The following is a 57,671-nucleotide window of genomic DNA, read 5'->3' on the forward strand; positions in this document are numbered from 1 at the left end:
ATGGCTGACCGGCTGCGGGCGGGGGTGGTGTGGGCCAACACGTTCAACAAGTTCGATCCGGCCTCGCCGTTCGGCGGTTACAAGGAGTCCGGCTACGGCCGCGAGGGCGGTTTGCACGGATTGGAGGCGTACCTCGATGTCTGATCGACGAGTGACCGTGCGCAAAACGTACAAGCTCTTCATCGGTGGAGCGTTCCCGCGCTCGGAGAGCGGGAGGTCCTACCCCGTGACGCGAACGGAGCACGCCGCCAGGGCCTCGCGCAAGGACGCCCGCGACGCCGTGGTGGCCGCGCGCAAGGCGTTCCCCGGCTGGTCGGGCGCCACCGCCTACAACCGGGGACAGATCCTCTACCGGATCGCCGAGATGCTGGAGGGGCGGCGCGCACAGTTCGCCGACGAGCTCGGCGGCCCGCGCAAGCAGGCGCTGGAGCAGGTGGACGCCGCCGTCGACCGGCTCGTCTGGTACGCGGGCTGGTCCGACAAGATCGCCGCCGTGCGCGGGACGGCCAACCCGGTCGCGGGCCCGTACTTCAACCTGTCCTCGCCGGAACCGGCCGGGGTGGTCGCGGTCATCGCGCCCGCCGAGCCCCTTCTCGGCCTCGTCACCGCCGTCGCACCCGTGATCGTCACCGGCAACACCTGCGTCGTGGTCGCCTCGGAGCGCGCGCCGCTGCCCGCGATGACGTTCGCCGAAGTGCTGGCCACCTCCGACCTGCCGGGCGGAGTGGTGAACATCCTCACCGGGCACCAGGCCGAGCTGGCCCCGTGGCTGGCGGCGCACATGGACGTCAACGGGCTCGACCTCACCGGCGTGGCGGCCCCCGAGCTGAAGCAGGCCTGCGAACAGGCCGCGGCCGAGAACTTCAAACGCGTGCTCACCGCGGCGGAGGACCACGGGACGAGGCGCATGACCACGTTCATGGAGACCAAGACGGTCTGGCACCCCGCCGGGATCTGATCGACCCCGCACCCGCAAGGACACGGCACATGGGCCGTGCCCTCGGCTCACCCATCCCCGAATCTGGAGGAACCCCCATGGAACCCACCGGTGTTCTCGTCGTCGGGAGCATCACCGCGGACGTCACGGCGTTCAGCCGGCGGCTGCCGCGGCGCGGTGAGACCGTGCTCGGCGACGACTTCACCCTCGTGCTCGGCGGCAAGGGCGCGAACCAGGCCGTGGCCGCGGCCCACTCGGGCGCGCCGACCTGGATGGCCGCCTGCGTGGGCCAGGACCCGTTCCGCGACATCGTGCTGTCGGGCCTGGAGACGCACGGCGTCACGCTCACCGAGGTCCGCACGGTCGAGGGCCGTACGGGCGTCGCCCACATCCGCGTGGACGCCTCGGGCGAGAACGACATCGTCATCACGCCGCTCGCCAACGCCTCCCTCGACGAGGCGATGGTCACGGAGAGCATCGAGCGCGTCCGCGACCGGGTCGGCGTCCTGCTGCTCCAGCTCGAAATCCGGACGGAGGTCGCCTGCCACGCGGCGCGGGAGGGCGCGGCCGCCGGGCTGACCGTGGTCCTGGACCCGGCGCCCGCCCAGGAGCTGCCGGACGACGTGTGGCCGTACCTCGACATCGTGACCCCGAACGAGAGCGAGGCCACCGTGCTGACCGGCGTCCAGGTCACGGACCTGGAGTCGGCGGAGCGCGCGGCGGCCTGGTTCCTGGAGCGCGGCGTGCGCCACGCGATCATCACCCTCGGCGCGGGCGGCGCCCTGTCGGTCACGAAGGAACGCACTCGCCACTTCCCCGCGTACGCCGTGACGCCCGTGGACACCACGGCGGCCGGCGACGCGTTCACCGGCTTCTTCGGCGGCGCCCTCGCCGCCGGCCTCGACGTGGACACCGCCATCCAGTACGGCATGGCGGCCGGCGCCCTGGCCACCACCAAGGCCGGAGCCAGCCCCTCGCTCCCCGGCAGGGACGAGGTCGAGCCACTGGTCAACACCTCCATGGAAGGAGCCACCCGATGAGGCGCAACCAAGGAACGCTCAACGCCCAGCTCGCCCGCGTGATCTCCGAGCTCGGCCACACGGACACGATCGTGGTCACCGACGCGGGACTGCCCATCCCGAGGGAGGTGGAACGCGTGGACCTGGCCGTCAGGGAGAACCTGCCGCGTTTCCTCGACCTGCTGGACACGGTGCTCGACGAGGTGGCCGTGGAGGGCGTACGGCTGTCCGAGGAGATCAAGCAGCACAGCCCGGACATGCTGGCCGCGATCGAGGAGCGGTTCGACCGGCTCGGCCTGACGCTGGAGTTCCTGCCGCACACCGAGTTCAAGCAGGCCACCGCCGGAGCCAGGGCGGCCGTGCGCTCCGGCGAGTTCACTCCGTACGCCAACGTCCTGCTCACCGCGGGCGTCGTGTACTGATCGGGAGCCTGGCATGCATCTCCAGCTGGCCGATGTGCGCAAGTCCTTCGGCGACAACAGCGTCCTGCGCGGCGTCAGCTTCGACGTCGGTCCCGGCGAGGTCGTGGCGCTCGTCGGGGAGAACGGGGCGGGCAAGTCCACGCTCACCCGGGTGATCTCCGGCGCGCACCAGCCCGACTCGGGCCGGCTGCTGATCGACGGGACCGCGACGGTGCTCAAGGACCCGCAGGCCGCGATGGCGCAGGGCATCGAGGTCATCTACCAGGAGTTCCAGCAGAACCTGTTCCCGCACCTCAGCGTGGCCGAGAACATGTACGTGCTGGACCGCGAGCGCGTCTTCGGCCGCCTGTTCGTCTCCAAGCAGCGCATGGCCGCCGAGGCCAGGCAGGCGCTGCGCCGCCTCGGCATGGAGATCGACGTGCAGCGCCAGGTCAGCGAGCTGAGCGTGGCCGAGCGGCAGATGCTCGAGATCGCCAAGGCGATGACGCACGAGCTGCGGCTGATCATCCTCGACGAGCCGACCGCGGCGCTCGACGAGCAGGAGTCCGAGCAGCTCTTCGCCCAGGTGAACCGGCTGCGCGAGGCCGGCGTCTCGGTGATCTACATCAGCCACCGGCTGGACGAGGTCTTCGCCCTGTCGGACCGCGTCGTCGTGCTGCGGGACGGCCGGGTCACGCTCGACGCACCCACCGAACGGCTCACCCCGTCCGAGGTCGTCACCGCGATGGTCGGCGACGCCGTGGACGACTTCTACCCCAAGGACCGCAACGCCGGGGACGAGGTCGTGCTGGAGGTGCGCGGCGGTGGCGGCACCCGCTTCCACGACATCGATCTCCAGGTCAGGGCCGGCGAGGTGGTCGGCATCGGCGGCGTGGTCGGCTGCGGGCGCAGCGACCTGCTGCGCGCGCTGTTCGGCCTGCAGCCGCTGACCGGCGGGTCCGTGCTCGTGGACGGCTCCGGCGTACGCGTCGCGAGCGTCCAGGACGCGATCGGCAGCCGGATCGCCTACCTGTCGCCCGACCGGCAGGCGGAGGGCCTGTGCATGGGCCAGTCGGTCGAGGCGAACGTGTCGCTGGCCTCGCTGCGCGACTTCAGCTCCGGGAGCGGAGTCGTACGGCGCGGCAAGGAGCGCGCCGCCACCGGCGCGGTCATCTCGGAGCTGCGGGTGCGCGCCGCCTCACCGTCGATCGCGGTCAGCTCGCTGTCCGGCGGCAACCAGCAGAAGGCCCTGTTCGCCAAGTGGGTGATGACCCGGCCGCGGGTGCTGCTCATGGACGAGCCGACCCGCGGCGTGGACGTCGGGGCCAAGACCGAGATCTACCGGATTATCAACCAGCTCACCGCGGACGGCGTCGCCGTCCTGCTCGTGAGCTCCGACCTGCCGGAACTCGTCGCCATGTCCGACCGCGTGGTCGTGATGCGCGAGGGACGGCTCGTCGCCGAGCTGACCGGCGACGACCTCGACGAGCAGTCCATCCTCAAGCACGCACTGGTAGGTGCCGCATGACCTCGAAGCTCAAGACCGTCGCGGGCCGGCTGCGCGCGGTGTGGATGCTCCTCCTGGTAGGGATCGTCCTCTCGGTGGCCTCGCCGGTCTTCCTCACCCCGACGAACCTGCTCAACGTGGCGCTCGCGACCTCCGTGGCCGCGCTGCTCGCGGCCGGGCAGACCTATGTGATCATCCTTGCCGAGATCGACCTGTCCGTGGGCTCGGCGCTCGGCTTCTCCGCCGTCGTCACCGCCCTGACGCTCGGCCCGTACGGGCTGATCCCCGCGCTGGCCGCGGGCCTGGCGACCGGCGCGGCCATCGGGCTGGTCAACGGCCTGCTCGTGACCAGGACCAGGATGCCGTCGTTCATCGCGACGCTGGCCACGATGTCGGTGTTCGCGGGGCTCACCCTGCACATCACCTCGGGCAACCCGATCCCGGTGACGGACTACGACTTCCAGGGGATCGGGCAGGCTCGGTTCGCGGGCGTGCCGGTGCCGGTGTGGATCATGCTGGTGGCGTTCGGGATCTTCGGGTACGTCCTGGCCCGCACCCGCTTCGGCCGCTACGTCTACGCCACCGGCGACAACGTCGAGGCCGCCCGGCTGTCCGGCATCAGGGTGCACCGCGTCAAGATCCTCGCCTTCGTCATCAGCGGCGTGCTGGCGTCCCTGGCCGGGTTCATCATCACCGCCCGGCTGTCCACGGCCCAGCCGACCGCCGGCGCCGGCCTGGAGCTGGACGCCATCGCGGCCGTCATCATCGGCGGCACCAGCCTGGCCGGCGGTCGCGGCACCCTGCTCGGCACCCTCGTCGGGGCGCTCGTGCTCGGCGTCATCGACAACGGCATGAATCTGCTCGACGTCTCCCCGTTCCTTCAGGACGTGGTGAAGGGCCTGGTCATCCTCCTGGCCGTCTTCCTCGACCGCAACGTGGACATCCTGCGCAGGCTCATGCCACGCAGGGCCGAATCCCCCGTCCGTACCCCAGAACTCGCCCAGCACATCTAAAGGAAAGATCCATGCGCACTCCCCGCAAACTCGTCGCCGTCGCGATCCTGGCCGCCGTCTCCCTCACCGCCTGCAGCCGGGGCGGCGAGGAGGCGACCACGGGCGCCTCCCAGGCGTCCGGCAAGAAGGACGCCACGATCATCATGAGCACGCTCGGCAACCCGTTCTTCATCAGCGTGAAGGACGGCGCCGAGGCCCAGGCCGCCAAGAGCGGCATCACCCTGAACGTGCAGAACGCTGACAACTCCGACGCCACCTTCCTCAACCAGGCGACGACCGCCATCTCCAAGCAGACCGGGATCCTCATCCTCGACCCGGTGGGCAGCCAGTCGGCCAGCAGCTCCGTCACCCAGGCGAACTCGGCGAGCATCCCCGTGATGGCCTTCGACCGCAAGCCGTCCGGCGGCAAGCTGGCCACGTTCGTCGGCTACGACGCCGTCCAGGCCGGCAAGAACGCGGCCGACGCGCTGGCCGAGGCCGTCGGCGGCAAGGGCAAGGTCGTCGAGATCCAGGGCATCCTCGGCACCAACGTGGCCCAGGACCGCAGCAAGGGCTTCCAGCAGCAGATCGCCACGCACAAGGACATCAAGGTCGTCGCCACGCAGGCGGCCGACTTCGACCGGGCCAAGGCCCTGAACGTCATGACGAACGTGCTGCAGGCCAACCCCGACATCGACGGCGTGTACGCGGCCAACGACGAGATGGCCATGGGCGTGCTGTCCGCGCTCAAGGCCCGCAACCTGGTGGGCAAGGTGAAGGTCGTCGGCAACGACGGCATCGCCGACGCGCTGGCCGCCGTCGCGGCGGGCGAGATGTACGCCACGAACGCCGAGTCGCCGTTCGCGCTCGGGCAGAAGGTGGTCTCGCTGGCCTCCGACGTCCTGGGCGGCAAGCAGGTGCAGGCCGACGAGACGCTGCAGGGCAAGCTCGTCAAGAAGGACAACGTGAAGGAGTACGCGGACTACCTCGTCGGCCTCGGCGACAAGTCCGGCGTCCCGGACAGCCTCAAGTAGGACCCTCCACCCCGGCCCGGGTATCGGGCCGGGGGTTGCCATGACGGCGATGCGGCGGTTGTATGTCCTCGACGTTACCTACCTAATACTCGGTAGGTAAGGGAAGGGAAGCCCGTGAAGGCCATCGTCGTCATGTTCGACAGCCTCAACCGCCGCCACCTGCCCCCATATGGGGCGGAAGGCGTACACGCCCCGAATTTCGCGCGGCTCGCCGAGCACGCGACCGCCTTCGACAACTGCTACGCGGGCAGCATGCCCTGCATGCCGGCCCGCCGGGAGATGCACACCGGACGGTACAACTTCCTGCACCGCGGGTGGGGGCCGCTGGAGCCGTTCGACGACTCCGTCCCGCAACTGCTCACCGACGCGGGCGTGCACACGCACCTGGCCACCGACCACCTCCACTACTGGGAGGACGGCGGCGCGACCTACCACAACAGGTTCCGCACCTACGAGTTCTTCCGGGGGCAGGAAGGGGACTTCTGGAAGGGTCAGGTCGCCGAGCCGGAGATGCCGGAAGACCTCAGACGCGTGCGGAGGCCCGCCTACCGCCAGGACTGGGTGAACCGGCGCTACCTCGCCGACGAAGCCGACCACCCCCAGACCCTGACCTTCGACGCGGGTCTGCACTTCCTGGACGTCAACCACGCCGAGGACGGCTGGTTTCTGCAGATCGAGACCTTCGACCCGCACGAACCGTTCTTCAGCTACCCGCGCTATCACGACCTCTACCCCGAGGACTACGACGGCCCGCACCTGGACTGGCCGGACTACGCGCAGGTGCTGGAGACCCCCGAGCAGGCCGCGCACGTCCGCAACCGGTACGCGGCGCTGCTGTCGATGTGCGACCGCTCGCTGGGCCGGGTGCTCGACCGGATGGACGAGCTCGACCTGTGGCGGGACACCCTGCTGATGGTCGTGACCGACCACGGCTTCCTACTGGGGGAGCATGGCTGGTGGGGCAAGAACGTCCCGCCGTGGTACGACGAGACCATCCACACGCCGCTGTTCGTGTGGGACCCGCGCGCGGACACGGCCGGCGAGCGCCGTTCGGCCCTGGTGCAGACGATCGACTTCGGGCCGACGCTGCTCGAGTGGTTCGGGCTCCCGTGCCCTCCCGACATGCAGGGGAGCCCGCTGCGCGAGACGGTCGCGTCCGGCCGGCCCGTGCGTCAGGCGGCGCTCTTCGGCGCCTTCGGCGGCCACGTGAGCGTCACCGACGGCCGGTACGTCTACATGCGCGCGCCCACGGACCCGTCCAACGGCCCGCTGTTCGAGTACACGCTGATGCCCACGCACATGATGGCCCGCTTCCGCCCCGAGGAACTGCGCGACGCCGAACTGGTGGCGCCGTTCGCGTTCACCAAGGGCGTGCCGGTGCTGCGGACCCGCGGCCAGGCCATGTCCAACCCGTACGCGTTCGGCACCCTGCTGTTCGACCTCCACGAGGACCCGGGGCAGGAGCGCCCGCTGATCGACGACGCCCTGGAGGCCCGGATGATCCGCCTCCTGGTCGACCTGCTGCGGGACACCGACGCGCCCGCCGAGCAGTACGAGCGGCTCGGCCTGCCCGCGCACGGCGAGCCCGGCGAGGACCATCTGCGGGTGCGGCGGCAGTGGCCGCAGGTCGTGGCGGCGCGGGAGCCGGTGCGGCGCGCGGACTACCCGGACGGGCCGCTGAGCGTGCACACCCCGCTGCGGGACCTGCTGGCCGACCCGGCCGCGCGGGCGATCGTCGAGGAACGAGTGCCCAGCCTGCTGTCGGCCATGGCCGGGCCGCTCAGCCTCGTGGAGATCGCGGCCACCGCCGTCGGGCTGCTGCCCCGGGCGACGCTCGCCGAACTGAGCGAGGCGCTGCTCCGGTTGTGCGCGACGGAGGTCGCCAGGTGAATCGCCCCAACGTCCTCTGGCTGTACTGCGACGAGTTGCGCGCCGACGCGCTCGGCTGTTACGCGACGGCGGGAGGGCTGAGCCCGCGTACCCCCGCAGTGGACGCACTGGCGGCCGGCGGCGTGGTGTTCGAGCGTTGTTACACCACCTCGCCGGTCTGCGTGCCCAGCCGGACCTCGGCGCTGACCGGTCTTCTCCCGGAGCGGACCGGCGTCTATCACAATGAGGCGGCCAGTCCGGGCTTCCCCCTCCCCGAAGGGCTGATCACCTTTCCCGAGGTGTTCGCCGCCTCCGGGTACGCCACCGCCAGCTTCGGCAAGGAGCACATTCCGCCGGCGCTCACCCCATGGCAGCTGGACGATCACGCGGGCGCCGGAATGCGCGACCCGCTCGACGGATGCGACGAGCGCTCGTTGGTCCGCACGCCGGGCCTGCGCTTCGTCGTCGGCGGTAGGCACCCAGGCGACGATTACCGCCCCGACGAGGTGGCCCGGCGCGCCGTCGACTGGATGCGCCGGGCGTCCGGGCCGTTCCTGCTGCGCGCGTCGTTCCTGCAACCGCACACGCCGGTGGTGCCGCCCCGGCGGTGGGCCCGCCTCTTCGAGCCCGGCGCGCAGCCGGGCCGCGCGCTGGACCGCGGCCCCGGTGACAGCCGGTTCGAACGGCGCTTCGGCGAGCTGAACAACGGGCGGTGGATGGCCGAGAGCGACCTGCGCCGCGCCCAGGCGGACTACCTGGCGTCGGTCGCCTGGGTGGACGAGCAGATCGGGCTGCTGCTCGGCGCGCTGGACGAGCTCGGCCTGACCGGCGAGACCGTCGTCGTCCTCACCTCCGACCACGGAGCGCACCTGGGGGAGGGCGGCGCGTTCGGCAAGCACACCTTCGCGCCGCAGAGCCACCGGGTGCCGCTCGTCGTGCGCCGGCCCGGCCACCTGGCCCCGGCGCGGCGCGGCGATCTCGCCCAATCCCTCGATCTGGGCCCGACTCTGCTCGGCCTGGCCGGGCTCGCGCTACCGGCGAAGACGGACGGCCGCGACCTGTTCGCCGACCCGGCCCCCGGCCACGTCACGGCCACCATCGGGTACGGCGACCCGGCCAGCAGGGCGTTCCCCAACCGGGACGCGGGCACCTGGTACGGCGGGCGCGGCTGGCCGCGGCGTACCTGCGTCCGGACCCCGCGCTACCGGCTGGACGCCACCGTCCGCCTCGACGGGCGGCCGGCGACGCCGGACGAGGAGGACGTCTTCCTGGCCGACAGCCACGCCGATCCGGCTGAGCTGCGGAATCTCGCGGACGACCCCACGTGCGCCGACGTGCGGGGCACGCTGCTCGGGCACGTGCGGGCCCTGGCCCGATCGGCCGTGGAGGCGCACATAAGTTACTGACGAGTAGGGTCTTTCCTACCTACCGAGTACTCGGTAAGTTACGGGTAATTCACAGCGTAGTAACCGGCCAGTGAGCCGGTGAACGCCGGAGGGAGCACGCATGGCACGAGCGGAGAGTGGCCGGGTCCGCCGCCCGGCCGCCGCGCGACGGGAGCAGATCCTCACCGTCGCCGCGGACGCGTTCGCCGTCGCGGGCTTCCGGGGCACGAGCCTGGCCGACGTGGCCCAGAAGGTCGGAGTCTCCCAGCCGGGGCTGCTGCACCACTTCGACAGCAAGGAATCCCTCATCCTCGCGGTGCTCCAGCAGCGCGACCTCCAAGACGAGCAGCACGTCGAAGCGCAGTTCCAGGGTGTGGAGGTCACCACCAGGGAATGGCTGATGGCGTTCTGCCGCCGCAACGAGACCCAACCCGGCCTCGTCCGGCTGTTCACCGTCCAGTCGGCCGAGAGCCTCAACCCGGCGCACCCGGCCCACGACTTCTTCTACCAGCGCAACCAGCGAGTCCGCGGCCGGATCGCCCGGTTGATCATCGCCGACCAGGAGAAGGGGCGGCTGTCCCCGTCCCTCGATCCGGCCGCCACGGCCGCCGAACTGGTCTCTCTGATGAACGGCCTGCAACTGCAATGGCTCCGCGACCCCGCGACCGACATGTGCGGGCTCTTCGAGACGAGTCTGCTGCGGCTCGAAGCGATCCCGAGCACGAAGGCCTGACCTTCCAGAAACACCCCCCGGTGCCGGTCCCGCGTGGACCGGTGCGTCAGTCGGCATGACGACGCAAGCGCAGGCGGCGTCGTCCCCGGCTTCACGAGGAGTTCCACCATGCGCACAGGCGTACAAAGCCGTCCATACTCCCGTCCGAATCTCCGAGTCCTGCTGGCGCTGGCCCTGTCGTCCGCGTTGACGGCAGGCTGCCAGTCCGCGGTCCAGCTGGAGCGGCAACAAGCCGCCGGCGGGTCCACCGCGAGCTGCCGCGAGGGCGGCACGCTGGTCGTCGCCAGCGCCCAGCCGCCCATCCCCGGCCGGGTGCTCGCCCAGGGCGCCGCGAACCTGTTCTGGGTACGCGGGGTCTTCGAACCGCTCATGAGCGTCAAGGACGGCGACATCGCGAACCCGGTCCCGTTGCTGGCCACCGCGTGGAAGGTCGGCGCCGACGACCGGACCGCCACGCTCAGCCTGCGCCAGGGCGTGACCTTCCATTCCGGCCGCCCCTTCACCTCGGCCGACGTGCTGTTCACCTTCAAGCAGGCGCTCGAACCGGCGAGCCCGTCGAACGACAAGCAGATCATCGGCGGCTGGCGGCTCAAGGCGACCGGTGACCACGAGGTGACGATCGAGTCCGAGACGCCCCTGTCGCCCGTGCTGGCGAGCGTCCTCGACGACACCCCCATCGTGGACTCGCAGACCTACAAGGACCTCGCCGACGGCTCGAAGTTCGTCGGGACCGGGCCGTACAAGGTGGAGCGGTACCAGCCGGGCGCCCAGCTCGTGCTGGTCCGCAACGACCGCTACTGGCAGCGGGGCCTGCCGCACCTCGACCGCATCGAGAACGTGGTCATCGCGGACTCGACCGCTCAGCTCGCCGCGCTGCGGTCCGGGCGGACGCAGCTGGCCTCCGGCCTGACGACGCAGGACGCCGCCACGGTCACCCAGAAGGGCGGCCAGTTCCAGCTCTACGAGGGCCAGCAGGTGCTGTACTCCCTCGTCCTGGACACCGCGAGCGGAGCGTTCGCCAAGAAGGAGGCCCGCCAGGCCGTCGGGTACGCCATCGACCGCGACCGCATCAAGCAGCAGGTCTTCAGCGGCCTCGGCGAGACCGGCGGCCTGGTGTGGCCGGCGGGACCGGAGTACCCCAAGGACCGCGAGAACGCCTACCGCCACGATCCCGCCCGGGCACGGGAGCTGATCAAGGAAGCCGGCGCGAGCGGGGCCGAGGTGCCGATCACCATCATCAACAACCCCCAGTTGCAGGCCGTGTACCAGATCATCGCCAACAACCTCACCGACGTCGGGCTCCGGCCGAAGCTGGTCGCCCTGCCCGCGCCGGACTACCAGTCACGGCTCGCCGCCGGGAAGGGCGGCAACTACCTGTCCTTCCGCGGGCAGGTGCCCAGCCCGTCGCTGGTCGCGCAGACGAATCCGGACATACGCCTGCAAGGCGCCCACCGCACCTTCACCAGCAAGGAGTACACCGCTCTCGTGCGCGGGGTGATCGAGGCGGGCGGCGGGCAGGCCGGCGCGGAGGCGGTGCAGAAGCTCACCGCGTACATGCTCGACCAGGCGGTCCAGCACGTGCTGGCGACGACGCCGGCCATCACGGTCAAGTCCACGGCCGTTCAGGGGTTTTCCTTGGTCTCCGGCGGGCTCCTCTCGCGTGAGACGTGCCTGGTCCGATGATCCGCTACCTGGTCAAGCGCGTCCCGTCGGTGGTCCTGGTGCTGCTGGCCACCAGCGTGATCGCGTTCCTGCTGCCGCGGCTGACCCCCGGCGATCCGGCCGCCGTGATCGCCGGCCCGGAGGCCACCCCCGAGACCATCGCTGCCGTACGCGCCCAGCTGGGCCTGGACCAGCCGCTGGTGTCGCAGTACCTGAGCTGGATGGGCGGCCTGTTCACCGGCGACCTCGGGCGGTCCTTCCAGTACGGCCGTCCGGTGGCCGAGCTGATCGCGACCCGGGTCGGCAGCACCGTGGAGCTGGCGGTGCTGGCCGGGCTGTTCCTGGCCGTGGTCGGGATCGGCCTGGGCGTGCTGGCCGGCTCCGCTCGCTCGCGGTGGTCGCGTGCGCTCGCCGACGCGACGAACACCAGCCTGCTGGCCGCGCCCCCGTTCCTGGTCGGGCTGCTGCTCATCCTGGCGTTCGGGGTCGCGATCCGGATCCTGCCCATCAGCGGGGAGATGTCGGTGCTGGAGCGCCCGGACCTCGGGTTGCAGTACCTGCTGCTGCCCTCGCTGGCGCTGGCCCTGCCGATGTCGGCCGGGGTGGCGCGGCTGGTGCAGACCTCGATGCTGGCGGTGCGCCAGGAGGACTTCGTCGACCTGGCGGTGGCCAAGGGCGTGCCGACCCGGCGGATCAGCGTCCGGCACGTGCTGCGCAACAGCCTCGGCCCGGCGGTGGTGGCGATCGGGATCAGGTTCGGCGACCTGCTGGCCGGCGCGGTGGTCATCGAGGCGATCTTCGCCAGGAACGGGCTGGGGCAGCTGGCCGTCTCGGCCGCTCAGAGCGCCGACTACGCGGTCATCCAGGTGCTCATCGTCGGCACGGTGCTCATCGCCGTGATCGCGCAACTGCTGACGGAGATCTCCCTGGCCGCCCTCGACCCCCGCATCCGATTGGGGCAGTGACATGACGATTGCGAAGAGAGCGCCCGTGATCGCGGCGGGGGAGAAGCCGGTCCGGCGGCGGCGCGAGCGCGGCGGCGCGCCGGCCCGGTACGCGCAGGCGTTCCGGACCCCGAAGGGGCTCGCGGGGGCTGTCCTGCTGACGCTGCTGGTCGCGCTGGCCCTGCTCGCGCCGTTGCTCGCCCCCGGCGGCTACGACCAGCAGGCCAGGGACGCGCTCGCCGGGCCGTCCATGGGACACCCGCTGGGCACCGACGAGTTCGGCCGCGACATCGTGGTGCGGACGCTGTACGGCCTGCGTACCGACCTGAGCCTGATCCTCACCGCGGTGCCGGTGAGCATGGCGATCGGCACCCTGCTCGGCCTGTCCGGCTACGTGTCGCGCAGGCTCGGCTCGGTGACCCAGCGCGTGCTGGACATCATCCTCGGCTTCCCCGGCCTGATCCTCGGCATCATGATCGTCATGATGATCGGCGCCGGCTGGAAGGCGCTGTTCACGGCGATCGTCGTCGCCGGTCTGCCCGGCTTCGGCCGGCTCGCCCGCGCGGGCCTGCTCGCCCAGCAGCAGCGGGAGTACGTGCTGGCGGCCCGGGTGCTCGGCGTGCCGCGCTCGACGGTGATGGTCCGCCACATCCTGCCCAACGTGGCCGACCCGATCCTCGTGCAGGCCACCGTGTTCATGGTGGTCGCGATCTTCATCGAGGCCGGGCTGAGCATCGTCGGGCTCGGGATCAACCCGCCGAACCCGTCGCTGGGCGCGATGCTCAACGTGGGCGCCCGCTACATCGACGGCCTGCCCTCCTACGTGCTCGGCCCCGGCCTCGTCCTGCTGCTGCTCGCGCTGGCCTTCACCCTCCTGTCCGACGCTCTGAACCAGGCGGCGAACCGACGATGAACGACTCCCTGCTGGAGGTGCGCGGCCTGCGTACCCAGTTCGACACGCCGGACGGCGTGGTCCACGCGGTCAACGACGTGACGTTCTCGATCAGCCCCGGGCAGATCATCGGCATCGTGGGCGAGTCGGGCTCCGGCAAGTCCGTGGCCGCCCGCTCGATCCTGCGCATGGTGCGTCCCCCGGGACGGATCACCTCGGGGGAGGTGCGCTACCGCGGCACGGATCTGCTGACCCTGCCGGAGAAGCGGATGCGGGAGCTGCGCGGCCGGGAGATCGCGATGGTGTTCCAGGACCCGCAGTCCGCGCTCAACCCCGCGATGACCGTCGGCGACCAGATCGCCGAAGCGCTGATCGTGCACGGCACCGGCAAGCGGGCGGCCCGGCGGCGGGCCCTGGAGCTGCTGGTCCAGGTCGGCATCCCCGACGCCGAGCGCCGGATCGGCGACTACCCCCACCAGTTCTCCGGCGGCATGCGGCAGCGCGTCGTGATCGCGGTGGCCCTGGCCGGCTCGCCCTCGCTGCTGATCGCCGACGAGCCGACGACCGCGCTGGACGTGACCGTCCAGGCGCAGATCCTGCGGCTGCTCGGCAGGCTCCGCGACGAGCTGGGCATCGCCGTACTGATGATCACCCACGACATGGGCGTGGTGGCCGAGATGTGCGACGAGGTCGTCGTGATGTACGGCGGCCGGGTCATGGAACGCGGCCCGGTGGACGTCATCTTCGGCCGCCCGGAGCTGCCGTACACCGCCGACCTGCTCGCGGCCATGCCCCGCATCGACGAGCACTCCGCGGGGCGGCGCCTGCCCTCCATCCCCGGCGCTCCCCCCGACCCCGCCCGCCTGCCGGAAGGCTGCCCCTTCCACCCGCGCTGCCGCCTGAGCGAGGACGTCTGCGCGCGGGAGGTGCCGCAGCTGTCGCCGCGCGGCGGCGACGGGCACCTGGCCGCCTGCCATGTCACGCGGCGCGGCGCGGCGATCCCGCCGATGCGCACCGCCGCCGCCGAGGGCCGGCGCGACCGGACACCGGTGCCGCTGCTGCAGATCGACGGCCTGCGGGTGGACGTCGCCGCCGACAGGGCGGGACTGATCCGGCGCCACCGGCCGGTGTACGCCGTCGACGGGGTCAGCCTCACGGTGTCCAGCGGGGAGACCGTCGGGCTGGTGGGCGAGTCCGGCTGCGGCAAGTCCACCCTGGCCCGCACCATCGTCGGCATCAACGCGGCGGCCTCGGGGTCGGTCCGCGTCGGGGCCGGCGCCAAGGAGCTGCGGGAGACGGTGCAGTACGTGTTCCAGGACCCGTACGCGTCGTTGAACCCGCGCCGCACCATCCGTCAGTCCCTGGACGAGGCGCTCGCCGTGCGCGGCCTGCCGGCGGGCGAGCGGGACGCCGAGGTGGTGGCGCTCATGGAGCGCGTCGGCCTCAGCGAGCGCCACCTCGACCGCTACCCGCACGCCTTCTCCGGAGGGCAGCGCCAGCGCATCGGCATCGCCCGCGCCCTGGCGGCCCGGCCGAAGCTGCTGGTGCTCGACGAACCCGTCTCGGCGCTGGACGTGTCGATCCAGGCGCAGATCATCAACCTGCTGGAGTCCTTGCGTGACGAGCTCGATCTCGGCTACCTGTTCATCGCCCACGACCTCGCGGTGGTGCGGCACCTCAGCGACCGGGTCGCCGTGATGTACCTGGGCCGGTTCGTCGAGATCGGCGACGCCGAGTCGGTCTACACCGCGCCGCAACATCCGTACACGGCGGCGTTGCTGGCCTCGTCGCCGGTCCCGGACACCGCCGGGCGCGCCCGCGAGCGGATCGTGCTCGGCGGGGACCTGCCCAGCCCCAGGAACCCGCCGACCGGCTGCCGGTTCCGCACCCGCTGTCCGATCGGGCCGCTGAACCGCCCGGACCGTACGGTCTGCGTCGAGCGGGCGCCGGAGCTGACGCCCACCGAAACGGGGCAGCTGGCCGCGTGCCACTTCGCCGGAGAGCTGGCCGCCACCGGAGCGGTGGCATGAACGCCTGCTGCACCCCGGGCCGCCCGCCGTCCGGCGCATCCACCACGGTGGGGCAGCCCCTTCGGGCGGGGCGCGGCTCCGACGCCGGGATGGTGCGGCTGCCCGGCGGGCGCTTCCGGATGGGCAGCGAGGACGCCGAGGGCTTCCCCTCCGACGGTGAGGGCCCGGTCCGCACGGTGGAGCTCTCGCCGTTCCTCATCGACCGCTGCGCAGTAACGAATGACGATTTTTCGGGATTCGTGGCCGAGACCGGCTACGTCACGGAAGCCGAACGCATCGGCTGGTCCTACGTCTTCGTCCGCTTCCTGAACCGGGACCTGCGCCGGATCTCGCCGCGGCCCGAGGTCACCCCGTGGTGGGCGGCCGTCCGGGGGGCGGACTGGCGCCATCCCGAGGGGCCGGGGAGCGGCCTGGACGACCGCGGCGACCATCCGGTCGTCCACGTGTCCTGGCACGACGCCGACGCCTACGCCCGCTGGGCCGGCAAGCGGCTGCCGACCGAGGCGGAGTGGGAGTACGCCGCCCGAGGCGGCCACGACCAGCGGCGTTACCCGTGGGGCGACGAGCTCACCCCCGAGGGGCGGCACCTGGCCAACATCTGGCAGGGCCGCTTCCCGGCCACGAACACGGCCGAGGACGGCTACGCGGGGACCGCCCCGGCGCACGCGTTCCCGCCCAACGACTTCGGCCTGCACAACATGGCGGGCAACGTCTGGGAGTGGTGCGCCGACTGGTGGGGCACGGACCACCCCGCGCAGGCCCGGAACCCGTCCGGCCCGCCCTCGGGCACCGACCGGGTGACACGCGGCGGCTCGTACCTCTGCCACGCCTCCTACTGCAACCGCTACCGGGTCGCCGCCCGCTCGCACAACACGCCGGACACCTCCGGAGGCAACACCGGCTTCCGCTGCGCCCGCGATCTCGACTGACCGACACACGAAGGGTCTCCATGCGCGTCATCTACATCGACGTCGACACGCTCCGAGCCGACCACACGCAGCCCTACGGCTACCAGCGGCCGACCACGCCGAACCTGCAGGCACTGGCCGACAAGGGCGTGGTGTTCGAGCGTTACTACTGCTCCGACTCGCCCTGTCTGCCCTCGCGCACCGCGCTGACCAGCGGGCAGTTCGGCATCACGAACGGCGTCGTCGGGCACTTCGGCGAGGCCGCCAGATACCGCCTCGACTCGGGCCACGGCAACCATCCGGAACGCCCGCTGCTCGGCCAGCGGCTGGGCGAGCACGGCTACTACACGGCCGCCGTGTCGATGTTCGCCGAGCGGCACCGGGCCTACTACTTCCTGGGCAACTTCCGCGAATCGATCCGGGCCAGCAACGAGCTCAACGACGAGGACGGGCGCGACATCAACCGGGTCGGGCTGGACTGGATCCGCCGGCACGCGCACGAGGACGACTGGTACCTGCACCTGACCTACTGGGAGCCGCACACGCCGTACCTGACCGAGCCGGGCTGGACCGAGCGGGCGGCCGCCTCCGGGCCGCCCCCGGCCTGGCCCGACCAGGAGGCCATCGACGGGCACGCGGAGATCTACGGGCCGCGCAGCGCCCTCGACCTGCACTATTCCGTCCTGCCGCGCAGCTCCCCGGTCCCGCACAACATGCCGGAGGCCATCCGCACCCGAGCCGACTTCGAGCACCTCATCAACGGGTTCGACGGCACGATCATGTACTGGGACAGCCTGTTCGGCGAGCTGCTGGCCACGCTGGAGGAGCTCGGCATCGCCGGCGAGACCGCGATCATCGTGAGCGCCGACCACGGGGAGTCCTTCGGCGAGAACGGCTCCTACGCCGAGCACGGGCACGCCAACGAGCCGGTCCACCGGGTGCCGCTGGTCGTCTACTGGCCCGGCGTCACCGACGACCTGCCCGAGGACGCGCGCCGCTGCGATGCCCTGCTGTACAACATCGACCTCGCCCCCACGCTCTGCGACCTGCTGGACATCCCGACCCCGGGCGGGTGGCAGGGCGACTCGTTCGCCGACGCGGTACGCGGGTCCGAGATCCCGTCGCGCCCGTACCTGGTGCTCGGCCACGGGGCCCACACCTACCAGCGGGCGGTCCGCACCCGCGATCACCTCTACATGCGGACCTACCATCCGGGCAGCTTCCGCGCGGAGTGGGAGCAGCTCTTCAACGTCACCGCCGACCCGCACCTCACCACCGACCTGATCGAGAAGGAGCCGGAGCTGGCGGCGCAGATGCGTACGCACCTGTCGGAATGGTGGCACACCTACGCGGGCCGGCCGGGCGCGCTGCCCGACCCCATGCAGGCGACGCTGCAGGTCGGGCCGACCTACTACAACGACCCGGTCCGCTACATGGAGCACCTGCGCGCCACCGGCCGCGCCCACCTCGCGGACGACCTGGCGGAGCGGCTGTCCACCGCCACCGGTGCCACGCCGGTCTCGTGGCACGCCACGGAGGCCGCCTGGACGCCCGAGCGGCACGCCGCATGGGAACGCAGGATCGCCGCGGCCGGGCGCAAGGGCTCCTGATGGCCGCCCGCGCCACCCCTGACGTGAACGGCCGCTGAGGAGACCGCATGCCACCGAACATCCTGCTGATCACCGCCGACGACATGGGCGGCGACACCCCGGGCTGCTTCGGCGGCCCGGCGCAGGTGACCCCCGCCCTGGACCGGCTCGCCGCCGAGGGGATGACCTTCGGGCGCGCGCACGTGGCCATCGCGGTGTGCCAGCCCAGCCGGTCCGCGATCATGACCGGTCGCTGGCCGCACCGCAACGGCGCGCAGGGCTTCGAGCCGATCGCCGACGGAGTGCCGGTGCTCACCCGGGTCCTGCGCGAGGCCGGGTACATGTCGGGCATCCTCGGCAAGGTGGAGCATCTGCAGCCGGTGGAGGCGTTCGGCTGGGATGACGCGCGCGGCATGCGCGAGCTGGGGATGGGACGGGATCCGCGCGCCTACGGCGAGGCGTCGCGGCGGTTCATGGAGGAGGCGGCCGCGCGGGGGCGGCCCTGGTTCCTCATGGCCAACGCACACGACCCGCACCGGCCGTACTCCGGCGGCCAGGACGAGCTGGACCGGTTCCCGGCCGAGGACAGGGCCTCCTACCCGGCCCCGTCGAAGGTCTTCGGGCCGGCGGACGACGTCGGAGGCGTGCCCGGGTTCCTCCCCGACCTGCCGGAGGTGGCGCGGGAGTACCGCGAGTACCTGAGCTCGTCCCGCCGCTGCGACGACGTGGTCGCCGAGGTGCTGCGCGCGCTGGACGAGAGCGGCGCCGCGGGGGACACCCTGGTGGTGTTCCTGTCGGACAACGGGATCGCCGTGCCGTTCGCCAAGGCGAACTGCTACCTGCAGAGCAGCCGGACCCCGCTGATCGTCCGCTGGCCGGGGGTGACCCGCCCGGGCGGGCGCGAGAACACCGCGTTCGTGTCGATGATCGACCTGTTCCCCACGTTCTGCGCGGCGGCGGGCCTGCCCGGACCGGCCGGGCTGGACGGGCTGACCCTGCTTCCCCTGCTGCGCGGGGAGCCCCAGGGCGGCCGGGACGCGGTGTTCACGGTGTTCCACGAGACGGCGGCGAAGGGCCGGTACGAGATGCGGTGCCGGCAGGACGACCGCTTCGGCTACATCTGGAACGAGTGGTCCGACGGCGCCCGGGAGTACCGGGCCGAGAACATGATGGGACGCACCTGGCAGGCGATGCTCGCCGCCGCCTCCGGCGACGAGCGGCTCGCCGAGCGCGCCCGTTTCTACCGGCACCGGACGCCCGAGGAGCTCTACGACCTGCACGCCGACCCGCATTCGCTGGCCGACCTGTCAGGCGACCCGGATCGCCGGCAGGACCTCGACGCGGCGCGGCGGGACCTGCTCGCGTGGATGGCCGGGACCGGCGACCCGCTGCTCGACACCTACCGGGCCTACCTCCAGGGGGCCGCCGTCAAGGCGCTCGACCACCCCGGCGCGGTCGGCCGGCCCGAGAATGGGGTTATGGGCTATATTGCGAATACAGCATAGGCGTTGCGGTATTTGCAATAAGGGAGTGCTTCCATGCGCGTGGTCACGTGGGCGGGGGTGGGTCGGATCGCCCAGCAGGGGGCCCCGATCCCGGAACCCTCGGGCGGGCAGGTCCGCGGACGCCGGCGCCCGCGGAGGGTGAGCGGCCGATGAGACCCGCAGACGTGCTCGCGATCGGCGAGACCATGGTGATGGTCACCCCGACGCCGGGCGGCCGCCTCGACGCGGACAGCGCGTTCATCCTGCGCCCGGGCGGCGCGGAGTCGAACGTCGCCGCGCTGCTGGCCCGGCTCGGCCACGCCACGGCCTGGGCGAGCGCCGTCGGCCGCGACCCCCTCGGCGACCTGGTGCTCGACGCGCTGCGCGGCCACGGCGTGGACGTCGATCTGGTCCGCCGCGACGACGAGCGGCCCACCGCCGTGTACTTCAAGGACCCGACCGCCTCCGGCACCCGCGTCTATTACTACCGGCGCGGCTCGGCGGCCTCGGCCATGACCGTGGCCGAGGTCGCGGGCTGGGCCGCCCGGCCGTCCAGGATCACGCACATCTCCGGCATCACCGCGGCCATCTCCCCGCAGTGCCTGGAGCTGACCAGGCACATCGTGTTCGACCGGCCGCTCGGACCGGCCACGGTCAGCTTCGACGTCAACCACCGGCCGAGCCTGTGGAAGGACGGCGACGCCCCGGCCGTGCTCCTGGAGCTCGCCCAGCGCGCCGACATCGTCTTCGTCGGGCGCGACGAGGCGGCGGTGCTGTGGGGGACCTCCGACGCCGAGAGCGTGCGCCGGCTCATCGACCGGCCCCCGTACCTGATCGTCAAGGACGCCGCGATCGAGGCGGTCGCCTTCACCCCGGAGGGTGTCCACCGAGCGCCGTCGACGCCGGTCGAGGTGCTCGACGCCGTCGGCGCGGGGGACGCCTTCGCGGCCGGCTGGCTGAGCGGGTTCCTCGACGGCCGGGACGAGCTCACCCGCCTGCGGCTGGGCCACTACGCGGCTTCCCGTGTCCTGACGTCCCCGGCCGACATGGCCGATCTTCCTCCCGCCGGTGAGATCGTCTCGCTGCTCGGACAAGGAGGACACCAGCATGTCGCAGACCGTCGCACGGGCCATTGACATCGTCGGGTTCGTCTCCGTACGTCATCGCACGCTCGGCGAGATCGCCGATCACCTCGGCGTGCACAAGTCCACCGCGCTGCGCCTGCTGCAGACGCTGGAGGAGGGCGGTTTCGTACGGCGCGTCCCCGGCGGCGTGTACGGCATGGGCTTCCAGCTCATCGCGCTCGGCCAGCTCGCGCTGGACCAGGTCGAGGCCCGCTCGCTCGCGCACCCGATCCTGCACGGCCTGAGCGAGCGCTACGGCCAGACGGTCCACCTGGGAGAGCTGGCCGGAGACCAGGTCATCTACGTGGACAAGATCGACGGCCGGGGCACCGTGGCCATGGGCTCGCGCATCGGGCTGCCCGCCCAGCCGCACACCGCCGCCGTGGCCAAGGTCATCTTCGCCTACCAGGACGCCACGACCTGGGCGCGGGTCATGGAGCGCATCACGTTCACCCGTTTCACCCCCACGACGATCACCACCGCCGAGGCGCTCGCGGCCGAGCTCGCCCTGACCAGGGAACGGGGCTGGGCCGAGGACGACGGCGAGCACGAGGACTACATCAACTGCGTGGCGCTGCCGGTCTTCGACGCCCGGGGCAAGGTCACGCACGCCATCTCGATCACCGCTCTGCGGGCGGTCGTACCACTGGAAGAGCTGCGCGCGTACGTCGACGACCTGCGCGACGCGGCCCACGAGATCTCCAAGAGTCTGGGCTGGGGAGGAGACCGCTATGGACGCCGCTGACTTCTTCGACACACACCTCGGGAGCTGCCCGATTCTGGGCATCTTCCGCCACCTCGACCCCGTGGCCACCGTGGCCATGTGCGAACGCGCCTGGGCGTTCGGCGTCGAGCTCATCGAGGTGCCCGTGCAGACGCCGGACGCGCTGCCGTCCCTGCGCGCGGCGCTGGACGCCGCCTGGGCCAACGGCAAGAGCGTCGGAGCGGGTACGGTCACCACGGCCGAGCAGTTGACCGCCGTCAGCGAGCTGGGCGCCGCCTTCACCGTCGCGCCCGGGCTCCACCCCGAGGTCGTGGCGGAGACGCTGCGGCTCGGGCTGCCGCACCTGCCGGGCGTGGCCACCTCCACGGAGATCGCCACCGCCCTCGGTCACGGTTTCACCTGGCTGAAGGCGTTCCCCGCCGCGCAGCTCGGGCCCGACTGGATCAAGGCGCAGCTCGCGCCGTTCCCCGGCGTCCGTTTCGTCGCCACGGGAGGTGTCGACGCGGGCAACGCGGCCGCCTTCCTGGCCGCGGGCTGCCGGGGAGTGGCCGTGGGATCGGCGCTGAGCGATCCGGAGGCGCTGGAACAGCTGCGCAAGGTCACGAATTCCTGACCTCTCGACAGAGGGTGTTCTGCGGGTACGTGTCAGACCAGGTCCTGTCACGCGCGCCTGACCAGGTGTTTCATGGGCAATGGGTCGCCGTCGGCGGCCACCCGCTGAACCGCCGAAAGGACGACCACGCATGGCACAGGACCCGCAGCCGTCAGGCGCGCAGGCCATCGTCGACCCGGACGGCTGTCTGACACCTCGCGGACGGAGACATCCATGAAGATCGTGAAGCAGCCGCCGACCGCCAAGCTGCCCGCCGAGTGGTTCACCGGCGACGCCTGGGCCGACGTGATCCACCGGGGCGAGGACCCCTCCCGCGCGCGGGCGAACATGGTCAGGTTCGCCCCTGGCGCCCGTACCGCGTGGCACTCGCACGGCCTGGGCCAGACGCTCTACATCGTCGAGGGCGTCGCGCTGATCCAGTCGCGCGGCGGCGAGATCATCGAGGCTCACCCCGGCGACATCGTCCACACGCCGCCGGGCGAGGAGCACTGGCACGGCGCCGCCCCGGACCGGTTCATGATCCACCTCGCGATGTGGGAAGGCGACGACGCCGCCTGGCTGGACCACGTCACCGACGCCGAGTACAACGGGCCGCGCGTCAGCACGAAGCGCTAGAGGACGGCCTGGTCGGCCAGCTTCTTCACCTGGTCGGCGGGCACCGGAACGCCAGGGGTGTCCACGAACCAGCGGTACGACTCTTCGAAGTCCAGCCCCTCGGGCCGCTGCGACGGGAAGTACGGCTGGACGTAGACGGGCGTGCCGGGCTGGACGCGCCAGCTGTCGGCGATGCTGCCGATGTCCGCAGCGTCGTAGCCGAGCGCGTCCAGGAGCCCCGCCACCTGCGCCTTGGCGCCTTCGTCGTCACCCGCGATCGGCAGGGCGCTGCGGTCGGGGGCGCCGGCGGGGCGGGCGAGGGTGAGCAGGCGGTGGAAGTCGATGTTGTTGAACGCCTTGACCACGTGGGCGCCGGCCAGGTGCCGCTGCACCAGGGCGGTGGAGGTCAGCGTCCCGCCGCTCAGCTCCGGGATGTCGCCGTCGCGGTCGGGATAGTAGTTCATCGTGTCGATGACGGTCTTGCCGGCCAGGTCCGCGGCCGGGAGCCGGCCGTAGGCGTGCAAGGGAATGGTGGCCACCACCAGGTCGCCGGCGCGGGCGGCCTCGGCGGGCGTGGCTGCGGTCGCGTGCTCGCCGAGCTCGGCGACGAGGTCGGCGAGAGATTCCGGCCCGCGCGAGTTGCTGAGGACGACGTCGATGCCGGCGGCGACGGCGAGGCGGGCCACCGTGCCGCCGATCATGCCGCTGCCGATGAGGCCGAGAGTCTGAGTCACGGTGTCATGTCTCCAACGCTGAATCAGTGCTTCGAAGGTGAAACTGAGTGTCAGGTTAGCTATGCAGTCCTGTCTCTGCAAGCCAGGTCCGAATGAGAGGTAGGATCGCGGGGTGATCGAAGCAGCACGTACGAGCACGCGAGACATCGCACGGGCCGCCGTACGGGCCGAGCTGGCCCAGGTGGCCTTCGACCTGTTCATGCGCGAGGGCTTCGAGAAGGTCACCATCAACGACCTGGCGGAGGCGGCCGGAGTCTCCCGCAGCACGTTCCTGCGCTACTTCGGCACCAAGGAGGACGCCGTCGTCAGCGCCCTCGACGCCCAGGGCGACAAGGTCGCCGCCGCCCTGCGTGCCCGGCCCGCCGGCGAGGACGACTGGACGGCGCTGCGGCGGGCGCTGGACGCCGTCATCGAGCTCTATCACCAGGACCCCGCCGGCACCCTCGCGACGACCCGCCTCATCAAGGACACCCCCGCGCTGTGCGCGCGCCACCGGGAGAAGCAGCACTGCTGGTGGCCCGAGCTGGCCCGGGCCCTCGCCGAGCGCACGCCTTCCCCCCGATCCACGGAGCTGGTCCTGTCGGTGCGGGTGGCCGCAGCCCTCGACTGCCTGAACATCGCCGTCGACCACTGGACCGCGTCCGACGGCCGGCTCGACCTCGTCGAGCTCCTGGACGAAGCCTTCGCCGCGCTCGCGCCGCGATAAGCCGCGATAAGCCGCGACAAGCCGCGACAAGCCACGCGGCCCGTTGTTCCCCCGGCCCGCCTGGCGGGACGGTTCGCTTGCCCGGCGTCGCCTTCGAGCAGCAAGGTCTGCCCGGGAGAACAACGGAAGGATCACGATGGACCCTCGTTCCACAGGTGACGCCGTGACCGGGCTGCTGGATGCGTACGCCACGCGGACCCCGATCGCGCCGCTCACCACGACATACGCCGACATGTCGGTTTCTGATGCGTACGAGATCCAGCTCGCGCAGGTGGAGGCGTGGCAGGCGGGCGGCGCCCGGATCGTGGGGCACAAGGTCGGCCTGACCTCGGCGGTGATGCGCCGCCAGCTCGGCGTGGACCAGCCCGACTACGGTCACCTGCTCGACGGCATGGCGTACATGGACGGCGCCCCCATCGACGCCGCGCGCTTCCTGCAGCCGCGCATCGAGCCGGAGATCGCCTTCGTCCTCAAGAGACCGCTGGCGGGCCCGGGCGTCACGGCCGCGACCGCTGCCGCCGCGGTGGACTTCGTGCTGCCCGCCCTGGAGATCATCGACTCGCGTATCGCGGACTGGAAGATCACGTTGGCGGACACCATCGCCGACAACGCCTCCAGCGGCGGGTTCGTGCTCGGCAACCGGCCGACGCCGCTCGCGGACGCCGATCTGGCGCTGACCGGCTGCCTGCTGCACCGCAACGGCGAGCTGGTCCAGACGGGCGCCGGCGGCGCCGTGCTCGGATCTCCGCTGAACGCGCTGGTGTGGCTGGCGAACGTCCTCGGCGAGCGCAAGGTGGCGCTGGAGGCCGGGCACGTCGTGCTGCCCGGCTCGGTCACCGCGGCCATCCCCGTCGAACAGGGGGACATCGTGACGGCCACCTTCGCCGGGCTCGGCACGGTCACCGCGAACTTCGGGCAGGCGTCGTGAGCAGACTGACGGCGGCCATCGTCGGCCCCGGCAACATCGGCACCGACCTGCTGGTCAAGCTGCTGCGCAGCGAGGCCGTCGAGGTCCACTCCATGGTGGGCGTGGATCCGGGCTCGGACGGGCTGACCCGGGCCCGTTCGCTGGGCGTCGAGGCTTCGGCGGGCGGCGTGGACTGGCTGCTGGCCCAGGACACCCTGCCCGACCTGGTCTTCGAGGCCACCTCCGCCAAGGCGCACGCGGCCAACGCCCCCCGCTACGCCGAGGCGGGGATCACCGCGATCGACCTCACCCCCGCCGCCGTGGGCCCGTTCGTGTGCCCGCCGGTCAACCTGGACACGCTGTCGGACGCGCCCAACCTCAACATGATCACATGTGGCGGGCAGGCGACGATCCCGATCGTGCACGCCGTCTCCCGCGTGGTCCCGGTGGCGTACGCCGAGATCGTCGCCTCCATCGCCTCCCGCTCGGCCGGTCCGGGCACGCGGGCCAACATCGACGAGTTCACCCAGACCACCGCGCGCGCCATCGAGACGGTCGGCGGCGCCGCCAAGGGCAAGGCGATCATCATCCTCAACCCCGTCACCCCGCCGATGATCATGCGGGACACGGTGTTCTGCGCGATCCCCGCCGACGCCGACACCGCCGCGATCGGCGCGTCGATCGAGGCGATGGCGGCCGAGGTGGCCGCGTACGTGCCCGGCTACACCCTGCGGGCCGAGCCGCAGTTCGACCCGCCGCGCGACATCTGGAACGGCATGGCCCGCGTCGCCGTCTTCCTCGAGGTCCGCGGCAACGGCGACTACCTGCCGCCGTGGGCCGGCAACCTCGACATCATGACCGCCGCGGCCGCCCGCGTCGGCGAGCGACTCGCGAAGGTGGGCGCATGACCGGCAAGATCAGGATCACCGACTCCACCCTGCGAGACGGCAGCCACGCGATGGCCCACCGCTTCACCGAGGAGCAGGTACGCGGCGTCGTGCACGCCCTGGACGACGCCGGGGTGGAGGTCATCGAGGTCACCCACGGCGACGGGCTGGGCGGCTCGTCGTTCAACTACGGGTTCTCGCTGGAGGATGACATCAAGCTCGTCGCCGCCGCCGTGGACGAGGCGGAGAGCGCGAAGATCGCCGTCCTGCTGCTGCCCGGCCTCGGCACGGTCGAGGACCTGCGCAAGGCCCACGGCGCGGGGGCCTCCGTGGCCCGGATCGCCACCCACTGCACCGAGGCCGACGTGTCGCTGCAGCACTTCGCCGCCGCCCGCGAGCTGGGCATGGAGACGGTGGGCTTCCTCATGCTGTCGCACCGCATCGGCCCGGCCGAGCTGGCCGCGCAGGCCCGGATCATGGTGGACGGCGGCGCGCAGTGCGTCTACGTGGTCGACTCGGCCGGCGCCCTCGTGCTCGGCGAGGCCCAGGCCCGCGTCAGCGCGCTGGTCGGCGAGATCGGCCACCAGGCGGAGGTCGGCTTCCACGGCCACCAGAACCTCTCGCTCGGCGTCGCCAACTCGGTGCTGGCCACCCAGAACGGCGCCCGCCAGATCGACGGCGCCCTGTGCGCGCTGGGCGCCGGGGCGGGCAACTCGCCCACCGAGGTGCTGGTCGCCACCTTCGACCGGCTCGGCATCCCGACCGGGGTGAACGTGCAGGGCGCGCTGGCCGCCGCCGAGGACGTGGTCAAGCCGTTCCTGAACCGCCTGCCGTTCGCCGACCGCTCGGCGATCACGCAGGGCTACGCGGGGGTGTACTCCAGCTTCCTGCTGCACGCCGAGCGCGCCGCCGAGCGGTACGGCGTACCGGCCCACGAGATCCTGCAGCGGGTCGGCGAGGCCGGCTACGTCGGCGGCCAGGAGGACATGATCATCGACGTCGCCCTCCAGCTCGTCGAGGAGCACGCCCGCTCCTGACGGGCGTGAGGCCCCGCATCGTCGCAGGTCCGGGGCCTCGCGCCAGCCGCGCCGCCCGGAGATCGGGTCCGGCGGGCGGCGGGGTAATCTGCGAGGTGAATCACGAACGTGGCTGACGGGAGGCTTCCATGGCGGATCGGCTGAACGGCACCGTGGCGCTGATCACGGGAGCGTCGAGCGGCATCGGGGCCGCGACCGGGCTGGCGCTGGCCGCCCAGGGAGCCACCGTCGCGCTGGTGGCCAGGCGGGCCGATCGCCTGGAGGAGCTGGCCGACCAGATCCGCGGCCGGGGCGGGACCGCGCTGACGCTCGTGGCCGACGTCGGCGACGAACGGCAGGCCAAGGAGGTCGTGGAGCGCACCGCGACCGAGCTCGGACGGCTGGACACCCTGGTCAACAACGCCGGGGTGATGCTGCTCGGCCCGGCCGCCGACGCGCCGCTCGAAGAGTGGCAGCGCATGGTGCAGGTCAACGTGCTCGGCGTGCTCTACTGCGCGCACGCCGCGCTGCCCTACCTGGTACGGGCCGCCGCCGACGGCCCCCGCCAGGTGGCCGACATGGTGAACATCAGCTCGGTGGCCGGGCGGGTGGCGCGCAGCGGCAGCGGGGTCTACAACCTCACCAAGCACGGCGTGGGGGCGTTCAGCGAGTCGCTGCGCCAGGAGTTCGCCGGGCGGCACGTCCGGGTGTCGCTGGTCGAGCCGGGAGCGGTGGAGACCGAGCTGACCGGCCACAACCGCCCGCAGATCCAGGAGCAGATCAAGCAGCGGCTCTCCTCGGTGGAGCGCATGCAGGCCGAGGACATCGCCGACGCGATCAGCTACATCGTGACCAGGCCCCGGCGCGTCGCGATCAACGAAATGCTGGTGCGCCCCACCGAACAGGAGGGCTGAGCGCCTCCTGATCATCCGGCCGGCCAGGTGATCCTGTTCGACACGATTCGTTCCCCGTCCGGCCCTTCGGCGACGATCCACACCTGCTGGCCGGTCGCGTTGCACGGGAACCGGTCGTCGGTGTGCTGCTCGCCGTTCTCGTCGCTGGTGAGCGTCGCTCCAGGGTTGAACGCCCCCCAGTTGTCGGTGTACGGCCGGAAGACGTACTTCGTGTTCGGCTTGAGGCCGGTGGCCCGGAACTCGACGAAGGCGCAGTTCTTCCGGCAACTGCCATAGGTCGTCGAGGGGCCTTTGGACACGATGATCCCCGCCTTTTCGCGGGGCGAGCCGGGTGTCGAGACCGGCGGGGGAGTGGTGGGGCGGTCGGCGAGCCAGGCGGTCCCGGTCGCGACCAGCGCCAGGGCGGCGGCCCCCGCGGTGACCGTCGGCCACCGGCGCCTGGCGACATCGCGGGTCCGCCGCCACAGCGGGGGCGGGTCGGCGATGTCGCGCAGCGCGTCGCGGGCTCCGGCCGCGGCCGGCCGCCGGCCCGGCTCGCTCTGGAGCATCGCCGTCAGCACCGGACGCAGCGGTCCGATGTCCGCGCTCATCTCGATGACGCCGTGGTGCGCCGCCCATCCCACCGTTCGCCGGTCGTCGTCGGGGACGCCTTCGCCGTGGGCCCAGGGGCGAGGGGGATTCCCGGCGACCAGCGCGTAGACGGTGGCGCCGAGCGAGAACACATCGGAGGCCGGGTCCGGGCGGCCGCCGATGAGCTCGGGTCCGGCGTAGTCGGGCGCGTAGGAGATCGGGCGCTCGGGCGAGATCGTCTCCACGCCGCCGATCCGCCGCGCGGCGTCGAAGTCGGTCAGTTTCGCCGCTCCCTCGGCGTCCATGACGATGTTGGCGGGCTTCACGTCGCAGTGGATCAGCCCCTTGCGGTGCAGCGCCGTCAGCGCGTCGGCGATCTGCGCGCCGATCCGGGCCGCCTCCGGGGGTGAGAACCTCCTGCCCGACAGGCTGCCGGCCGGCACCCGCTCCATGACCAGCCACGTGCCGGCCCGAGGGCCGTCGTCCACGGTCCATTCAGCCGCAATGCGTCCGCCTCCACCGTGACTGCGACGTGCTCGTAGAACCAGTGTCACTCGCGAGAGTGACAAGGACCGCCGGTCGCGTGCCGGACCAGTGCTTCGAGCTGGGCGGTGACGTCGTCGAGGGGACGGATGTCGCGTTGGGCACGGCACATCGCGAGGTCAGCAGCCGGCCAGGGTGTCGCGCCACACCTCGTCCAGGGCCAGCTGGATCGCGCCCGTGAGCACGGTGCCCTCGGCCAGCTCCGACAGCTCCACGCTCGGCGGGGTGAGGGTCAGGTCTGCGAGGTGCCGTGCGACGGCGTCCAGCAAGACCGCGCCGGCGCGGGCGATGCCGCCGCCGATCACGATCGCGTGCGGCGACAGCACGAGGACGGCGGGGGCGATCGCCTCGGCGAAGATTGCGGCGACCCGGTCGACGACCTCCACGGCCGTCGGGTCGCCGTCGGCGGCGGCCGCGAAGACGGCGGCCGCGTCCGTCGCGCGGGCGAGCCCGGACTCCGGATGGCCCGCGGCGCGGCGGCGGGCGAGATCGACGATCGCCCCGGCGCCGATCGCCCGCTCCAGCGGCCCGCGGCCGTCCCCGGCCGGGCCGGGGAGGTCGCCGATCGGACGGATGAAGCCGATCTCGCCGGCCTGCCCGGCGCCCCGGTGCAGCCGTCCGTCGATGACGACCCCGGCCCCGAGCCGTTCGCCCCACTGAACCGCGAGCAGGGTGCCCGCGCCGGTGTGCTGCCGGACGGCCGCCAGCGCGGCCAGGTTCGCGTCGTTCTCCACCGTGACCGCGCACCTGAAACGAGCGCGCAGGCGGCCGGCGAGGTCGATCTCCGGCCAGCCCGGCACACTCGGCGCGAACAGCACCCGGCCGGTGGCCACCTCGACGATGCCGGGGGTCGCCGCGGTGACGGCCGCGATCTGCTCGGCGGCCAGGCCGGCCGCCGCCAGAGCCGCGCCCGTCGCCTCGTCGACCGCCTCGAGCAGGTGCCGGGCGCCGCGACGGCCGACCGGCCGGCGGATCAGCGCGAGGCGCTCACCGGCCAGGTCGGCGATCCCCGCCGTCACGGTGTGCGGGCCGACGTCCAGGGCGAGCACGGGCGCCGCCCGGCCGTTCAGCGAGAACCGGGTCGCCGGTCTGCCGACCGTGGCCTGCTGCGGTGCGACCTGCCGCAGCCAGCCGGCGGCCAGCAGGTCCTCCACGGCCTGGGCGACCGTCGGGCGGGTGAGCTCGGTCAGCCGGGCGAGTTCGGCCACCCGTACGGGCTCCGGCGCGCGCCGCCGGACCGCGTCGAGCACCGCGGCCCGGTTCATCCTCCGCAGGACCGGCGTGCCCGCCGGCCGCTCCTCCGTCATTCAACGCCCCTCTTGACCTTCTGTCGTCTCCGGCTGACTATATTTCGCAGAGACCTTACGAAAAGTCTTTACATAATAGGTTCGCCCTCCCGGAGGTGGCCGCCCCCCATGACACCGCAGATCTCCGCCGCCCCGTTACCACGCCGACGGCGACCGCTCCTGGCGGCGCTCGCCGTCCTGCTCACGATGCTCGCCACCCCGTTCGCCGTCCAGCCCGCGGCGGCGGCCGGCACCCCCGCGCAGGAGGCGTCCGCCCGGCTCGACGGCCCGGCGGCGCAGGCCCTGGAACGGCTGATCGGGACCTCGCGCGCCAGGCAGGTCACGCTGCGCGCGATCGACAAGGGCACGGGCCGGGACCGGTTCGAGGTGTACACCGAGAACGGCCGCCTCGTCGTCGCCGGCACGACGCCCGCGGTGCAGCTGACCGGCTTCGGCCACTACCTGCGCCAGGTGGCGCACGCCGACGTCTCGATCAACGGCTCCCAGGTGGACCTGCCCCAGCGCCTCCCGCTGCCCGCGGCTCCCATCGCCAAGGACTCCTCGGTGGACCATCGCTTCGCCCTCAACGACACCAACCAGGGCTATGCGGGGGCGTATCTGAGCTGGCCGGAGTGGCAGCGGCGGATCGACGTCCTCGCGCTGCACGGCATCAACGAGGTGCTCGTCTACGAGGGCCAGGAGGCGGTCTACCAGCGCACCTTCATGGAGTTCGGCTACTCCGACCAGCAGATGCGCGAGTGGATCCCGCAGCCGGGCCACCAGTCCTGGTGGCTGCTGCAGAACATGTGCTGCACCGACAGCCCGATCTCCCAGCAACTCATCGACCGGCGCATCGACCTCGGCCGCAAGATGGCCGACCGCCTGCGTTCCCTGGGCATGGTCCCCGTGCTGCCCGGCTATTTCGGCACCGTGCCGACCGACTTCAAGGTCCGCAACCCGGGCGCCAACACCGTTCCGCAGGGCACCTGGAACCAGCTCGAACGCCCCCACTGGCTCGACCCGACCGATCCGGTCTTCACGCGCGTCGCGGCCACGTTCTACCGGGTGCAGACCGAGCTGTTCGGGCCCAGCACGATGTACAAGATGGACCTGCTGCACGAGGGCGGCACGGCCGGCACGGTCAACGTCGCGCAGGCGTCGCAGGCGGTGCAGCGGGCGCTGAACGACGCCCACCCCGACGCGCTCTGGACGATCCTGGGCTGGCAGAGCAACCCGCTCCCGGCGACGCTCCAGGCCATCGACCGGACCAAGATGTTCATCGTCGACGGCATCAGCGAGGAATCCGGCATCACCGACCGGGACAAGGACTTCCTCGGCACCGGGTACGCGTTCGGCACCATCTGGAACTTCGGCGGCCACTTCAACCTCGGCGCCCGCCTGACGCTGTGGAACCAGAAGTTCCACGCCTGGCGCGGCAAGTCCGGCACGGCGATGAACGGCATCGCGCTGATGCCGGAGGCCATCGACAACAACCCGGCCGCGGTCGCGTTCTTCACCGACCTGCCGTGGCAGGACGGCCCGGTCGACATGCGGCAGTGGTTCGACGACTACGCCACCGCCCGGTATGGCGGCGACGACCCGCACGCCAAGGCGGCCTGGCGGATCCTCCTCGACACCGTCTACAGCTGGCCCGCCGGCGCCGACAGCCGGCACGTCACCGGCCTGTACGACGACGAGCCCGGCCTGGCCAACACCGGCTACCCGCTGCAGTACGACATCGCCGCCTTCGACAAGGCGCTCGACGAGCTGCTCCAGGTCGACCGGCGCCTGCGCGGCTCCGGCGCCTACCGCTACGACCTCGTCGACGTCGCCCGGCAGGTGCTGGCCAACCACAGCCGGCTGCAACTGCCCAAGATCCGCGCCGCCTACCGCGCCAAGGACCTCGACCGCTTCGAGCGCCTCACCGGCCAGTGGATGGACCGGATGCGGCTGATGGACCGGCTGCTCGGCACCGACGAGAACTTCCTGCTCGGCACGTGGCAGAAGGAGGCCCGCCGGCAGGCCGCCACCCCGGCCGAGGCGGCGACCCTCGACTACAACCTCAAGTCGCTGGTCACGCTCTGGGCCTCCGGCGCCCGCCTGCAGGACTACGCCCGCAGGGAGATGAACGGTCTCGTCGGGCAGTACTACGCCAAGCGGTGGCAGCTGTTCTTCGACAGCCTGAAGACCGCGCTGCGTTCGGGCAAGGACTATCCCGAGCCGATCGACTGGATGGCCGTCGCCCAGGACTGGGCCAAGGCCGGCACCAAGCTCGCCTCCGAGCCGCGCGGCGACGCCTACACCGAGGCGAGCCGGGTGGCCGCGCTGCCCGACGGCGCGGTGACCGTCGGGGCCGACCGCAAGGGCGTCAAGCCGGGCGGGACCGTACAGGTCACCGCCGTGTTCACCAACGACAACGCGCTGCGGCCCACCGACCGGGTGACGCTCCAGCTCGGCGCCCCGCGCGGATACCAGGTGCGGGCGACCTCGCCGACCCGCGCGGACCACGTCGCACCGCGCGACAAGCTCACCGTGACGTGGACGGTGACCGTTCCCGCCGGCGAGGCCCCTGGCGGCACCCCGGCGCTGGACGTCACCGCGGCCTGGCGCTCCGACGACGCCGAACAGCGGGACACGGCCTCGACCCGCCTGCTGGTCGCCGGAGCCGCGCCCGCGTCGTACCGGACGATGAGCAACACGCAGGCCGAGTTCGCTCCCACCGGCGACGGGATCGCGATCGCGGCGGGCGGCGCGGACCTGTGGCGGGAGACCAACGAGCTGGCCACCGCCTACCGCGCGGACGCCCTGGCCGACGGGCAGCAGCTCGTCAGCACGGTGCTGCGCCAGGACGGCGCGTCGGACTGGACCCGGTCCGGGCTGGTGGTGAGCGACGACCTGGCCACCCCCGGGTCCACCGGCTACGCGAACATCGCCGTCACTCCCGGCCACGGCTGCGTGTTCAGCTGGGATTCCGACGGCAACGGGCAGCTCGACTCGTACGCGGAGGTGGGCGGGTTCGCGCCGCCCGTACACGTGCGCGTCGGCAGGTCCGGCGACCGGCTCACCGGCTCCTGCAGCGGCGACGGCAGGAACTGGGCGGTGATCGGGGCGGCCCGCGTCCCCGGCGCCGGCGCCGCGCTCGACGCCGGGCTGTTCACCAGCGCGGCCAACCGGGACACCGGTCAGCAGGCGATCGCCGTGCTGACCGATCCCGCGCCGGCCCCGTCGACCGCGCGCGACGGCGCGCAGGACACCCTGCAGAGCCTCCGCAAACCGGTCACGGCGCTGAGCTGGGAGCCGAACCGGGGCCCCGAGCACGCGAACGACGGCAGCCGGGCCAACTCGCCGTACTTCGCCAGCCAGATGACCTGGGACACGACCTGGTGGCAGGTCGATCTCGGGACGGTCGACGACGTCTCGCGCGTCAACGTGCGCAACTACGTCGGGGGCGGGCGCTACTACGAGTACCGGCTGGAGGGCAGCCTCGACGGCGTCACCTGGTACACCCTCGGCGGCCGGCGCGGCCCCCGGGCCGCGACCGACGCCGGGGACACGATGACCACCGAGGCGCAGGCCCGGTACGTACGGGTGATCGGCACGCACAACACCGCCAACCTGTCGTTCCACCTCACCGAGGTCAGCGTGTACGGGACGCCGGCGCAATGATATTGACAGGGGTCGTGATCCGGAGAGAATAAAGTTCGGTCGCGTTGCTTGAAGTTCACGTGCTCCTGGAGGGACCTTCGTGAGAGTTAAGCAGGGGATTGCCGCGGCGACGATGATCGCCGCCATGCTCGCCGTCGGCTCGACGCCGGCTCATGCCATTCCGCCACCTCCACCGGGGGGCGACAACCTCACGGTCCTCAGTTACTACGCCGGGGACACGCTCGTCGGACAGCGCTGGTTCGGGTGCAGTCAGTCGGGCCAGTGGGGGTCGCTGGAGGGCCAGCTGAAAGTCACCTGGACACCCTGCTGAACACCTGCTGAACACCTGCTGGACATGGGGCGGCCTGGCCGGCGTACGGCCAGGCCGCTCCCACGTCCGGCTGACGGCTCATCGGCCGCGGCGGGCGCCGAACGCCAGGTACAGCAGACCCGCGACGACCGCCCAGGCCACGGTGGCCACCGCCAGGACGAGCGGAGCGGGCAGCCAGGTCGCCAGCGCCCACACGCACGCGGCGAAGGCGATCATGCCCGTCGCGCCCAGCACCGCGCCGCGGGCGTCCTGGGCGGCCGGGTCGCGCCGATGCTCCTCCTCCTCGATGAGGGTCAGCGTGGCCGCCAGGATGGCGGGGAAGGCCAGGAACACTCCCCCCGCCACAGGTCCCCAGCGCAGCCCGACCAGACCGGCGGCCACGGAGACGATCGCCCCGAAGGTGAAGCGCACCACCATCCCGCCCACCGGCGTGTCCCGCAGCTTGGCCGGCTGCAGCCGGATCGCGTTCATGCGATCAGCGCCCAGCCCGCGCCGGCGACAGCCGCCCACACCACGAGGGCCGTCAGCGAGCCCGCGAAGGCGCCCAGGCGGCGTACGAGCGGCACGGCCGCCAGCCCGCGTCCCACGATCCACCACACCTCGCTCATCAGCGGCCCCTCTCGCCGTTCCGCTGCCCGCCGGCCGATCCGGTAACCCCCGATGAGGTAAAGGCCGTCTCACTCGTTCAGGCGGGCGGCGCATTCGAGGAGCAGCGCGTGGACGAATGCCTGCGGGAGGTTGCCGCGCATCTGCCGCTGCGTCACGTCGTACTCCTCGGCCAGCAGGCCCGCCGGGCCGCAGGCGGCGCGGTTGCGCTCGAACCAGCGCAGCGCGGTCGGCACGTCGCCCTGCTGGTGGGCGGCGAGCGCGACGAGGAATCCGCAGAGCAGGAACGCGCCTTCGGTCTCCCCGAGCGGCCGGTCGCCGTGCCGGAACCGGTAGGCGTACCCGTCTTCGGTGAGCGCGGCCAGGTACACGTTCAGCGTGCGCCTGCTGCGCGGGTCGTCGGCGGGGACGGCGCCGCGGATCGCGAGCGGCAGCAGCGCGCCGTCGACGCGGGGGTCGAAGGACGTCGCCGAGGCGATCATCAAGGGCGACCCCGACGCGATCGGCGTGGTCAAGAAGGGGCTCAAGACCAAGGCCCAGGAACTGTTCACCCGCGGCAAGGGATGAGCCGCCCGGCCGGCGTGCGTTCCACGGTCAGAACCAATATCGCCGGCCGCCGACCGGACGGCCGATGGAGCCCAGGACGAGCAGGATCACGCCGATGACGAGCAGGATGGCGCCGATCGTGTAGAGCAGCGATATACCGAGCAGCCATCCCAGGAGCAGCAGGATGATGCCGATGATGATCATGTTCTCACCGATCCCGATACGTTGATTTTGTCGAAAACTCGGCTACCCGAGGTGTACGCGGTAAACGTTCACGCTGCCGTGGCGGGGTCCCGGACGAACTCCGGCAGCGCCTCCACCAGGACGTGGTTCAGAGGACACCGGCCTTCGGCGGGACGGCCTCGGCGAGGGCCTCAGGGTGCGGTTGATGACCACGGCTTGCACGGTTCGGGACCTCTCCGTTGGACGTCATAGGCCCGCATAGCCGAACAGTGACCGTCAAACGGTTGCCGTTAGCCGAGATCCAGGGCGGGCAGGGGGCGAGGCCATGAGCACGATCGAGTACTCCCTAGACGTCAAGGTCCCGATCCGCGTCGCCTACAACCAGTGGACGCAGTTCGAGACGTTCCCCGAATTCATGGAAGGGGTGGAGTCGGTCAAGCAGCACACCGACACCCGCGCCACCTGGCTGGCCGAGATCGCCGGGGTGAAGCGGGAGTTCGAGACCGAGATCACCGAGCAGCACCCCGACGAGCGCGTCGCCTGGCACACGCTCGACAAGCCCCACCACGCCGGCGTCGTCACCTTCCACCTCCTTGACGACGCCACCACCCGCGTCACCCTCCAGATGGAGTACGACCCCGAGGGCTTCGTCGAGACCGCCGGCGACTGGCTCCAGATCGTCCGCTTGCGCGTACAGGGAGACCTGCGCCGCTTCAAGGACTACATCGAGACCCGCGGCAGCGAGACCGGCGCCTGGCGCGGCAGCGTGCCGCCCCAGCACGCCGGCGACGCGGTCCCTCGGCCCGATGCGCCCGATGCGCCGTCGCCGCTGCCGGGGGCCGGCGCGCCGTCGCCGCGCCCCGGCTATCCGCCGCCCACGCGACCCGGCCTGTAGTCCACGCGGCCGCGCCTCCCGCCCGGGAGACGCGGCCGGTTCGTTTCGTGGCTTTCAGCTGGGTAGATGGCCGAACAAGCCAACCGCGAACATTGGGCAAAGGGGGAAATATGCCTCGCGGATCAAGCCGGAAACGGGAACGACAGTACGAGCACATCAAGAACAGCGCCAAGAAGCGGGGCGAAAGCACCAAGCGGGCCAAGGAGATCGCCGCCCGGACCGTGAACAAGGAACGCGCCAGGGCCGGTGAGTCGCGGACCGCCAGCCGTACCTCGACTCAGGACATCTCCTCGAGCCGCCGCGGAGGGCTGCGCTCGCACTCCGGAGCGGGCGGCCGTACGCGGGATCAGCTCTACGAGGAGGCCAGGCGCCGCAACATCAAGGGCCGCTCCAAGATGAGCAAGGCACAGCTGGAGAAGGCTCTCGGTTGACCGGACGCCCTGCCGAAGAGCCGCGGGCCCCCGCAATGTTCCGGCAGGGCGTCAACCGCACCACTCCCGGCGCCGAACCCGGCGGCATCGGGCGCAGGACCCGCGGCTTTCCGGCAGGGACGAGTGGATGGTCCTCAACGGCGCCTACCTGGCCGACGACTCTGGACGGCTGCGCGGGCAGGGGATCGAGCTGGAGCTCACCGGCCCCTGGGCGCCCTACTCGTTCACGGTTCCGGAGGAGGGAGACCCGCGACGACCCACGACGCGCCACCGCGCGGCGCCATCCTGGCAGCGGTGGAGCGCCTGCCGGCGGAGCGGGTGGCGCTGGACCGGCTGCTGGCCGGCAGCGTGGTGGTGAGAGGGGGGCCAGCAAGGCGAGATACCGTCCCCAGACCACCAGTAAGACGAGCAGTCGCCGGCCCTCGCTGAACGGGCCCGGGGACGGATTCACTTCAGGAGCGGCCCCGGCCGGTGAGGGCGTCGCGGATGCGATCTACCAGCCCCGTCCCCACTGCCAGCAGCTTGTTGGCCGGCGGGGTGTCGGGCGCCGACGGGTGCGGCTGGGTGGGAGCCGTCTTCTTGGCCCGCTGCACCTTGGCCCCGAGTTCCCTCAGCTCCTCGGGCGCGCAGGCCTCGCGCAACCGGGGGAACAGATCGTTCTCCTCTTCGCGGACGTGGGCGCGGATCTGGCTCATCAGCAGGTCCGTGGTGGGCCAGAACTCGGCGTCGCCCGGCTCCAGCCCCTCGAGCCGCTTCATGGTCTCCTCGGCGTCGGCGTGCTCGGAGATCTCCTGATCGGCCAGCTTGGCGCCGCCTGAGACGTGCTCGCGGACGGCCGGGTACAGGTATTGCTCCTCGGCGACCGAGTGCCGTACCAGTTCGATGACCACCTGCTCGGTCAGCGTCTTGGGCTCCTCGCCGATCGCGCCCCTCATGTGGTCGAGCTCGGAGAACATCCGCTCGACCTCGCGGTGGTCGGTGACCAGGACCTCGATCACATCTTGCTGCGTGTTCATGCGAGCCTCCTCTCGCGGCCCACATTCCCGCTGACAGCGGCCGAAACCTGTGACGGCCGGGCTGTCACCAGGCGCGCGTCCGCCCGAACCACACGTTGCGGGCGCGGAAAAAGGTGTCGCCGTCCGGACCGGGTCGCTGGTCGGCCCAGCCGGCGTCGCCCTCCTCGATGTTGGAGGCGTAGGAGCCCATCTGCAGGTTGATGATGAGCGTCTGCGCGACACCGGCCCAGCCGTAGCCGGTGTGGGTGTCCACGTAATTTCCGTCGAAGTAGTAGTCGAGCTTGACGTCGTCGCCGCTCTTGTACATCCAGACCCGATATTTGTGAAACCCGTCGGGGTTGGCGACGGGCACCTCGGAACGCCGGTAGGTCGCTCCGTCGGCTGTCTTGTAGTACGTGTTGAAGAAGTTGACGGCCTTGCCCTGCTCGTTGACGCCGACGTATTCCAGGATGTCGGTCTCCGGCGGCCATTCCGGCCAGGTGCCGGTGGTCCAGAAAGCCGGCCAGATGCCCGGCCCGGTCTGCGTCCGGAACTCGCCCTCGATGTCGTACTCGGGGAACTGGTCGTTGACGATGATCCGCTGCTTGGCGTGGATGGCGCCGGAGCGGTACCACAGGGGGGCGTGCGGCGGCTGCGGGCTGGTCCCGGGCGAGGTGGACAGCCTGGTCGCCGTCAAGGTCAGCACGCCTTGGCTGAGGGAGACCTGGGCGGCCTCCATGCGCGCGGCGCCATTGTGGGTGTCGGGGTCGCTGTCCCAGGGATAAAGGTGATTCCACGCCGCGTTGAAGGCCGTTTGACTGTTGAAGGAGGTCTTCTCGACGAGGTTCTCCCAGGTGGCCGCGCTACGGCCGGCGCTCGGAGCGGCTGCCTGGGCGTCGGCGGGGATGAGTGAAAGCCCCAGGCCCATGCCGCCGGCTGCCGCCGCCGAGGTCAAGAATGTACGCCGATTGATTTCCTGATCGGACATTTCTTCCTTACACGAGGAGGAGAAGTGCGGGAATGCCGGATCGGCCCTTAATCGTTAATGATCATGGTCGGGCGGACTCAGTATGCCCCATGGGCCGTCACGTCCGCCACCGCCCCGCGGGCCTGAGGGCCCTACGTCCTCACCGTCGTTCGGGCGGGCCTGGCGTGCCGATGTTGATGGAGCCGGAGATGTCACCGGCCTGGATGACCGTGCCGGTGATGCGCGCGTCGCCGCCGATGGTGTTGCTCACGTCGTGCTTGTACTGAAGGAGCCGGGCCGTCTCGCCGGCCCAGTCCGCCAGCGATCGCTGGAACTCGGCGTCCGCGTGCGCGTGGTCCACCAGGACGCGCGTCGTCTCCTCCGGTGACCTCGTGTCAGCCTGCTCCAAGGCGGCCGTGACGGTGGCATCCGCGCCGAACCGCCGCCGCACGAGCGCCGTCAGCGAGCCCCACGCGCTCTTGCCGGCCTCGCCCGCGGCGCCTCCGACGATGGCGGAGACCACCGCCGTCAGGGTGGCGATGACACTCGGATCCATCGCTCCTCTTTCGCGTGTGAGAGGTGTCCTTCGAGCGTAGATCCACACCGGGGCCGAGCGCGCACGGCACGGGCACTCATGCCGATCGGTTATGGCTGTCCTGTGCGTATCCGAGAGTCCCGGCCGAAGGGGAACACTCCTGAATCGTGACCGGCGAAGAGCGTTCATGGGCGAGGCAGGCGTGGTGAGCGCCGAAGGGGGCGGAATTGTCCGCAACGAGCTCTCCGGGCAGGTGACCGGTGCTGTGGTGCAGGCCGCGGACGTCGGTGTCATCAACATCGCCGCAGCGCCCGCCATGCCCGCCGCCCCCGTCCGGGTCCCCCGGCAGGTGCCCGCGGAGCCGCCCGGCTTCGTCAACAGGACGCTCGAGCTGGCGCTGCTCGACCGGCACCTCGCCGACGGCCCCGCCGTGGCGGTCGTCTGCGGCCTGAAGGGAGTCGGTACGAGCGCCGTCGGGCGGCGCTGGGCCCACCAGGCGCGGGAGCGCTTCGGCGACGGCCAGCTCTACGCGGACCTCGGGGCGCTGCGGCACGGCGGGGCGACCGGGGTGAGCGACGTCCTCGCCGCCTTCCTGCGGGCGCTCGGCGTTCACGAGAGCTGGATCCCGGAGGAGCTGCCGGAGCGGGCGGCGATGTTCCGCTCGATGACGGCGGGGTCGCGGCTGCTCGTGCTGGTGGACGGCGCGGAGCACGCCGCGGAGGTGACGCCGCTGTGCCCGGCCTCGCCCGGCAGCGCCGTGGTGGTGACCAGCCACCGCCAGCTGCGCGGGCTGCTCGCCGAGGGCGCGGTGCCCGTCACGGTCGGCCCGCTGGATACCGAGCAGGGGCTGCGGCTGCTGACCGGGATGCTCGGGGAGGAACGAGTCGGCGGGCAGCGTACGCACGCCGCCGAGCTGGTGCGGCTGTGCGGCGGGCTGCCGATCGCCCTGCGGATGGCCGGCGCGCAGCTGCTGCGGCACCCGGCGTGGTCGGTCGAGCGGCTGATCCGGGACCTGGCCGAGGCCGGACGGCGTCTCGACCGGGCGGCCACGGAGGACGGGGTGTTCGTGGACGCGTTCTTCGAGGCCGTCTATCAGGGACTGCCGGAAGGCGCCGCCCGGCTCTACCGGTTGCTCGGCGTGCTGCCGGGCAGCGCGTTCAGCCCGGGGCTGGCCGCCGCCGTGCTGGACGACGAGCCGGATCAGGCGCTGGACCTGCTGCTCGACGCGCATCTGGTGGAGGAGTTCGCGGAGGACCGCTACCGGATGCATGACCTCGTCCGCCTGCACGCGGCCCGTCGTGCGCGGAGCGCGGAGCCGCCCGAGGCGCGGGAGTCGGCGCTGCGGCGGGCGGCGGAGTGGTATCTGACCGGGGCGGCCGCCGCCGACGCCGCGATGGGCAGGCGGTTGCGGCTGGCCGACCACAGCGAGCGTGCGGGGTGGTCGTTCGCCTCGCGCGGTGAAGCCCTCGACTGGCTCGACGCCGAACGCGCCGACCTGCTGGCGGTGCTGCGCGCCGCCGCCGCGCGCGAGTGGGACGAGATCGTCTGGCAGCTGGCCGAAGCGCTCTGGCCGCTGCACCACGATCGCGGCTATCACGCCGACTGGGCCGAGGCCAACGCTCTGGGGGTGGAAGCCGCGCTCCGCCTGGAGGCTCCCGCCGTGGAGGCCAGGATGCGCAACCAGTTGGCGCGCGCCCAGCTGATGCTCGGCGAGCTCGACCAGGCTCGGGATCAGCTCGTACGGGCCCGGCAAGCGGCCCGCGCGTCCGGCGACCCGAGGATGGAGGCGGTGATCCTGGAGTCGCTGGGCCGGGCCGCCCTCGTCCGGGCGGAACCCGACGCCGCCGCCGAGAGCTTCGCCGCGGCCTCGGCCATCCACGAGCGGGCGGGCAACGGCCGAGGTGTGGGCATGCAGCAGTACCACCTCGGCCTCGCCCACCTGAACGCCGACCGGCACGGGGAAGCGGCGGCCGCCCTCGGCCGCGCACTGCCCCTCATGGTCGCCGCCGGAGACGCGCTCAGCCAGGGGCGGATCCACCTGGAGCTGGCCAGGGCCCAACGCGGGCTCGGACGCCGTGCCGAAGCGATCCGGTCGGCGCGGACCGCCGCGGAGATCACGCGCGAGTGCCGGGTGCCGGTGAAGGAGACCCAGGCGTGGGAGCTCCTGGCGGAGCTGGCCGAGGACGGCGGTGACCGCGAGGAGGCGGCGGACTGCCTGCGGCGGGCCCTGTCCATCTGCCTGGCCTCGGGCAACCTGCCCAGGGCCGAGACGCTGCGTGCCCGCCTGGCCGCCGTGGACCGACCCTGATCTCAGGCGTCACAGTTGACGACCACCTGCCGGTCGCCCACCCGGACGGTGATCCCGGAGCGAAGATCCTCCCGGCTCCGGCCCCGCACGAGCCAGCCGTACACCGCGGACGGCAGGCAGCGGGGGTCAGGATCGCCGCCGAGGGCCGCCGTGATGCCGACCCGCAGCCGCTCCCCGTCCCTCAATGTCAGGTCGACCGACCGGTCACCGACGATCTCGGCCGTCATGAAGCAGCCCGGATACCGTCGCAGCGTCTCCTGGGCCCAGCCCGGCCGCGGGTCCCGGCCGACCACGATCGCGGCGTTCTCCAGCAGCCGCGGGTTCACCTCCTCGGCGTCCACGACCAGATGCGGGTCACGCACCTGGCCGCCGGATCGGCGCTCCAGGACGGCGGGATATCGGCGGACGGTCACGCAGCCGCCGCCGACCACCGCCTCCACCTCGAAGGAGAGCACCTCGCCGCGCTCGGGCAGCGGCTCGGCGAGTGGCCGGGCGGTCGCGGGCGCGGCGGGCTCGGGCAGCTCCATCATCCGGTACGCCAGGCGCCGCAGCAGGCCGTCCGCCTGACCGGGCATGCCGAGGGTACGTCTAGTCACGTCGTCGTGCGGACCGTGGGCCGCCATGAGCTGCTCGATCTGCGGCAGGACGGCGCCGGCCGGGTCCAGCCGGGGCAGGGTCCCGGACAGCAGGGCAGTGGGGGAGCCGGGGTCGAGCTCCTCGGCCTCGCGTCCGGAGGAGGCCAGGAGCACCGGGCGGCCGAGGGCGGCGCCGTAGAAGGTGACGGAGCCGTGATCGCCCACGATGACGTCCGACGCCACGAGCGCGGCCTGCCAGCCCTGCTGCGGCGGGAGCACCAGCAGGCCGCCGTCACGGGCGTCGGCCAGCCACAGGCGTACCTGCAGGCCGCTGTGGCCGTACCAGGCGTTGGGATGCGCGGCCAGCACGACCTGGTATTCGTCGACGGGCAGCTCGGCCACCAGCCGGGCCACCACGTCGCCGTTCGCGCCGAGCAGGGAATGCGCGCCCCACGTGGAGCTGACCAGCACCAGCTTGCGGTCCGGGCCCACCCCCAGAGCCCGCCGGTAGCGGTCACGCCGGGCGAGGTTGGCCCGGATCCGGTCGAACACCAGGTCACCGACCACCACGGCCCGCGGGAGCGCCTCGGGGCAGTCCCGCTCCAGCCGTGACAGTTGCTCGTGATGCGACAGGGCGATGGCGGCCGGCACGACCCTGCCCTCGTGGACGAGCTGGTGCCGCGCCAGCCCTGAGACGCCGCTCTCGGGGCCATCGGCCGGGCTGAGGAGCCGGTTGTACCCGGCGCCGTGTGGCACCACCAGCAGCGGGGCCCTCAGCTGGTGCAACGCGCCGTTGGCGCTGGCCGAGACGGCGAGGTGGAACGGCGTCTCCACGGCCTGTGACCAGGGCACGGTCCGCGCCTGGACGCTGCGCAGGTAGTCACCGACGCCATCGTCGAACGCCGAGCCGGCCACGACCGTGAACAGCACCTGCACGCGAGGGTCGGACCGGAACAACGGCAGGATCTCCAGCAGCCGCCCGGCCGAGGTCACCGTACGCGCCACCGCGAGGACGGTGCGGCTGGAGCCGACCGTGCGCCACCGGGCAGCCTCGTCCCCGACCGGCACGCGCAGCCAACGCTCGCCGCTCATGAGATCACACTGTATCCCCACCGGCCGGGATGAAAGTTTCAGCAGCGTTCGCCGCCTTATTCAAGGTCGGCGCGGCTGCCCCGTCCCCGGCACCGGGCGCGTTCTTGCGAAGCGGACCTGTCGGGAAGAACGTTTGGGAGCGCTCCCATCGATAAGTCACGGAGAACCCCCATGTCCATTCACCGGAACTCGTGGCGCAGAGCCTTGTCGGCCGCGGCCGCCGTGCTGCTCGCCGGATTCGGTCTCGCCGCCGTGCAGACCGCTGCCGAGGCCGCCGCGTCGTGTTCGGCCACCTACTCCAAGGTCTGGGACAACGGCAGCGCCTTCGGCGCCAACATCAACGTCACCAACACCGGTGACCCGTTGACCAAGTGGTCGTTGAGCTTCGACTTCCCCGACAACCAGGTGATCACCCAGATGTGGGAGGGCGTGCCGACCCCGGCCACGCCCACCCCGGCGGGTGCGGCCGTCACCGTCAACCCGACCACCTACAACGCCGCCAAGGCCACCGGGGCGACGTGGACCGTCGGCTTCAACGGCACGTACACCGGCGCCAACAACCCGCCGCCCGGCGTCTCGTGCGTCGGCAACGGCAACGGAGGCCCGCAGCAGCAGGCTCTGATGGTCTCCTCGACCAGCGTGAGCGTGCCCGAGGGCGGGTCCGCGAGCTACACGGTCCGCCTTCAGTCCCAGCCGACCGGCAACGTGACGGTCACCAGCACCGCGGGCACCGGCGACGGCGACATCACCGTGAGCGCCGGCGCCTCCCTGACCTTCACCACGGCCAACTGGAGCACCCCGCAGACCGTGACGCTCCGCGCGGCACAGGACACCGACCGGCTCAACGGCACCCGGCCCATCAGCGTCGCCTCCTCCGGCCTGACCAGCGTCACGGTCAACGCCACCGAGGCCGATGACGACGACGGCACCAACCTCCCGGCGCCGATCCTGCGCGTCTCCGGGAACAAGCTGGTCGCCGGCAACGGCAACACCTACCGGCTGCTCGGCGTCAACCGGGCCAGCGGCGAGTTCGCCTGCGTGCAGGGCAAGGGCATGTGGGACAGCGGCCCGGTGGACAAGGCCTCGATCGACGCCATGAAGGCGTGGAACATCCACGCGGTCCGGATCCCGCTGAACGAGGAGTGCTGGATCGGCACCAACGGCTCGCCCAGCGGCGCCGCGTACCAGCAGAACGTCAAGGACTACGTGAACCTGCTGGTGAACAACGGCGTCACGCCGATCGTGGAGATGCACTGGAACTACGGCCAGTACACCGGTCAGGGCGCCGGCTGCTCCGACACCGCGGCGACCTGCCAGAAGCCGATGCCGGACGCGCAGTACGCGCCCACGTTCTGGACCGGCGTGGCCAACGCGTTCAAGGGCAACAACGCGGTCGTCTTCGACCTGTTCAACGAGCCCTACCCGGACGCCGCCGCGAACTGGAACGCGACCGCCGGCTGGACCTGCTGGCGCGACGGCGGCACCTGCACCGGCATCAGCTACCAGGTGGCCGGCATGCAGTCGCTGGTCAACGCCGTACGAGCCACCGGCGCCACCAACGTGATCATGCTCGGCGGCCTGGCCTGGTCCAACGACCTGAGCCAGTGGCTGACCTACAAGCCGACCGACCCGGCCGGCAATCTGATGGCCGCCTGGCACACGTACAACTTCAACACCTGCTCCAACGTCTCCTGCTGGAACAGCCAGGTCGGCGCCGTGGCCGCGCAGGTGCCCGTGCACGCCGGCGAGATCGGGCAGAACTCCTGCGCCCACGACTACATCGACCAGGTGATGGCCTGGGCCGACGCGCACGGCGTCGGATACACCGCCTGGACCTGGAACCCGTGGGGCTGCAGCCAGGGCAACGTCCTCATCACCGACTACAACGGCACCCCGACCAGCACGTACGGCGAGGGCTTCAAGGCACACCTGCTCACCCAGAACCCCTACTCTTGAACTCCTCTCCACCGTTAACAATGGAGATTCTTCCCGTCACCCTCAAGTGCGGGGGTTCGCGCTTCACCGACCTGGGCAACCCCGAGTCTCCACGCGCTGTCACCGCCGTTCCGGCGGCCTAGCTGTACCGACAAGGACTCGATCTCCCGATGGGCTTGGCTATCGCCTTCCCGTTCGATCACTCGGACCATACCCACAGTGGCCGAGAGAGTGCAAGAAGTTACGGTCAAAGGCACGCTCGCGCCCCAGGGGGCACTCACGCGCAGGCCTTCACCTCCCGCCTCAAGGCGGGAGCACTGGCCCGCATCCCGGTAGAAACCCCCGGCCCGGCCCGCCACCAGGCGGGCCGGGCCGCCCGCACACGGGGAGTCACTCGATGCTTCGCCGATCCCACCTGTACGCCCTGCTCACCGCGCTCCTGCTGGCGGTCACCCTCGGGGCCGCCCTGCCCGCCACGTCGGCGGCGGCGCCCGTGCGCATCATGCCGCTCGGCGACTCCATCACCGCCGGACCCGGCTGCTGGCGCGCCATGCTCTGGCACCGCCTGCAGACGACCGGGTACACCGGCATCGACTTCGTCGGCAGCGACCCCGACGGCGGCTGCAACTACGGCTACACCTACGACGGCGACCACGAGGGCCACGGCGGCTACTCCGCCACCGGCATCGCCGATCAGAACCAGTTGCCGCCGTGGCTGGCCGCGGCCAGGCCCGACATCGTCCTCATGCACCTGGGCACCAACGACATGTGGGGCGGCTTCATCCCGACCAGCACCGTTCTGGCCGCGTACACGAAGCTGGTCGGTCAGATGCGCGCGAACAACCCCAACATGAAGATCATCGTGGCGCAGATCATCCCCATGAACCCGTCCGGCTGCCCCACCTGCGCGGCCAGCGTGACGGCGCTCGACAACGCGATCCCGGGCTGGGCCGCCGGTCTCACGACCGCGCAGTCGCCCATCGTGGTCGTGGACCAGTGGACCGGCTTCAACACGGCCACGGACACCGGTGACGGGGTGCACCCCAACGACGCCGGCTTCCAGAAGATGGCCGACCGCTGGTACCCGGCGCTCGCGCGGGTGCTCGACGGCGTGATCCCGCCGACCACGCCCACCCCGACCCCAACGCCGACCCCAACACCGACGCCGACCCCGACGCCCGGTGACGGCCGGTGCACCGCCGCCTACCGGGTGATCTCCCAGTGGGGCGGCGCCTTCCAGGCCGAGGTCACCGTGAAGAACACCTCCACGCGCGCGGCCTCCGCCTGGACGACGACCCTCACGTTCGCCGACGGGCAGCAGGTCCGCGAATCGTGGAACACCGCAATCACGCAGAACGGCGCCACCGTCACGGCGCGGAACGCCGCCTACAACGGCAGCCTGCCGGTCGGCGCGTCCACCGCGTTCGGCTTCAACGCGACCTGGAACAACGCCACCAACACGCCACCCCAGGTGAGCTGCGTGCTCAGCTGAGCCTCTCGGCCAGCGAACGCGGGCGCAGGTCGGTCCAGGTTCGCTCGATGTAGTCCAGGCAGGCGGCGCGGGAGTTCTCGGGGAGGACGACGGTCCAGCCGGCGGGGACCTCGGCGAAGGAGGGCCACAGGGAGTGCTGGTTCTCGGCGTTGACCAGGACCAGGAAGCGGCCGTCGGCGTCGTCGAACGGGTTGGTGGTCATGCTTGATCCTTTCTGGGTTCACCGGGCCACGGCCAGGCGGTAGTTCTCGTCGGTGGTGAGCAGGTTGCGATGGGTGTCCTCCGCCGTGATGACGCCGTCGTCCAGGACGAGGACCCGGTCGGCGGCGTCGAGGAGGGCCGGGCTGCTGGTGATCACGATGGTGGTGCGGCCCCGGCGCAGCTCCGCGACGTTGCGTGCGATGAGCTGCTCGGTGACGGCGTCGACGGCCGTGGTCGGGTCGTGCAGGACGAGGATGTCGGCGTCGGCGGCCAGTGCGCGGGCCAGCGACAGCCGCTGGCGCTGCCCGCCGGAGAGGTTGGCGCCGCGGTCGCGGACGCCGTAGTCGAGCCCTTCGGGGTGGAGGGCGACGACGTCGACCAGCATGGACGCCTCGACGGCTTCGGGGACCAGGCGGCCGGTGCCCGCCGGGTCGATGTTCGTGCGGAGGGTGCCCGCGAAGATCTCCCCGTCGTACGGGTTCACCAGCATGCGCTCGCGGACCGCCTCGATCGCCAGGTCCGCCGCCTCCCGCCCGCTGACCCGCACCACGCCCTCGTACGCGCCGGGCGGGACGTGCACGGCCAGGATCGAAACGAGATCGGCCGCCGCGCGCGGCTGGTAGGCGGCGATCGCCACGAACTCCCCGGCCGGCACGTGGAACTTCAGCTCGCGCAGCGCCCCGTACCGGACGCCGTCGACCTCCAGGTCCCCGCCCGCGGACGGGCGCTCCGGCCCCGGGGTCATCACCGCGGGCGCGGCCAGCACCAGCGCCATCCGCTCGGCCGACGCGCGCGCGATCATCACGTACTTCGGCATCTCCGAGAACAGCTTGAGCGGTTCCATGATGAACTGCGCCAGCCCCACGGCCATGACGAGCTGGCCGATGGTGATCCGGCCGTCGAACGCCAGCCACCCCGCCGTCAGGGTCACCGCGGTGGCGAGGATGGCGTTGAGGGTCTGCGCGGCGCCGGCGTACGCGCCGTTCACCTTGGCGACGGTGACCGCCTGGCTCCTCGCCTCCGTGCTGACCTTCCGGTAGGACAGGAACGCCGCGTGGGTGCCGCCGAAGCCGTGCAGCGGCCGCAGGCCGGTGATCAGGTCGGCGACCTTCGCGCCCGCCCGCGCCACCCGGGCCTGCTGCTCGCGGGTGCCGGCGCCGATCCGCCTGGACAGCACGCTCAGGATCGACAGGATGGCGACGGTTCCCACGATCACGAGCAGGCCGAGCCACACGTTGGCCGTGCCCAGGGCGACCGCCGTGATCAGCACCGCGACCAGCGAGCTGACCAGCAGCGGCACCACCTCGATGATGTCGGCGGTCTGGTCGGCGTCCTCGGTGGCGATGGTCAGGACCTCGCCGGACTTGAGGTCGGCGTCCCTGGCCACGGGCTGGAGGCCGCAGGCCGCGACCCGTACCCGCCAGCGGTGCGCCTCGGTCGTGTTGGCCTTCTGCAGGATGCGCATCCCGAACCGCCAGGACAGCGACACCGTCGTGATGATCACGGCCAGCGCGGCGATCGACACCGCGAGCGAGCCGAGGCTGCGCTCGCGCATCGTGTGCTCGACGATCAGGCCGAGCGCGATGGGGAAGGCGGTCTCGCCGGCCTGGTACATGCCCATGAGGACGGTGCCCCAGGCCATGGCGCCCGCGTTGCGTCGCAGTGCGGTCCGCAGGATGCCGGACCCCGTACGGTCAGGAGTTGTCATCGAGGTGCCGGGCAATCGCTTCGGGGGTCCGCAGGGCGAACAGGTCACGAATGGTGATCACGGGGCCGTACTCGCGGCGGAGCAGCCCGATCAGCCGCACAGCCAGCATGGAGTGCCCGCCCAGGGAGATGAAGTCGCTCACCGCGCTCACCTCGTCGTCGTCCAGGTCCAGCGCCTCGGCGAAGAACTCGCACACCACCGTCTCGGTCCCGGTCGCCGGGCCGCGCTCGCCCGCCGTGGTCAGCGCGCCCAGCGGCCTGGCCTCCGGCAGCGCCTTGGCGTCGGCCTTCCCGTTCACGGTCAGCGGGATGGCGTCGACCTGGGCGTAGTGCGTGGGGCGCAGGAAGTCCGGCAGCCCGGCGCCCACCTCGGCGGCGACGGTCGCGAGGTCGGAGTCGCCCAGCACGAGGTAGGCGGCCAGCCGGTACGCGCCGTCCACCTGCGGGTCCGGCTGGGCGACCGCGGCGGCGAACCGCACCGCCGGGTGCGCCTCGAACGCGGCCTCGACCTCGCCCGGCTCCACCCGGTGCCCGCGGATCTTGACCTGCTGGTCGGTCCGGCCCAGGTACATCAGGTTCCCGTCGGGCCGCCGGACCACGAGGTCCCCGGTGCGGTACATGCGCTCGCCGGGCTCGCCGTACGGGCAGGCGACGAACCGGTGCGCGGTCTGGGCGGGCTGCCCGAGGTAGCCGCGCGCGATGCCGACGCCCGACACGTACAGCTCGCCGGGCACGCCGTCCGGCACCGGCCGCAGCCACGGGTCCAGCACGTACACGTCGGTGTTGTCGATCGCCACGCCGACCACCGGGTCCTGGCACTCGAAGGTGCCGACGCCGAGGGTGTTGATGGTGTACTCGGTGGGTCCGTACAGGTTGTAGCCGACCGTCCCCTCGGTTTCGGCGAGCCGGCGCCACAGCGCCGGGGTGACCGCCTCGCCGCCCAGCAGTACCAGCGCGGGCCGCCGCGCGGGGTCGTCGAGCAGCCCCTCGGCCACCAGTTGCTGCGCGTAGGTGGGGGTCACGTTGATGACGTCGATCCCGTGCTCGAGGCAGTACTCGACCAGGCGGGGCGCGTCGCGGCGCAGCTCCTCGTCGCAGATGTGCACCTCGTGGCCGTCGGCGAGCCACAGGAGCTCCTCCCACGACATGTCGAACGCGAACGACACGGTGTGCGCGATCCGGAAGACCCGGTGCCCGTGCCGCGCCAGCACCGGTTCGAAGATCCGGCGCTGGTGGTTGATGAGCATGTTGGTGAGCCCGGCGTACTCGGTCACCACACCCTTCGGCTTGCCGGTCGATCCGGAGGTGTAGATGGTGTACGCCGGGTGCCGCAGGCGGTCCGGGTCGTCCGGCGCGAACGTCGTGAACGGCTCGGCCTCGGGCAGGGGGCGGTCCAGCTCGATCAGGTCGCCGGTCAGCCGGGGGGAGACCGCGCTCACGGTGAGGATCACGTCCGGGCGGGCGTCCGCGACGATCGCGGCGATCCGCTCGTCCGGGTGGTCCAGCTCCAGCGGCACGTACGCGGCGCCGACGCGCAGCACGGCGAACAGCGCCACGATCGAGTCGAGGGAGCGCGGGATCGCCAGGCCCACGGTCGTCTCGGGGCCGATGCCGCGCCGGGCGAGCACCCCCGCCACCGCGCGGCTGCGGTCCCTGAGCTGGGCGAACGTCATGGTCCGTCCGTGGGCGACGAGCGCGACCCGCTGCGGGCTGCTGCCCGCCGCCTGGTCGAACCGGTCGACGACGGTGTCCGTGCCGACGTCCGTGCGTACGGCCGGCTCGGGCTCCGGCCCCAGACCCCGCAGCGCGCCCACCGGCCCGGTCGAGCGGGCCAGCTCCTCGAGCACGCGCACGTAGTCGTCCAGGAGACGGCGGGCGCGCTCCCCGTCGTCGTCGCGGTGCTCCAGCTTGATCGTGAGCCGGTCGCCGGGCGTGACGACCCAGGTGAACGGGTAGTGGGTGGAGTCCTCGGCGCGCACCTCGGTGATGCCGTGCCGGGCGTTCATCGTGGCGAGCGCGTCCAGGTCCAGGAAGTTCTGCAGCACGAACAGGTTGTCGAACAGCGTGTCGTGCCCGCTGGCCCGCTGGATCTCGCCGAGTCCCAGGTGCTCGTGCTCCATCGCGGCGACCCTGGCCGCCTGCACGGCGGACAGATACTCCCGTACCGTGTCGTCCGGCCGGGCCCGCGTCCACATGGGCACGGTGTTGAGCAGCACGCCGACGATGTCGGACAGGCCCTCGCCCTCCCGGCCGGAGACGGTCACGCCGAACACGGCGTCGCTCCGGCCCGTGTGCGCGCCCAGCAGCAGGCCGAACGCGCCGGTCAGCACCGAGTTCAGCGTGACGCCGTGCGTCCTGGCCGCCTCCCGCAGCAGGTCCGACTGCCCGGGGGAGAGCGTGCGCACGAGGGCGCGCGGCAGCTCGTCCGGCAGCGACGGCGACGGCTCGGCGAGCAGCGTCGGGCCGGGGAGGCCGGTCAGGTGCGCGGCCCAGAAGCGTTCCGACGCGGCGAGGTCCCTGGCGCCGAGCGCCCGGGCGTGGCTCTCGAAGCTCGGCGTGGCCGGGACCGGGACGAGTGGCGCTCCCGCGACGACGGCCTGATAGGCGTCGAACAGGTCCCGCAGCACGATCTCGCGGGACCAGCCGTCCCACAGCAGCAGGTGGTAGCTCAGCAGCAGGCCGTCGCGGTCGCCGGGCAGGCGCACCACGGTCAGCCGGATCAGCGGCGGCTCACCCGGGTCGAAGCCCGTGTCGCGGTCCCGGGCGCGCAGGGCCTCGACCGCTGAGTCCGTTTCAGTGTCCGTCGACAGCGCGACCACGCGGACGTCGACCCGCCGGCCCGCCGCGAGGACCTGGACCGGGTCGCCGCCGGCGTCGGTGGTGAAGCCGGCGCCCACGACCGGGTGCCGCGCGATCACGTACGCCATCGCCTCGGCCAGGGCGCCGGTGTCCAGCCGCCGGTCGAAGGTGAAGTAGTTCTGGGCGACGTAGTGCCCGGCCGGGCCCGCCAGCTGGGCCTGGAAGAACAGACCCCTCTGGAGCGGGGTGACCGGCGCCGTCCACTCGGCGGTCGCGGCGGCGTCCGCGATCCGCTCCACGGCGCGCCGCCAGTGCTCGGTGAGCTCGTCGGGGACGCCTTCGGCGAGGGTGAAGACCGCGCGCAGGCTCCCGGTGGCCGCGTCGATCCACGCGTTGACCTCGACGGCGTACGGGCTGCCCGGGTCGCCGCCGGTGATGTCGAGCGCCTGGGACTCGCTGCCGCGGCCGAGGTAGTTGAACAGCACCTGCGGGCGCGCGTTCAGCAGCGGCGCGGTCTGCGGGTTGAGGTATCTGAGCTGGCCATAGGCGACGTGCCCGCGCTCGTCCGGCTGCCGTTCGGCGAGCTCGCGAGCCGCCGCGACGGGGTCGGTGTGCGCGCTGAGCCGTACGGGCGCGATGGAGGTGAACCAGCCGACCGTACGGGAGTAGTCGTGGTGTTCTAGCGCCGGGACCCGGCCGTGCCGCTCCAGCTCGATCGCGAGGTCGGTGGGTGAGGGCTGGACGTGCGTCAGCGCGGTCCGCAGCGCGCCGCACAGCAGCTCGGTGACACCGACGCCGAGCGTGGCGGGCGCGGTACGGGTCACGCGGGCGGTCACCTCGGGTGCGACCTCCACCACGATCTCGCGCAGCCGCTCGACCACGGGCAGCAGCGGGGGCGCTTCGAGCGTGGTGACCCAGTGCCCGAGGTCGCCGATCGCCTGGGCGGACCCCGCCGCCAGCGCGCCGGCGTACTCGGCGTAGGACGTGGTCGGCGCTGCCAGGGCCGCCCCGCGCAGGGCGGCGGCCAGGTCGTCCAGCAGGACCAGCCAGGACACCGCGTCGATGGCGAGGTGGTGCACGGTGACCACGAGGGTCCGGCTCGCCGCCAGCCAGGAGAACGCGATCATCTCCCCGGCCTCGGGGTCGAGCCGTCCGGCGGCCTCGTTCGCGACGTCGGTCGCGTCGGTCGTGTCCGGGCGGGCGACGGTGACCTGGCGGGCGGGTTCGGTGCGCAGCGCCCACGCCCCGTGCTCGACGCGCAGCCGCAGCCGGAGGGCCGGGTGTGCGGCCACGACGGTCTCGGCGGCGCGTCCGACGTCGGCGAACCCGGTCCCCTCGGGCGCCACCAGCGTCCTGGCCTGGGCGAACCGGGCGAGAGAGCCGCCCAGCCCCCGCTGACGCAGGATGATCGGCGTCGGCGTCAGCGGACCGTCCTCAGGAGAGGCGGGCACCGGCTCCGTGGCCCGGGGCGCTCCCAGGTGTCCGGCGAGCGCGCGCGGCGTCCTGAGCAGGAACACGTCCCGTGGGGTGATCGGCAGGCCGAGCGCCCTGGCCCGGTTGACCACGGTGATGATGACGATGCTGTCGCCGCCGGCCCTGAAGAAGTCGGTGTCGCCGTCCACCTCGCAGCCGGGCAGCGCGTCGGCGAAGATACCCACCAGCGCCGCTAGCTCGGAATCGCCCGCGGGCACCGGAGCGTCGTCCCGCTCGGCGTGCTCGCTCAGGGCCTTGCGGTCCAGCTTGCCGTTGACGGTCAGCGGCAGCGCCCCGACCCGCAGCACCCGGCGCGGCACCATGTGCGCGGGCAGCTTCGCCGACAGCAGGCCGGCGACGTCGCCGGGCACCCGGCCCACGACGTGCGCGACCAGGTGGTCCCCGCTGCCGGCCACGGTGACGGCCACGTCGACCACGCCGTCGAGCTCCCTGAGCGCGGACTCCACCTCGCCGAGCTCGATGCGGAAGCCCTTGAGCTGCACCTGGTCGTCGGCGCGGCCGGCGAACTCCAGCTCGCCGTCGAGCGTGCGGCGGGCGAGGTCGCCCGTGTGGTACATGCGGGAGCCGTCGCCCGCGAACGGGTCGGCCACGAACCGGCTCGCGGTGAGCCCCGGCCGGCCCAGGTAGCCGAGCGACACCTGGTCGCCGGCGACGTAGATGGCGCCCACCCGGCCCGGCGGCACCGGCCGGAGCCGGTCGTCGAGCAGGTAGGTGACCAGGCCGGGGATCGGGCCGCCGATCGGGCTGGCGCCGTCGCCGGCGGCGAAGTCCGCGTCGGTCAGCACCCGGTGCGTGACGTGGACGGTGGTCTCGGTGATGCCGTACATGTTGACCAGCTCGGGCGAGCCGGTGCCGTGCCGCTCGACCCAGCCGCGCAGCCGCCCGAGGTCCAGCGCCTCGCCGCCGAAGATGATCCGGCGCAGCGCGGTGACCGGCTCGCCGGCGTGCCGGTCGGCCTCCATGAACTGGTAGAACGCCGACGGGGTCTGGTTGAGCACGGTCACTCCGCGCTCGCGGACCAGCCGGTGGAAGTCGACCGGGGAGCGGGTCAGCCCGTACTCCGGCACCAGCAGCTCACCGCCGTGCGCCAGCGCGCCCCACAGCTCCCACACCGCGAAGTCGAAGGAGTAGGAGTGGAACTGCACCCACACGTCATCCGGGCCGAAGTCCATGTCCGGCCGGGTGTTCGCGAGCAGCGTCACCACGCTGGAGTGCGGGACGACGACCCCCTTGGGCCTGCCGGTCGATCCGGACGTGTAGATCACGTACGCCGGGTCGTGCCTGCTCACCTCGGGCGCGGTGGGGTCCAGCGGCAGCTCGTCTCCCTGGACGAGCACGTGGGCCGAAACACCCGCCCTGGCCGCCAGCTCCGTGAAGCGGTCCCGCTGGTCCCGGTCCACGAGCACGACCTGCGGGGCGGCGTCGGCGAGGACGTACTCCAGCCGTTCGTCCGGGTACGCCAGATCCAGCGGCACGTACGCGCCGCCCGCGCTGACGATCGCGACCAGGGCGACGACCTGCTCGACGGAGCGCGGGACGGCGACGGCGACCCGTCTGCCCGGCCCGACCCCGGCCGCCCGCAGCGCCGCGGCCAGCTCGTTCTTCGCCTCCGCCAGCTCGCCGTAGGTCAGCGACCGGGTGCCGCCGTCGAGACCGCACTGGGTGACGGCGGTGGCGGCCGGGTCGCGCTCGGCGGCGGCGTCGAACAGCTCGCCCAAGGTCGCCGGGGTGACCCGCGCGGGCTGCCCGGCGCGGTCCGGCACCAGGTCGTCCGGCCGGGTGAGCAGGCCGGTCAGCGCCTGGGTGAACGCGCGCAGGATCGCCTGGGCGCGCGCCTCCCGCAGCAGGTCGCCGTCGTAGATCAGGTTGAAGCGCGGGCGGCCGTCGCGTGCGCGCTCCACCACCAGCGTCAGCGGGTAGTGCGGGGCCCCCTCGTTCACGATGCCGGTGATGGCGAACTCGTCGCCGGGCCTGCGCAGACCGTCCACGTCGGCCGCGACGTCGAACACCACCAGGGTGTCGAACAGAGGGCCGCCGCCGGCCTGGCGGCCGATCCTGGTCAGGGAGACGTGCTGGTGCGGCAGCACCGCGCTCTGGTGGTCCCGCACCGAGGCGAGCAGCTCGCCCGCCGTGGTGGCGCCGTCCCATCGGACGCGTACGGGGATCGTGTTGATGAGCAGGCCCACCATGTCCTTGATGCCCGGCACGTCCGCGTCGCGCCCGGACACTGTGGAGCCGAACACCACGTCCTTGCCCGGCAGGATGCCGCCCAGCGTCACCGCCCACGCGCTGTGCACCGCGACGCTCAGCGGCACACCCGCCGACCGGGCGGCCGCATCGATGTCGTCGTCCGGCTCCACCGTGGTCTCGGCGTACCGGCCGGACGGGGTGTGCCCCTCGGCGACCAGCGAGGGGCCGGGCAGGCCGGCGAGCTGAGCGCGCCACACCCGGTCGCTCTCGTCGTCGTCGCGCGCGGCCAGCGCGCGCACGTGGTCGGCGAAGCCGCCCTGCGGGTACGCGGTCCACGGCGCGTGATACTCGGCCAGCAGCGCGCGCAGCATCGGCGGCACCGACCAGCCGTCGGCGAGGATGTGGTGCACGGTCTGCACCAGCACGTTCCCACCGGAACCCGTACGGATGAGGGTGAAGCGCATCAGCGGGCCGGTGGCCAGGTCGAACCCGGCGCGGCGGTCCCGTTCGGCGTGGTCGCGGATCTCGTCCTCGGTGATGCCGGGACGCTCCAGCGTGGTGAACGGCGCCTCCACCCCGCTCTCCAGCACCGAGACCACGCGGCCGTCGGCGAGGGCCACGAAGCGCGCGGCCAGGTTCGGGAACAGGTCGAACAGCCGGGTGGCCGCCGCCGCGAGCCGGCCGGCGTCCACGTCGCCGTCCAGCGTCATGATCTGCTGCTCGACGTAGCTGCCCGCCGAGTCGTCGTCGAAGACCGAGTGGAAGTACAGGCCCTCCTGCAACGGGGTCAGCGGCAGGATGTCCCGCAGCGCCGGGCCGTCCAGGGCGTCGACGTCGGCCTGCGTGAGAGCCACCGCGGCGAAGTCGCTGGGGGAGTGGCCGCCCTGCTCGAGCGCGGCCAGCCCGGTCAGGGCGGTCCGGAAGTACTCGCCGATCGTCGCGATGTCCTCCTCGGCGAACATCCCGTCCGGCCAGGAGATGGTGGTGAGCAGCTCGTACGCGCCGCTCGCGCCGGGCTCGGCGATCGCGTTGAACTCCAGGGCACGCGGCAGCCGCATCCCCGGGTCGCGCTTCTCGCCCAGCTGCCCCGTGGCGCCCGCCAGCCGCCAGTCCCCGGACACGCCCGCGTCGTAGCGGCCCAGGTAGTTGAAGAGCACCTGCGGGGCGGGCGCGGCGAACCCGGTGCCGGTCAGGTAACGCAGGGCGCCGTAGGAGACGCCGTTGCTCGGCACCCGGGCGAGGTCCTCCTTGACCGCCTTGAGCGCCGCGGACAAATAGTCGGGGGCGGTGAGATCGGCCGCCGCGCCGGGGTCCACGGTCACCGGGAACAGCGTGGTGAACCAGCCCACCGTCCGCGACAGGTCCGGCTCGTAGCCGGCCGCGTCCGCCACGAAGCGTCCCTCGCGGCCGTGGCCCTCGAGTTCGATGTGCGCGTACGTCTGGTCCTGCCCGAGGTCGCGCCGCCACCGGGCGAGCGCCACGGCGAGCGCGGTCAGCAGCACGTCGTTGACGCCCGCGTGGAACCTCGCCGGGATCTCGCCCAGCAGCGCGGCGGTGACCTCGGGGCCGACCGGGACGACCTGGGTCCGCTCGCGCGCGACGGTGTCGGACGCGGACAGCGGACGCCTGCCCAGCGGTTCGTCCGCTCCCGGCAGGGGCCGCTGGAAGTGGTCGCGGTCCGCGTCGAACGCCGCCTGCTCCAGCAGCTGCGTCCAGCGCCGGAACGACGTGCCCACCGGGGGCAGCTGGATCGGCGTGCCCGAGGTGAGTTGCCGCCACGCCGTGGCCAGGTCCTCCATCAGGATCCGCCAGGACACGCCGTCGATCACCACGTGATGGGCGACCAGGACGAGCTGCCGCGCCTCGCGCCGCCAGACGGCACGGAGCATCACGCCGTCGTCCGGGGCCAGCCCGGCGGTGGCGAGCCGGACGCACTCGTCGAGCGGCCGCTCGCTCGCCTCCCACCCCACGACGGCCCCGTCCGCCTCGGGGATGTCGAAGCCCCAGCGCTCGCCGCGCACCAGCCTGGCGCGCAGCAGGTCGTGCCGCCCGACCAGGGCGGCGAGCAGCTCGCCGAGGGCGCCGGCGGTCAGGTGGGCCGGGGTGTTCAGCACCACCGACTGCACGAAGCCGTCGATCGCCTCCGTGTGCTCGCCGAGCCACTGCACGATGGGCGCCCCCGCGACGGGGCCGGTCGCGACGTCCCCGCGATCCACGGTGGAGACGTCGTCACGGGTGGCCGCCGCGGCGAGCGCTCCCACGTTGCGGCTCGCGAAGATCTGCGTCGCCGTGAGGTGGAGGCCAGCGTCGCGCAGCGCGCTCAGCAGCGAGATCGCCAGGATGCTGTCGCCGCCGAGCCTGAAGAAGTTCTGGTCGACACCGACCTCGTCCAGCCGCAGCACCGACGCGACCGCCGCGCACACCAGGCGCTCGTTCTCGGTGGCCGGCGCGACGATCGCGCCCGTCCCGATCGCCGGCTCCGGCAACGCGCCCCGGTCCAGCTTGCCGTTCGCGGTGAGCGGGAACTCCTTCATCACGACGACGTGCGCGGGCACCATGTACTCGACCATGTGCTCGGCGGCCCACGCCTTGACCTCGTCCGCCCGCAGGTCGCCGTTCCCGGCCGCCGGGATCGCGTACCCGACCAGGTAGGTGCCGCCCGCCGCGTTCTTCTTGGCGACGACGCAGGTGTGCCGGACCCGGGGGTGCTCCGCCAGGCCGATCTCGACGTCCTCGATCT

General features: G+C 72.1%; 47 protein-coding genes and 1 pseudogene (1 of these 48 running past the window's edge). 34 read left to right on the forward strand and 14 right to left on the reverse strand.

Features of this window, described 5'->3' with window-relative positions; genetic code table 11:
• The 21 genes from AB0L65_RS41650 to AB0L65_RS41750 all read left to right on the forward strand — a co-directional run.
• Window positions 1–144, forward strand: a 144-nt coding sequence (locus AB0L65_RS41650) for an aldehyde dehydrogenase family protein (protein WP_364258042.1), incomplete at its 5' end; no start/stop codon positions are given.
• Window positions 137–958, forward strand: coding sequence for an aldehyde dehydrogenase family protein (locus AB0L65_RS41655; RefSeq protein ID WP_364257646.1), 822 nt, complete (start codon window positions 137–139; stop codon window positions 956–958). The genes AB0L65_RS41650 and AB0L65_RS41655, both read left to right, overlap by 8 nt.
• Before the next feature lie 77 nt (window positions 959–1,035).
• Window positions 1,036–1,977, forward strand: coding sequence for a ribokinase (locus tag AB0L65_RS41660; protein ID WP_364257649.1), 942 nt, complete (start codon window positions 1,036–1,038; stop codon window positions 1,975–1,977).
• Complete coding sequence (gene rbsD, locus AB0L65_RS41665) at window positions 1,974–2,378, forward strand: D-ribose pyranase (protein WP_364257652.1); 405 nt, start codon at window positions 1,974–1,976, stop codon at window positions 2,376–2,378. Before AB0L65_RS41660 ends, rbsD begins: the two co-directional genes overlap by 4 nt.
• Before the next feature lie 13 nt (window positions 2,379–2,391).
• Window positions 2,392–3,885: a sugar ABC transporter ATP-binding protein gene (locus AB0L65_RS41670; RefSeq protein WP_364257655.1), complete on the forward strand. Its 1,494-nt coding sequence runs from the start codon at window positions 2,392–2,394 to the stop codon at window positions 3,883–3,885.
• A complete protein-coding gene (locus tag AB0L65_RS41675; RefSeq protein ID WP_364257658.1) occupies window positions 3,882–4,877 on the forward strand; it encodes an ABC transporter permease in 996 nt (331 codons plus the stop codon). The genes AB0L65_RS41670 and AB0L65_RS41675 overlap by 4 nt, the downstream gene beginning before the upstream one ends.
• A gap of 11 nt (window positions 4,878–4,888) precedes the next feature.
• A complete protein-coding gene (locus AB0L65_RS41680; protein ID WP_355199931.1) occupies window positions 4,889–5,890 on the forward strand; it encodes a substrate-binding domain-containing protein in 1,002 nt (333 codons plus the stop codon).
• 114 nt (window positions 5,891–6,004) lie between these two features.
• On the forward strand, window positions 6,005–7,780 hold the full coding sequence (locus tag AB0L65_RS41685) for a sulfatase (RefSeq protein WP_364257661.1): 1,776 nt from the start codon (window positions 6,005–6,007) through the stop codon (window positions 7,778–7,780).
• Window positions 7,777–9,165 carry a sulfatase-like hydrolase/transferase gene (locus tag AB0L65_RS41690; RefSeq protein ID WP_364257663.1) on the forward strand — a complete coding sequence of 463 codons (1,389 nt, stop codon included), beginning with the start codon at window positions 7,777–7,779 and terminating at the stop codon, window positions 9,163–9,165. The genes AB0L65_RS41685 and AB0L65_RS41690 overlap by 4 nt, the downstream gene beginning before the upstream one ends.
• 100 nt (window positions 9,166–9,265) lie before the next feature.
• Window positions 9,266–9,877, forward strand: coding sequence for a TetR/AcrR family transcriptional regulator (locus tag AB0L65_RS41695; RefSeq protein ID WP_364257666.1), 612 nt, complete (start codon window positions 9,266–9,268; stop codon window positions 9,875–9,877).
• Between the two features lie 108 nt (window positions 9,878–9,985).
• Window positions 9,986–11,560: an ABC transporter substrate-binding protein gene (locus AB0L65_RS41700; protein ID WP_364257669.1), complete on the forward strand. Its 1,575-nt coding sequence runs from the start codon at window positions 9,986–9,988 to the stop codon at window positions 11,558–11,560.
• Window positions 11,557–12,504, forward strand: coding sequence for an ABC transporter permease (locus AB0L65_RS41705; protein ID WP_363974943.1), 948 nt, complete (start codon window positions 11,557–11,559; stop codon window positions 12,502–12,504). The genes AB0L65_RS41700 and AB0L65_RS41705 overlap by 4 nt, the downstream gene beginning before the upstream one ends.
• 1 nt (window position 12,505) lies before the next feature.
• On the forward strand, window positions 12,506–13,396 hold the full coding sequence (locus tag AB0L65_RS41710) for an ABC transporter permease (RefSeq protein ID WP_364257672.1): 891 nt from the start codon (window positions 12,506–12,508) through the stop codon (window positions 13,394–13,396).
• Window positions 13,393–15,405 (forward strand): ABC transporter ATP-binding protein, encoded by a 2,013-nt coding sequence (locus tag AB0L65_RS41715; protein ID WP_364257675.1) that lies wholly within the window; start codon window positions 13,393–13,395, stop codon window positions 15,403–15,405. Before AB0L65_RS41710 ends, AB0L65_RS41715 begins: the two co-directional genes overlap by 4 nt.
• On the forward strand, window positions 15,402–16,334 hold the full coding sequence (locus tag AB0L65_RS41720) for a formylglycine-generating enzyme family protein (protein ID WP_364257678.1): 933 nt from the start codon (window positions 15,402–15,404) through the stop codon (window positions 16,332–16,334). The genes AB0L65_RS41715 and AB0L65_RS41720 overlap by 4 nt, the downstream gene beginning before the upstream one ends.
• 20 nt (window positions 16,335–16,354) lie before the next feature.
• Window positions 16,355–17,923, forward strand: a complete 1,569-nt coding sequence (locus AB0L65_RS41725; protein ID WP_364257681.1) for a sulfatase — start codon at window positions 16,355–16,357, stop codon at window positions 17,921–17,923.
• Window positions 17,924–17,970: 47 nt separating this feature from the next.
• Window positions 17,971–19,407 carry a sulfatase gene (locus AB0L65_RS41730; protein ID WP_364257684.1) on the forward strand — a complete coding sequence of 479 codons (1,437 nt, stop codon included), beginning with the start codon at window positions 17,971–17,973 and terminating at the stop codon, window positions 19,405–19,407.
• A gap of 149 nt (window positions 19,408–19,556) precedes the next feature.
• Window positions 19,557–20,522, forward strand: a complete 966-nt coding sequence (locus AB0L65_RS41735; protein WP_364257687.1) for a sugar kinase — start codon at window positions 19,557–19,559, stop codon at window positions 20,520–20,522.
• Complete coding sequence (locus tag AB0L65_RS41740; RefSeq protein ID WP_364257690.1) at window positions 20,494–21,255, forward strand: IclR family transcriptional regulator; 762 nt, start codon at window positions 20,494–20,496, stop codon at window positions 21,253–21,255. Before AB0L65_RS41735 ends, AB0L65_RS41740 begins: the two co-directional genes overlap by 29 nt.
• Window positions 21,242–21,847: a bifunctional 4-hydroxy-2-oxoglutarate aldolase/2-dehydro-3-deoxy-phosphogluconate aldolase gene (locus AB0L65_RS41745; protein ID WP_364257693.1), complete on the forward strand. Its 606-nt coding sequence runs from the start codon at window positions 21,242–21,244 to the stop codon at window positions 21,845–21,847. The genes AB0L65_RS41740 and AB0L65_RS41745 overlap by 14 nt, the downstream gene beginning before the upstream one ends.
• Window positions 21,848–22,060: 213 nt before the next feature.
• Window positions 22,061–22,462 carry a cupin domain-containing protein gene (locus AB0L65_RS41750; RefSeq protein ID WP_364257696.1) on the forward strand — a complete coding sequence of 134 codons (402 nt, stop codon included), beginning with the start codon at window positions 22,061–22,063 and terminating at the stop codon, window positions 22,460–22,462.
• On the opposite strand, the gene AB0L65_RS41755 is transcribed toward AB0L65_RS41750, so the two are convergent.
• Window positions 22,459–23,175, reverse strand: coding sequence for an NAD(P)-binding domain-containing protein (locus tag AB0L65_RS41755; RefSeq protein ID WP_364257698.1), 717 nt, complete (start codon window positions 23,173–23,175; stop codon window positions 22,459–22,461). The two genes, AB0L65_RS41750 and AB0L65_RS41755, sit on opposite strands and share 4 nt — an antisense overlap.
• 112 nt (window positions 23,176–23,287) lie before the next feature.
• Here AB0L65_RS41755 and AB0L65_RS41760 point away from each other — a divergent pair, with 112 nt between their 5' ends.
• From AB0L65_RS41760 to AB0L65_RS41780, 5 genes are all read left to right on the forward strand, one after another.
• A complete protein-coding gene (locus tag AB0L65_RS41760) occupies window positions 23,288–23,881 on the forward strand; it encodes a TetR/AcrR family transcriptional regulator (RefSeq protein WP_364257701.1) in 594 nt (197 codons plus the stop codon).
• 136 nt (window positions 23,882–24,017) lie between these two features.
• On the forward strand, window positions 24,018–24,809 hold the full coding sequence (locus tag AB0L65_RS41765) for a fumarylacetoacetate hydrolase family protein (RefSeq protein WP_364257704.1): 792 nt from the start codon (window positions 24,018–24,020) through the stop codon (window positions 24,807–24,809).
• A complete protein-coding gene (locus tag AB0L65_RS41770) occupies window positions 24,806–25,696 on the forward strand; it encodes an acetaldehyde dehydrogenase (acetylating) (protein ID WP_364257707.1) in 891 nt (296 codons plus the stop codon). The genes AB0L65_RS41765 and AB0L65_RS41770 overlap by 4 nt, the downstream gene beginning before the upstream one ends.
• Entirely contained in the window at window positions 25,693–26,712 is a 1,020-nt protein-coding gene (gene dmpG, locus AB0L65_RS41775) for a 4-hydroxy-2-oxovalerate aldolase (RefSeq protein ID WP_364257710.1), read from the forward strand. Before AB0L65_RS41770 ends, dmpG begins: the two co-directional genes overlap by 4 nt.
• Window positions 26,713–26,840: 128 nt before the next feature.
• Window positions 26,841–27,605: an SDR family NAD(P)-dependent oxidoreductase gene (locus AB0L65_RS41780; RefSeq protein WP_364257713.1), complete on the forward strand. Its 765-nt coding sequence runs from the start codon at window positions 26,841–26,843 to the stop codon at window positions 27,603–27,605.
• A gap of 11 nt (window positions 27,606–27,616) precedes the next feature.
• Here AB0L65_RS41780 and AB0L65_RS41785 read toward each other — a convergent pair whose 3' ends face one another.
• Window positions 27,617–28,663, reverse strand: coding sequence for a serine/threonine-protein kinase (locus AB0L65_RS41785; RefSeq protein WP_364257716.1), 1,047 nt, complete (start codon window positions 28,661–28,663; stop codon window positions 27,617–27,619).
• Between the two features lie 174 nt (window positions 28,664–28,837).
• Complete coding sequence (locus AB0L65_RS41790; RefSeq protein ID WP_364257719.1) at window positions 28,838–30,025, reverse strand: ROK family transcriptional regulator; 1,188 nt, start codon at window positions 30,023–30,025, stop codon at window positions 28,838–28,840.
• Window positions 30,026–30,133: 108 nt separating this feature from the next.
• Here AB0L65_RS41790 and AB0L65_RS41795 point away from each other — a divergent pair, with 108 nt between their 5' ends.
• Both AB0L65_RS41795 and AB0L65_RS41800 read left to right on the forward strand, forming a co-directional pair.
• Window positions 30,134–33,670 carry an alpha-N-acetylglucosaminidase TIM-barrel domain-containing protein gene (locus AB0L65_RS41795; protein ID WP_364257722.1) on the forward strand — a complete coding sequence of 1,179 codons (3,537 nt, stop codon included), beginning with the start codon at window positions 30,134–30,136 and terminating at the stop codon, window positions 33,668–33,670.
• Window positions 33,671–33,749: 79 nt separating this feature from the next.
• Complete coding sequence (locus AB0L65_RS41800) at window positions 33,750–33,980, forward strand: hypothetical protein (RefSeq protein WP_364257725.1); 231 nt, start codon at window positions 33,750–33,752, stop codon at window positions 33,978–33,980.
• Window positions 33,981–34,058: 78 nt separating this feature from the next.
• Here AB0L65_RS41800 and AB0L65_RS41805 read toward each other — a convergent pair whose 3' ends face one another.
• The 4 genes from AB0L65_RS41805 to AB0L65_RS41820 form a co-directional block, all read right to left on the reverse strand.
• Entirely contained in the window at window positions 34,059–34,451 is a 393-nt protein-coding gene (locus AB0L65_RS41805; RefSeq protein WP_364257728.1) for a DUF3147 family protein, read from the reverse strand.
• Window positions 34,448–34,588, reverse strand: a complete 141-nt coding sequence (locus AB0L65_RS41810; protein WP_364257731.1) for a hypothetical protein — start codon at window positions 34,586–34,588, stop codon at window positions 34,448–34,450. Before AB0L65_RS41810 ends, AB0L65_RS41805 begins: the two co-directional genes overlap by 4 nt.
• A 69-nt stretch (window positions 34,589–34,657) precedes the next feature.
• The gene (locus AB0L65_RS41815; protein WP_364257734.1) at window positions 34,658–35,101 is read right to left on the reverse strand and encodes a glycoside hydrolase family 15 protein; all 444 of its coding nucleotides are present in this window, start codon (window positions 35,099–35,101) and stop codon (window positions 34,658–34,660) included.
• A 79-nt stretch (window positions 35,102–35,180) separates the two neighbouring features.
• Window positions 35,181–35,336, reverse strand: a complete 156-nt coding sequence (locus tag AB0L65_RS41820) for a hypothetical protein (protein ID WP_350735736.1) — start codon at window positions 35,334–35,336, stop codon at window positions 35,181–35,183.
• 304 nt (window positions 35,337–35,640) lie between these two features.
• Here AB0L65_RS41820 and AB0L65_RS41825 point away from each other — a divergent pair, with 304 nt between their 5' ends.
• From AB0L65_RS41825 to AB0L65_RS41835, 3 genes and pseudogenes are all read left to right on the forward strand, one after another.
• The gene (locus AB0L65_RS41825) at window positions 35,641–36,210 is read left to right on the forward strand and encodes an SRPBCC family protein (RefSeq protein ID WP_364257738.1); all 570 of its coding nucleotides are present in this window, start codon (window positions 35,641–35,643) and stop codon (window positions 36,208–36,210) included.
• Between the two features lie 110 nt (window positions 36,211–36,320).
• A complete protein-coding gene (locus tag AB0L65_RS41830; protein ID WP_364257741.1) occupies window positions 36,321–36,641 on the forward strand; it encodes a plasmid stabilization protein in 321 nt (106 codons plus the stop codon).
• A 91-nt stretch (window positions 36,642–36,732) separates the two neighbouring features.
• A pseudogene (locus AB0L65_RS41835) lies at window positions 36,733–36,999 on the forward strand (hypothetical protein); the annotation flags it as partial.
• A 94-nt stretch (window positions 37,000–37,093) separates the two neighbouring features.
• On the opposite strand, the gene AB0L65_RS41840 reads toward AB0L65_RS41835, so the two are convergent.
• The 3 genes from AB0L65_RS41840 to AB0L65_RS41850 form a co-directional block, all read right to left on the reverse strand.
• Window positions 37,094–37,657, reverse strand: a complete 564-nt coding sequence (locus AB0L65_RS41840; protein ID WP_364257744.1) for a hemerythrin domain-containing protein — start codon at window positions 37,655–37,657, stop codon at window positions 37,094–37,096.
• Window positions 37,658–37,721: 64 nt separating this feature from the next.
• Window positions 37,722–38,624: a family 16 glycosylhydrolase gene (locus tag AB0L65_RS41845; protein ID WP_364257747.1), complete on the reverse strand. Its 903-nt coding sequence runs from the start codon at window positions 38,622–38,624 to the stop codon at window positions 37,722–37,724.
• A 139-nt stretch (window positions 38,625–38,763) separates the two neighbouring features.
• Window positions 38,764–39,159, reverse strand: coding sequence for a hypothetical protein (locus AB0L65_RS41850; RefSeq protein ID WP_364257750.1), 396 nt, complete (start codon window positions 39,157–39,159; stop codon window positions 38,764–38,766).
• Window positions 39,160–39,325: 166 nt separating this feature from the next.
• Between AB0L65_RS41850 and AB0L65_RS41855 the strand changes: the two genes are divergently transcribed.
• Window positions 39,326–41,446: a hypothetical protein gene (locus tag AB0L65_RS41855; RefSeq protein WP_364257753.1), complete on the forward strand. Its 2,121-nt coding sequence runs from the start codon at window positions 39,326–39,328 to the stop codon at window positions 41,444–41,446.
• 2 nt (window positions 41,447–41,448) lie between these two features.
• Here AB0L65_RS41855 and AB0L65_RS41860 read toward each other — a convergent pair whose 3' ends face one another.
• The gene (locus AB0L65_RS41860; protein ID WP_364257756.1) at window positions 41,449–43,113 is read right to left on the reverse strand and encodes a hypothetical protein; all 1,665 of its coding nucleotides are present in this window, start codon (window positions 43,111–43,113) and stop codon (window positions 41,449–41,451) included.
• Between the two features lie 171 nt (window positions 43,114–43,284).
• On the opposite strand from AB0L65_RS41860, the gene AB0L65_RS41865 reads away from it, so the two are divergent.
• Both AB0L65_RS41865 and AB0L65_RS41870 read left to right on the forward strand, forming a co-directional pair.
• Complete coding sequence (locus tag AB0L65_RS41865; protein WP_364257758.1) at window positions 43,285–45,069, forward strand: cellulase family glycosylhydrolase; 1,785 nt, start codon at window positions 43,285–43,287, stop codon at window positions 45,067–45,069.
• Window positions 45,070–45,445: 376 nt separating this feature from the next.
• Window positions 45,446–46,540 carry a cellulose binding domain-containing protein gene (locus AB0L65_RS41870; protein ID WP_364257760.1) on the forward strand — a complete coding sequence of 365 codons (1,095 nt, stop codon included), beginning with the start codon at window positions 45,446–45,448 and terminating at the stop codon, window positions 46,538–46,540.
• On the opposite strand, the gene AB0L65_RS41875 is transcribed toward AB0L65_RS41870, so the two are convergent.
• The 3 genes in view from AB0L65_RS41875 to AB0L65_RS41885 are tightly spaced (at most 18 nt apart) and all read right to left on the reverse strand, a layout consistent with a single transcriptional unit that may run on beyond the window.
• Window positions 46,533–46,742: an MbtH family protein gene (locus AB0L65_RS41875; protein ID WP_364257763.1), complete on the reverse strand. Its 210-nt coding sequence runs from the start codon at window positions 46,740–46,742 to the stop codon at window positions 46,533–46,535. The two genes, AB0L65_RS41870 and AB0L65_RS41875, sit on opposite strands and share 8 nt — an antisense overlap.
• Window positions 46,743–46,760: 18 nt before the next feature.
• The gene (locus AB0L65_RS41880) at window positions 46,761–48,449 is read right to left on the reverse strand and encodes an ABC transporter ATP-binding protein (protein ID WP_364257766.1); all 1,689 of its coding nucleotides are present in this window, start codon (window positions 48,447–48,449) and stop codon (window positions 46,761–46,763) included.
• A protein-coding gene (locus AB0L65_RS41885; RefSeq protein WP_364257769.1) for an amino acid adenylation domain-containing protein crosses the window boundary here: on the reverse strand, window positions 48,436–57,671 show its 3' portion. The gene runs 1,639 nt beyond the window's last position; the window shows 9,236 of its 10,875 coding nt (coding positions 1,640–10,875); the start codon falls outside the window, past its right edge — the gene reads right to left on this strand; it ends in the stop codon at window positions 48,436–48,438. Before AB0L65_RS41885 ends, AB0L65_RS41880 begins: the two co-directional genes overlap by 14 nt.

This window comes from Nonomuraea sp. NPDC052116 (assembly GCF_040680035.1).
In the GTDB taxonomy this organism is placed as follows: Bacteria; Actinomycetota; Actinomycetes; order Streptosporangiales; family Streptosporangiaceae; genus Nonomuraea; species Nonomuraea angiospora_A.

Bases quoted from the DNA above. Each gene is read 5' to 3' on its own strand.
- AB0L65_RS41705 (WP_363974943.1), top strand. From the start codon at position 11,557: ATGATCCGCTACCTGGTCAAGCGCGTCCCGTCGGTGGTCCTGGTGCTG.
- AB0L65_RS41695 (WP_364257666.1), top strand. From the start codon at position 9,266: ATGGCACGAGCGGAGAGTGGCCGGGTCCGCCGCCCGGCCGCCGCGCGA.
- AB0L65_RS41870 (WP_364257760.1), top strand. From the start codon at position 45,446: ATGCTTCGCCGATCCCACCTGTACGCCCTGCTCACCGCGCTCCTGCTG.
- AB0L65_RS41810 (WP_364257731.1), bottom strand. From the start codon at position 34,588: ATGAGCGAGGTGTGGTGGATCGTGGGACGCGGGCTGGCGGCCGTGCCG.
- AB0L65_RS41820 (WP_350735736.1), bottom strand. From the start codon at position 35,336: ATGATCATCATCGGCATCATCCTGCTGCTCCTGGGATGGCTGCTCGGT.
- AB0L65_RS41860 (WP_364257756.1), bottom strand. From the start codon at position 43,113: ATGAGCGGCGAGCGTTGGCTGCGCGTGCCGGTCGGGGACGAGGCTGCC.
- AB0L65_RS41850 (WP_364257750.1), bottom strand. From the start codon at position 39,159: ATGGATCCGAGTGTCATCGCCACCCTGACGGCGGTGGTCTCCGCCATC.
- AB0L65_RS41845 (WP_364257747.1), bottom strand. From the start codon at position 38,624: ATGTCCGATCAGGAAATCAATCGGCGTACATTCTTGACCTCGGCGGCG.
- rbsD (WP_364257652.1), top strand. From the start codon at position 1,974: ATGAGGCGCAACCAAGGAACGCTCAACGCCCAGCTCGCCCGCGTGATC.
- AB0L65_RS41795 (WP_364257722.1), top strand. From the start codon at position 30,134: ATGACACCGCAGATCTCCGCCGCCCCGTTACCACGCCGACGGCGACCG.
- AB0L65_RS41880 (WP_364257766.1), bottom strand. From the start codon at position 48,449: ATGACAACTCCTGACCGTACGGGGTCCGGCATCCTGCGGACCGCACTG.
- AB0L65_RS41660 (WP_364257649.1), top strand. From the start codon at position 1,036: ATGGAACCCACCGGTGTTCTCGTCGTCGGGAGCATCACCGCGGACGTC.
- AB0L65_RS41745 (WP_364257693.1), top strand. From the start codon at position 21,242: ATGGACGCCGCTGACTTCTTCGACACACACCTCGGGAGCTGCCCGATT.
- dmpG (WP_364257710.1), top strand. From the start codon at position 25,693: ATGACCGGCAAGATCAGGATCACCGACTCCACCCTGCGAGACGGCAGC.
- AB0L65_RS41780 (WP_364257713.1), top strand. From the start codon at position 26,841: ATGGCGGATCGGCTGAACGGCACCGTGGCGCTGATCACGGGAGCGTCG.
- AB0L65_RS41655 (WP_364257646.1), top strand. From the start codon at position 137: ATGTCTGATCGACGAGTGACCGTGCGCAAAACGTACAAGCTCTTCATC.
- AB0L65_RS41825 (WP_364257738.1), top strand. From the start codon at position 35,641: ATGAGCACGATCGAGTACTCCCTAGACGTCAAGGTCCCGATCCGCGTC.
- AB0L65_RS41715 (WP_364257675.1), top strand. From the start codon at position 13,393: ATGAACGACTCCCTGCTGGAGGTGCGCGGCCTGCGTACCCAGTTCGAC.
- AB0L65_RS41710 (WP_364257672.1), top strand. From the start codon at position 12,506: ATGACGATTGCGAAGAGAGCGCCCGTGATCGCGGCGGGGGAGAAGCCG.
- AB0L65_RS41790 (WP_364257719.1), bottom strand. From the start codon at position 30,025: ATGACGGAGGAGCGGCCGGCGGGCACGCCGGTCCTGCGGAGGATGAAC.
- AB0L65_RS41765 (WP_364257704.1), top strand. From the start codon at position 24,018: ATGGACCCTCGTTCCACAGGTGACGCCGTGACCGGGCTGCTGGATGCG.
- AB0L65_RS41700 (WP_364257669.1), top strand. From the start codon at position 9,986: ATGCGCACAGGCGTACAAAGCCGTCCATACTCCCGTCCGAATCTCCGA.
- AB0L65_RS41830 (WP_364257741.1), top strand. From the start codon at position 36,321: ATGCCTCGCGGATCAAGCCGGAAACGGGAACGACAGTACGAGCACATC.
- AB0L65_RS41730 (WP_364257684.1), top strand. From the start codon at position 17,971: ATGCCACCGAACATCCTGCTGATCACCGCCGACGACATGGGCGGCGAC.
- AB0L65_RS41740 (WP_364257690.1), top strand. From the start codon at position 20,494: ATGTCGCAGACCGTCGCACGGGCCATTGACATCGTCGGGTTCGTCTCC.
- AB0L65_RS41675 (WP_364257658.1), top strand. From the start codon at position 3,882: ATGACCTCGAAGCTCAAGACCGTCGCGGGCCGGCTGCGCGCGGTGTGG.
- AB0L65_RS41735 (WP_364257687.1), top strand. From the start codon at position 19,557: ATGAGACCCGCAGACGTGCTCGCGATCGGCGAGACCATGGTGATGGTC.
- AB0L65_RS41720 (WP_364257678.1), top strand. From the start codon at position 15,402: ATGAACGCCTGCTGCACCCCGGGCCGCCCGCCGTCCGGCGCATCCACC.
- AB0L65_RS41840 (WP_364257744.1), bottom strand. From the start codon at position 37,657: ATGAACACGCAGCAAGATGTGATCGAGGTCCTGGTCACCGACCACCGC.
- AB0L65_RS41865 (WP_364257758.1), top strand. From the start codon at position 43,285: ATGTCCATTCACCGGAACTCGTGGCGCAGAGCCTTGTCGGCCGCGGCC.
- AB0L65_RS41855 (WP_364257753.1), top strand. From the start codon at position 39,326: ATGGGCGAGGCAGGCGTGGTGAGCGCCGAAGGGGGCGGAATTGTCCGC.
- AB0L65_RS41680 (WP_355199931.1), top strand. From the start codon at position 4,889: ATGCGCACTCCCCGCAAACTCGTCGCCGTCGCGATCCTGGCCGCCGTC.
- AB0L65_RS41875 (WP_364257763.1), bottom strand. From the start codon at position 46,742: ATGACCACCAACCCGTTCGACGACGCCGACGGCCGCTTCCTGGTCCTG.
- AB0L65_RS41670 (WP_364257655.1), top strand. From the start codon at position 2,392: ATGCATCTCCAGCTGGCCGATGTGCGCAAGTCCTTCGGCGACAACAGC.
- AB0L65_RS41805 (WP_364257728.1), bottom strand. From the start codon at position 34,451: ATGAACGCGATCCGGCTGCAGCCGGCCAAGCTGCGGGACACGCCGGTG.
- AB0L65_RS41750 (WP_364257696.1), top strand. From the start codon at position 22,061: ATGAAGATCGTGAAGCAGCCGCCGACCGCCAAGCTGCCCGCCGAGTGG.
- AB0L65_RS41725 (WP_364257681.1), top strand. From the start codon at position 16,355: ATGCGCGTCATCTACATCGACGTCGACACGCTCCGAGCCGACCACACG.